Below are 57,671 nucleotides of genomic sequence, written 5' to 3'. Positions count from 1 at the left end.
ATGTGATCGATTTCACACCATGTGGATACATTTCTACTAAACGTTTAATTGCTGTCATCATAGATCTACCCGTCTTGTTGGGTATCTTAATTGCTACATAAGGCCTTGTTTTACGCTCTATGAACGTTGCTAGACACACGCTGCGATACCTTGACACAACAGAGTATCTGCTTCCCAGTGGCCGAACTCCGTTCGTAACTGAACCTCTTCTGGTCGGTTGTCCAACGTGCGTCTATCAAAGAAAGCTCGATCGGTTCTCTTTAATCGCTTCCCAGTATTCTAGATTTTGTAGCGTTTTCCGTGACCGCGTAATTTCTTAATATCGAAAGGAACGATCTTTTTATAAATCCAGGTATAAATTGTTGATGTACAAACCTTTACATTACGAACTGCATTTGCTATGTGTTCCGGCGAATATTTCATATCAAGATACTTTATGATAGTTTTAGTGTTATGCACGGTGGCCTTAGTAGTTGTTCCGCAATTTTTCTTGCGAATACGCGCTAAATTACCAGCACTTGTTGCTTGATAAGAAAACTAGCAAGACTCTTCTTCTTTCTTTGCTCAGCCCCACGCTTGATTTCTCTAGAGATCGTTGATCTATGCCGATCCAATCGGCGAGCTATCTCAGCCTGAGAAATCCCTTCCCTCAGATACGCTTCTATTTGCCCACGCTCTTCAGCTGATAAATGGTTATACGACATTCCATGAACTCCTATCTAAAAAAATAAATCCAAAAGACCATTATTCTAGTAAATTACAAAGATTGCTACCCACAAATCCCTTAATGACAAGGTGTTAGTAGGTAGACCAATCTCATTTCACAATTCAGGTACTTTAAATCCTTGCTGCGACAATCACTTGAAATAATCCTTATAACGAAAATATAATTTGTATCACTAATCTTCTTCGTTTAATTTTTTATCCAAACGTTTTTTCCCGTATTCATCGATAAAATATAAAACGCCTATAGTGACATATACAAAAACGGTTGCGAATATAAAAGTAATTACTAAAACAGCTAAAAAATGTCTATCAGTTAGTCCATTATACTTATTTCCATACAATGAATAATTTTTTATCCCATTAGTAATTGCAATTATTAATCCGCTAATAATAGACAATGGTAAAACGAACTTTTTAGTATTTCCGAATGAATCTAAACCTACAAATGAGCTTCTAATACTGATATAAACCGTTGATAGTATTAGAAGTATTAATTCAGTGATGTAATTTGAAGTAGAAATATTCAGTACATATGACTTAATAAATATTGATAATCCTAATAGGCCCAGGAGCAATATAAATGCTTCACTTTGAATTTTATTATTTAACTGTAACACACGTTCATCTCTAATTTTTTTCATATTACTATTCCTCCCAAAATAAATCATTTAACGTTTTATTTAGTGTTTTACAGATAGCCAAACACAATTTTAAAGTCGGATTATATTTGCCTGCTTCAATCAATCCAATCGTCTGTCTTGTGACATTGATTCTGTTAGCTAATTCTTCTTGACTCATATTACATTCAAGTCTAGCAATTTTTAATCTAGTATTCTTCAAAATGGCAATCATCCTTTCCTGTTGTTTAATTGAACAAATCAATTGTAATCTATAAATTGCTTTGTGTAAATCATATATTGCTTTTTGTAATATATAAATTGCTACGTATTGGCTTATCTATTAGACAATAGGCACTTTATTTCTTTGATGATTAATAAAATATAGTATTGATAAATAACAAAAACACCCAACAGAGAATTGCTGGATGTTGCACTTTATTCTGGTATTCGGGACTCCATACAAAGTATTGGATACAATCTTTTTAGCTCTGTTAGAGCATCTGGTGTAGTAAATTGCCAATTGGCTTTGACCGATTCAATATTTTGATTAGTTTTCCAAGTTTTTACTTGTTTTTGAAAATTTTCTATGTCGAATCAATCAGCTGGAGATTGATCGTTTTTGAATTAGGCTGTCGTCTGGAAAATTTGGCGGCTAACTGCACAAAGATTTTCATTGAGATTTCTTGTTTCAATGCCGTGTGATTACGGGATAATGAGCTATGATAAATCTAGTCAGTTCTGACTTCCTTACAAAGATGCCGATCTAGAAAGGCAAGACCAATCTCACGATAACTTGATAATTCTTCATAAACCACTTGAAACAATACCTTTATGGCCGTTCTAAAATAGAGTTTCTTACTGTAGTAATCAAAATTTTTGATGTGTCTTTTTTGCTTTTTCCGATGAATGATCAAAATTTATTGAGTGAATCGGTTACACTAGACTAGACAGAAAAAATAAGGTGTATAGAATAAATGAAAACACACTGAAAGAAATTTTTATGTCAAGATGTCGACGTAGAAACTATATAATTTTTGTCATAAAAAGTGTTGCCATTCCAGAATGTTAATGATCTAAATAATGAGAATGATGTTTCAATTAGTCATTTGATTGGAGAGTCATTAATCAATGATATGAAAGGAAAATACTTTGATAGTCTATAAAGGTTTCAGTAACTGGAGCGATTGCATAGAAAACAGAGAACTGTGGCAAAGTCAGTCTAAATTACGTTGTTCGCTTTCTTAGTAGCTAAATTCATATTGATTAGGAAGTTGATAAGGAAAATAAAGCTAGCGATCTTAGTGATATATCCAGAACTAAAAATTAGAAGTAACGCAGAAAGAAAATTTAGTAAAGCAATGTATAGAAAAATATTATTCAATTTATTCATGTAATGTAGCTCCCTTCATGGATCAATTATACGCTTATTACTAATTTCTTAGAATAATATTTTAGTCAGTTAACGGAGGAATTAACTTAAATATGAGATAAAGCAATTCTGAAAAGAAGGAGGTTGTGTAATAAGATTCGAAGGCTTTGTACTGTGCGACGAATGCAATACTACCCTAGATAATGGACGCGCTATAACAGAAAAAGAGGTAATAAAATCTGCCAGAATAGCGTGATGGTCATGTGGGAAGAAAGACTTATGTCCTGAATGCAGGATCAGTCAGCCGAGTTATCGTAAATATGAACTGTGGAATGGCAACACTTTTTTGACAAAAATTATAAGGTGTCTTGGAATCTTGGTATTGTTGTTCCAATTGCCCAAGACATACAGCAGTCTCGGATCTGACGTTCTTCGGCAGAAACTAACTCAAAATAATTAAGCTGCCTCTTCAGCGGTATCACATCTGAGCTCATTATCAAAGGTTCGCTTCGCCAAGCTCTGATGTCGAAACGCATTCGGTGTCTCATACCCTAGTGTCCCGTGTAGTTGCAAATTGTTCCACCAGTGCACATAATCAAATAGCTCTAGTCGTAAGTGGGACAGTGTCTCGAATTGGTATTGATGAACAAATTCCACTTTGACTGATTTATAGGTAGATTCCGCAACTGCGTTATCATACGGACACCCTTTTTTACTCAACGAGCGCGTGATGTCAAAGGCGTCTAAAATCTCGTCAATTGTTTGGTTGTCGAATTCTTTTCCGCGATCCATGTGAAAAAGCTGTACATTTGTCATGGGATAAGGAATCCGACGAAACGCTTCTTTGACCAAAGCTGCGTCTTTCTTCTTTCCACAAGAGTATCCAATAATTTCTCGATTGAACAAATCAAGAATAAGACAGATGTAATGCCATTTTTTTTCGACGCGAACATAGGTGAGTTCGGTAACGATGGCTTCTAATTAAACGTTCGATCCAATACGTTGGCCGTTTCGGCTTCATTGCATGTAGAAGAATGCACGTTGAAGCGAGCGAGTGTATACGTTGATTGTAATCCTCGCTGTTTCATGATGTGCTCGATTCTGCGACGACTAACTTGGAATCCTAGCTTGGCTAAGCAGTTCTTCAATTTTCGTGTGCCGTAGGCTTTTCGATTACGAACCAATTCTTCTTAAATGAGTTATTCTAGCACAGCTTCGCTTTCGAACGCCTTTGCTGGATAATAATAAGTTTGACGAGAAATGGATAAAATTTTACACATCGCTGATACAGAATACTTGTGCCGATTAGTGTTGATTACCTGTCTTTTCGTCCGAATATCAGCGCCGCTTGCTTTAAAATGTCGTTCTCCATTTCAAGATGTTTATTTTTCTTCCGAAGCGCAATCAATTCTGCTTATTCTGGAGTCAGGTTATCTTTTTCCTTAAATGAGCCAGTGGTTTGAGCTTGTTTGACCCATTTATCGGAAGCAGAGGCAGCTAGTTCATAGTCTCGAATGATCTTAGCGCGTGGCTTACCTGCAAGATAAAGATAGACGACTTGTTGTTTGAATTCTTTTGAATAGGTTCTACGTTGACGTCTTGACATAAATATTTCCTCCAGTGTGTTTTCATTTATTCTACACACCTTATTTTTCTGTCTAGTCTAGTGTAGCCGATTCAAATATTATCTAAGAGAGTCGTAAAATCAATACAGATGTAGCGCCGTATACGAGACCCGTATGTACGGTGCAATGGTAAGGGCGGAACTTATTTTCCCTCTACCCTATTGGGTTCAATCATCTTTTTCTCGGACTAATCCAAACAAATAATTTGTAAAATTTAGTACGTTTAACTGGCTATAAAAGAAACAAAAGAGGTGCATCTGTAGAAGCACCTCATGACATGAATGGAATAAGTTATAGTTCTGCTTTTAGGATTTGTTTGGCGATGACATCTGTAGTGATTAAATCAGTAATCAGATGATTGATACAAGAATAATAAACACCGGACCATTTATCCTCATGATACGCCAATGCCACAACCTGCGGAATCTTCTTAAGATCCTCAATACTAATACCAATGACATTTGTGTTGGTGTCATGGTCGACCTCCATACCGTTCTTATCGAAAAAGCGGGAATTCATGTCACCAACAACGTGCAAATCCTCCAACTCCTTAATATCCGTTTTGGTAATATAGCCAATTTCTTCCATAGTGTTGATGTGGTAAGGCGAGGAGATACTGACAATTGCCATATCAACTTGCTTGGCCTCATCTAAAATTTCACGAATATATTCATTGTTTTCAAATTCAGAACGAATGGTGGGATTGCTTACTAGGGCAGGGGTGTATAAATATTTTGATGAGCTTCTTGTCTTACGTGCGAATTCGTAACACAGCTGATTGGAATGAATATCAAAATTATTTATCCCCATTCCTCCGATGAGTGGAATAAAAACCTTATCGGAATAGGATTCAAAAGGAAACTGAGTGACTAATGATTTGATTGATTTCCCCCAAGAGAGCCCGATTGATTGAACATTTTCAATCTTCCCCTTAATTGCCAGAGCGGCGGTTTGGCCCAAAACTTTTTCTATTTCTGAATCAGATAAATTATTCGTATCAATAACAGTTGCAGATTTCAAACCAAACTTTTCTTCTAGTTTATTTTCTAATTCAACAGAATACACTTCTTCACTATTAAAGAAAAACTCGATAAATCCTTGGTTTCTTGCAGCGACTAGCCATTTGGAAATGAGTGATCTAGAAACGCCTAATTTCTTTGATATTTGTACTTGTGTTAAGCCTTCTTTGTAATAAAGAGTGGCTACTTTGATTAAATTTCGTTCTTCAGATTTGTTCATTGTAAAACCTCCTTTTCAATAACACCGTTTAGTTCTCTATTTGATTTTATACTAAAATCGATTAAAAAAAAAGATAAAAATCCCAATTGACATCTTTTGTGTCACCTGCTATTATGGACTCGATCGTATCGGATGACACGGTTTGTGTCAAATGATATGAAATCGCGCGCGCGTATCAAATTCTACAACAGGAGGAAGGTTATGGATTTTTTAGTTAAGTTATCAGACGGTTTTATTGGGATGTTTCAAGCAGGTGCTGAAACGTTTGTTGGTTTTCTGACAGGAATCATTCCACTGCTGATTACATTGATTCTTTTTGTAAACGCTTTGATCAAGATTATCGGCGAGGAAAGAGTTTTCGGATTTATGCAGATGTGCACGAAGTTTTTTGTTCTAAGATATACATTAATTCCATTTTTAGCTTGTTTTTTCCTGACAAATCCGATGTGTTACACGTTCGGTCGATTTTTGAAGGAGGAGCATAAGGCTGCTTATTATGATTCAACGGTCTCCATGGTTCACCCGATTGTTGGACTATTTCCTCATGCGAATGCCGCTGAACTTTTTGTCTATTTAGGAGTCGCTCAGGGTTTTGCGAAAGTTGGTAGTCAAAGTGAACTAGGGCTGAGATATCTTCTGGCGGGCTTTGTAGTCATTCTTATTCGCGGTGTGATCACCGAACGAATTGTTGCCATTTTATCAAGTCGAGACAAGAAAAAAGCAGTCAATGCTTAGACCGAACGCGGAGGGGAAAAAATGAGTAAAAAAGTGATTGTTCATAAAGGAAAAGGTGGATGGGGCGGCCCATTAACTCTTACTCCTGACCACAAGAAACAATATGTGATCAGCGTTACAGGTGGAGGAATTCATCCGGTGGCTGAGAGAATTGCTGAATTAACGGGAACAACAGCCGTTGATGCTTTTAAAAATCCAGTTGAAAAGGAAGAAACGCTTGCGGCAGTGATTGATTGTGGCGGAACAGCCCGTTGCGGTACCTATCCGCGAATGAGGATTCCGACAGTCAATGTTAAATTACAAGCGCCTTCTGGACCGCTAGCGAAATTTATGACAGAGGATATCTTTGTCTCAGGAACGACCATCAATGATCTTGAGTTAGTCAATGGTGACGGTACTGAAGAAGTTGTTGTTGATGAAATCAAAATAGAACCGATGACTTCGACTGTGGAAGAAGTGCCTAAGGAACAGGCAACAACCGAATCCAATGGTAATGGAACTGAGAAGAAGGGCTTCATTGGGTTTATTGATAAAATCGGTCGAGCGGCCGGGAGCTTCATTAATATTATGTACCAAGCAGGTCGAGAAACGATTGATACAGTGATGACGAACATTCTACCGTTTATGGCATTTGTTGCTACTTTAATCGGAATCATTAATTATACTGGCATCGGTGACTTGATTGCGAAGGTCTTGTCACCATTAGCGGGAAGCTTGATCGGTTTAGTAATTCTGGGGCTGATTACTAGTTTGCCATTTCTATCACCATTGTTGGCTCCAGGAGCCGTCATTGCTTCGGTAATCGGACTTTTGATCGGGACAGAAATTGCCAACGGAACGATCCCGCCCCACTATGCGTTACCTGCGTTATTTGCGATCAACTCGCAGGTTGGTTGTGATTTCGCGCCTGTTGGAATGACTTTGGGAGAAGCTGATCCTGATACGATTTCTACCGGTGTTCCAGCAATTTTATTTTCACGTGTGATTACAGGTCCATTGGCGGTCGTTGTGGCCTATTTCATGTCATTTGGACTTTAAAAAAAATTAGAGGTGAGTAAATTGATTCCAGACAAAATCAAATTTGGATGTTTAATAGAAAAAGGTGTTGCAGAAGTAAAAGAAATGCCAATGCCAGAGCTTTTGGCAGATGAAATTCTAGTGAAGCAGGATGCGTGCAATATCTGTACAACAGATTATCAACAATGGCTGGGCTTGCGTGAACATCAAGGCTATCCCATGGCAGGCGGTCACGAATGTTCGGGAACGATCGTGGCTAAAGGTTCTGCGGTAGGCGACACCTATGCTGTTGGTGATCGTGTGAGTGTTGTTTACGATTATTGCGGGTATTGTGATGAATGCAAACATGGAGAAGTGACTGGGTGTGAAAATATCAAACAATTTGGTCATAACTACTCAGATGAATACTATGGAATCTTTGGCTTTGCCAATTATTTCGTCAGAAAAGCAAAAAGCTTTGTCAAAATGAATCCAGATTTGTCGCCGTCTGAAGCGGCTTTTGTAGAGCCGTTATCGTCTATTATTCAAAATATGAAAAAACTGCGTGTGAAATCTGGAACGGATACAGTTGTTGTTATCGGCGGAGGCACAATGGGATTATTAAATGCTGAAACAGCGCGTGCTTTTGGCGCAAGAGTCATCGTTTCTGAACTGATGGAGAAGAAGGTCGAGATTGCAAAATCAATGGGCTTTGAAGTAATCAATCCCAAAGAAGTTGATCCAGTCCAAAAGGTAAAAGAACTGACGAATGGCAAAGGAGCCGACATTGTGATTGTCGCAGTAGGAGCTACGCCGGCGAATAATCAAGCCCTGCAAATGGTCAAACCAAAAGACGGAAAAATATCCATGTACGCCGCAGGTTATCCTGCTCCTGAAATGGATGTTGATCCAAACAAGGTTCACTACATGCGGCTGGAACTGATTGGTACGTATGGTTCTACTTTAGAGGATTTTTCTGATGCTGCTGAGATGCTGAATAGCGGTAGGGTAAATGTTTCGAAGCTAGTAGAAACACAAATTCCATTAGACGAAATTCAAAAGGCATTTGAAACAGCAAGCACACCAGGAAACTATCGCGTTTCAGTAATCTTAAATTAAAGAATAGGAGAAGATTAGATGGCTAAATGTTTGGCAATTGCAGATTTATTCATTGATCAGAAAATGATGAGTGACGGGTTACTTTTATTGAAGGAAAAAGGTATTGAGGTTGAAGTGAAGGAGTGGCAGCACGCTGATTTAGAGGCACTCCAAAAGGACAACATTACATTAGAAAAACAGGGCAGTGAAGCAGTTAATTTGCCAGATTATCTAATGGAAGGAATCGAAGAATACGAATATATCATTACTCAGTTCGCACCGATCGGTAAAAATGTGATCGACAAAGCAACCAAGCTAAAATTTGTTGGAGTCTTAAGAGCCGGTATTGAAAATGTGAATAGAAACTACGCTGAAGAAAAAGGGATTACGGTTTTTAATACACCTGGACGAAGCGAAACGAGTGTTTCTGAATATGCGGTAGGCTTAATGCTTTCTGAGATTCGCAATATTGCTCGCGCGGATCGGAAATTACGTAATGGCGAATGGGAGAAGCACTATCCAAATGGTGTGTTAGCTCCTGAATTGAAGGAATCAACTGTTGGCTTGGTTGGTTATGGTGCGATTGGGCAAAAGGTAGCGAGTTTGGTCCGACCATTTGGCGGCAAAATCATTTTCTTTGATGATTATTTCACTGGAGAAACCGAAGATACGCAGGTTTCTTTGGATGAGTTGGTTGCTCAAGCCGATATTATTTCAATGCATTATCGTTTAACGCCTGAAACAAAAAATATGCTGAATAAAGAGCATTTCAAAAAAATGAAGTCGTCGGCAGTCGTGATTAATAGTGCCCGTTCAGGATTGATCAATGAAACAGATTTGATCGAAGCGTTACAGACAAAAGAAATCACGGGAGCTGCAGTCGATGTCTTCGAGCAAGAACCCTTGCCAGCGGACCATCCATATTTGACCTTAGAAAACGTAACGATTACTCCGCATATCGCGGGATCTACCATTGGGAACTTTGCGAATTCACCAAAAATTTTGGCGAAGCGCATCCTGAATGAATATCTATAAGAGATAGGAGAATAACGTATGGCTGAACTTCGCTTAGCATTGCTGGTGGTTCTGTTGCTGGCGCTCAATGTGTTCACATCAATGAGACATTCAAACTACTATAAAAAGACAGTCGACAATATCGTAAAAGAGAACAATCAAGGTTTTTTAGGGATTGGGATGTCTCAAAGCAGGTTCAAAGCAAGAAGTATTGTTTTGATGGTGGCGAATCCAGACGGCGTGATTGAAGAATGTCAAGTAATGACTGGATTGACGATCTTTGCGAAGTTCAAGCGCTATTCAGCTGTAGAAAAGCATCGCATTGATATGATTCCGGAAGCTGTTTTAAAGGTGAAACATGAAGAAGCGTTAAAACAATCAATCGATTTCATTAAAAATGAAATAAAAACAAAGAAAACATTGGAGGAAAGAACATGACTTTATATGGAAAATTGTTAGAAAGAGAACAAAATGGCGCGCCAATCAAGGTTGGAGTAATTGGTGCAGGGCAAATGGGTTACGGCATAGTTTCACAAATCTCGACGATTCCAGGTATGATCGTTGCAGGAATCAGCGACATTAATTTAGATGCAGCAAAAAGAGCGTCAGATGCTTACAATGCTAGTGCTGCTGAAAAGGTAAATATTTTGACGAGTACAGACTTCAAGGAAATTGTTCATTCACCAAATGTTGAAGTGATTGTCGATGCGACGGGTGTTCCAGAAGCAGGAGCGAAAATCTCATTGGAAACGCTGATTGCGAAGAAACATTTAGTGCTCTTAAATGTAGAAATCGATATTACTGTGGGACCTTTAATGAAGAAACTATACGATGCCGCTGATCTTATTTACACTGGTTCAGATGGCGATGAACCTGCTGCAACCGTTCAAATGTATGAATTTGCCAAAAGTATGGGGATGGAAGTCCTTGTAGCCGGCAAAGGAAAAAACAATGCCTTAAAAGTAAGCGCGAATCCAGATACTGCCCAGGCAGAAGCAGACTCCAAAGGGATGAACAGCCACATGCTGGCCGCATTCCAGGATGGGACTAAAACAATGGCTGAAATGAACCTCTTGTCTAATGCGATTGGCTACGTTCCAGATGTTGTGGGGATGCATGGAATCTCAGCGGACTTAGACGGAACAGTCGAAAAATTAAACTTGAAAGAAAACGGCGGCGTTTTAAATAGCTTTGGCGTTGTCGAATATGTTGATGGGATTGCTCCAGGAATCTTCTGTATCGTGAAAGGACAAAATGAAGGCGTTCAGCACGAGCTAAACTATTTATTGAAAAAAGGCGAGCGTGATCATCATATCTTATTCCGTCCGTATCACCTGTGCAGCTTGGAAACACCATTAACTATCGCGCGAGCAGTCTTAGAACATGATACAGCCATCGTTCCTTTAGGTGCACCAATTTCCGAAACTGTTGCAGTGGCAAAACGTGATATTAAAGCAGGTGAAAAAATCGATGGCATCGGCGGGTATTGTGTTCGCGGTGTGTTAGAAACACATGCTGATATGAAGAAAAACGGTAACGTGCCAATTGGTTTAGTCGGCGGGACTTCAGTTGCCAAACGTGACATTAAAGATGGCGCCTTTTTGACGATCGATGATATTGAGTTAGACGAATCAACGACTGTTTACAAATTGCGTAAATTACAAGATGAAACTTTTGCATAGAAATCTATTTTAAGACGAGTTAGGAGTCTGATTATGTACAAAACAAAAATCATAGAAATCGGTCCGATCGTTGAGGATTTCGCAGAAGAATTTCTATTAGTCTTATTCGGTCCGCAAGCAATGGCAGAACTGAGAGACATCTGTGTCATTCATGAAAGTTCGGAAGAACCGAAAGACGTAATCCAGAAGAACGGACGGTTGACTATTGGAGAACAGGAATATCGTATTCTTGATGTGGGTGAAGAGGCGAATCCAAATTTTGAGTCACTAGGACATATTTCTATCTATTTTAGAGATGGGGAAAATAATGAAATTCTGCCTGGTGCAATTTTAGTCGAACCAAAGGTATTTCCAGTATTAACTGTCGGAGATGAAATCTCATTTGAATAGTTCAAAATCAGTTAATCCATAGTAAAGGAAGGGAATTATGAATACTTTTGAAGAAAAAAATATTATAAAAATTGCTTGCTTATACTACGAGGATGGACTGACACAAGCTCAAATCGCTAAGATAATTGGCGTTTCCCGTTCTCTTGTTTCTAAGCTTTTACTGGATGCAAGGGAACAGGGGATTGTAGAAATTACGATCAACAGTAAAAATGAGTATACCTCCAAACTGGAACGCTCTTTGGAAGCAGTCTATGGATTGAAAACCGCCATGGTCATTGATTCTAAGGATCTCACGAATGAAGAGGTTGAAAAAGTAGCTGCCAACTATGGTGCTCATTATTTGAACAGTCGTTTGAAGTCAATTGATCGTATCGGAATCTCGTGGGGGAAAGGAATCCGCCGTATCGTTGATTCTATTATTCATAGCTCCAACATGGCAGTCTCTGTCGTGCCATTGATTGGTGGAATGGGCGATTCACATGTTAATATTCATTCCAATCAGCTGTGTCATGATCTTGCCAGAAAAATTCGAGGGCAATCAAAATACCTGTATACGCCTGCGATGCTACCAGATGAGCAATTGGCGGTCGCTTTAAGAAACAATCAAACGATAAAATCAGTTCTTGATGATGGTTCCAACGTTGATTTTGCGATTGTAGGTTTAGGAAATCCTTATGCGGGAAGTACAATGGAAGAGATTGGCTATCTGACTGGAAAAGATATTCAACAGTTGAAAAAAGATAAGGTTGTGGGGGATATCAATTCCAATTTTTTTGATGCTAATGGCCAGAAAGTTGATAACGAGATCAACAAAAGTATCGTGGGAGTTACGTTAGAAAATATCAGAAAAATGCCTCAAGTAATGACGATTGTGGATGACATCAGAAGAACGAATATTGCAAAAATCGCCATTGAGACAAATCTGATTAATATTCTTGTAACGACAGATAAAATTGCTCAGGCGTTGTTGGATGCAGCTGTGGAATAGAAATTTAATGATTTGAGAAGAGCATGATAAAATAGATACAAATACCTTGTAAACGATCAATTTCGAAAGTTTGTGAGGTATTTGTTTTTCTATTTAAAAAGAACAACAAACCTTGATCTTTAATGGGTATATCAAATGATCATGAACTAACGTGTTTTCCTGAGTATTTTACGATTAAATTCTTTTTTGAAAATGTCTTATTAAACAATAGTTTTATTTAATTTAATTCCTATTAATCATGTTTTCTATATTCACGAGTTGAAAATTTACCAATTTTGACACAGAAAATGAGTAGAAATTTATTCTGTACTACTATAGAGTAATTAGTAACAAGTTTTTTAGAATATGGAGGCTGAAGGAATGGAAAATAGAGATTGGTACCAAAAAAGAGAGGGACAAGCGGAGCATTTGGTTTATTTAGATAACGAAGGCAAGGAATTGGAAAAATTGATCAATGGTGAAAAAACCATGATTATTCGCGGGGCTGCTGGCAAGAAGAGTCCGCTGGGGGGACGCGCGAAAGAGAACGATATCTTATACTTTGTTGAAAAGGGCGGGAAAATGGAAATTACTCATCGTGGTGTGTTAACCAAAGTGATTGAGAAATACAAAATGACACCGGAAGAATCGACCGAATTTATCGAAGAGTTTGGACAGGAGCTAAATTTGTCTAAAAAGCAAAAAGCGCGATGGCATGGGAAAAAATGCATCGGACTCTATGAGGTTAGCTATCTAGAGAAGATTGAACCCTTCTATTATAATCGCGAAAAAAACATGGATGATTGGATTATTACAGACAATATCGAGGATATTAAATTGTAAAAAGGATAATTTGCAAATAAACACTCAATGGGCCATTACTTGTTCATTGGGTGTTTATTTGTTGTTGACGGAGAAGTGCACATATGAAATAATAAACATATGAATTTAAATTCATATGTAAAAGGAGGAATTCACATGCTAATACGTGTTAGTGCATTGCTGGGTTTAACAGCCTTCTATTTGATTTACCTTGGGAAGGCATGGGTGCTAAGAAAACAGGGAATCAAGGTTAACTTACTAGGTGACAAACAGAGTTCGCGTGAAAAGTATTTTGAAATTGTTTTACGAATCATGACTGGATTTGGTGCGCTTATTCAGTTTCTTGCGCCATTCCTATTCGCTGTTAATCAAACAGGCTGGCGATATGCTGGATTAGTTCTAACTTTTTTAGGAGTAATTTTATTCTTTATTGCGGTCAAAGCGATGGGATTGAATTGGCGAGCGGGCTTTAATGAACAACAACGAACAGAATTAGTGACTACTGGAATTTATCGATTTAGTCGAAATCCGGCTTTTGTGGCCTTTGATTTGTTGTATCTGGGTTTTGCGCTGATATTTCCGAATCTCCTTATGATTGTAATGGCGGTGTTGGCGTTGTTCCTGTTTGATTTGCAGATTCGCGGAGAGGAAAACTATTTGACCACTGTTTTCGGTGAGCGCTATCGGGACTATCAAAAAGCGGTGAGAAGATATTTGTAATGCAAAAATTTACAATGCATTTCCATTGAATCCAATTATTTTCCAATCGATTTCATTTTCGGTAGACTAAAGAGGTCGAGACAATTTCACGATTAAAGTCAAAATGATTTGTTATTGTGAAATGTGAGGGGATGAAGGAAATGGCATTTATCGGTGTTTTATGTTTGATTTTAATCAGTACAACAGTTGCGAGTCACTTTTTTAGAAGGTTCGGCATACCTGCGGTGATCGGCCAGCTGTTGGTGGGAATTTTGTTAGGAACGGCTGGCTTCAATTTGGTTCATCCGGATATTTTAGTAGAGGATTTTTCTGAGATAGGCGTAATTCTATTGATGTTTTTGGCTGGGATCGAAAGTGATTTGTCCTTGCTTAAGAAATATTTTCGTCCGGGGATGTATGTGGCCGTTTTGGGGATTCTTTTTCCGGTTTTGCTAGGAACGCTTGGCGGGATTGTTTTTCAGATTCAACTAAATGAGTCCTTTTTCTTAGGGCTGATCTTAGCGGCAACGTCTGTCAGTATTTCGGTTGAGGTTTTGAAGGAACTAAATGTGATCAATACTAAAGAAGGGTCGACGATTCTTGGTGCTTCTGTGGTGGATGATATTTTAGTCGTCTTGATCGTCAGCTTGAGTATGTCCTTTTTAGGGGCACAGGGCGGAAATGATCGGTCATTGGGAGTCATGCTGGTAGAACAGGTGCTATTTTTTGCCGGTGTATTCTTTTTGATTCGCTGGGGCGCGCCGTATCTGATGCGGCTGAGTAAAAAGCTTTTAGCGGAGTCTTCAGTGATCATTGTTTCGCTGATTCTGTGTTTGAGTATGTCCTATTTAGCCGATTTTATCGGTTTAAGCTCGGTGATCGGCGCATTTTTTACTGGCGTTGCAATTGGTCAGACAAAGGATTGGAAGGATGTCCAAATTAACGTGGAGGCAATCGGTTATGCGGTATTTATCCCAGTTTTCTTTGTAAGTATAGGATTAGAGGTTTCCTTTGCGGGAATCAGTAGACAATTGTTGTTCATATTACTTCTGACGATAATCGCGATTGCTTCAAAGCTTGCTGGCGGCTTCATTGGCGGAAAATTGGCTGGATTTGGCAATAACAGCAGCTTGATGGTAGGTTCAGGAATGGTCTCGCGAGGAGAGATGGCCTTGATCATTGTACAGCTAGGCTATCAAAGCGGATTGGTCACAGATCATTATTATTCAGCGTTTATTTTGATTATTCTGTTTACGACTTTGGCTTCACCTTTCTTATTAAAAAGCTTTACACGTAAAATTTATTGATTAAAAACGACTACCTAATTGGCGTATGCTGGTTAGGTAGTTTTGTAGTTATTAGCAATAAAAAACTGCCAGTAATTTTTACTGACAGGCGAAGCAGATTATGCTTATGAGAATGGAAAGATTGTCCTTTTGAATCTTATGCCTCAAGATTTAGGTAACAGTTAGGGCCACGATCTCGATTTCTTCTAACCCAAACAAGTTTTATTCTCGCCGCGCATAGGATTCAGTTAGACATACCTATCGCTATATTTTCCAATATTATAAGTCAATAAGTCAGAAGGATGCTCATCAGGCTCACTGTCTTTTATTGAAGAAGATCGTATAGGACTTGAGCGTTGTTCTCCGTTTCATTTTTTGCGCTGTAGACTAGGGTGATTGTTTTATGTTGCTTGATAATTACCTGTAATTGCTTCAGAGCTTCTTTTTGTGGACCGCTTTGTAATTCTTGGTGATACTTCTCACGGAACTCTGGATATTTTTCGGAATCGTGATTGAACCATTTACGTAACTCAGGACTGGGCGCGATTTCCTTCAGCCACAAATCAATTTTTTCCGTTTCTTTGGATTTTCCTCGCGGCCATAGGCGATCTACTAACACGCGGTAGCCATCAGTATCTTCTGCTGGTAGATAAGCTCTTTTCAGTTTTAACATGTTGAACACTTCCTTTGCTCTTTTATTTTAACAAAGACAGTGATAAAGAGTGAGTAAAGTAACTTTTGTGGAAGAGAGATTTTATGCTGATGCGAATATCTGATAAAATAGGGTAGCTGAATATATAACAGATCTGAAAGGCGGCTCTCATGGTTGCATTTTTATTATTATTTAGAAGCTTGTGGCACATCTTAAAAATTTTGTTTCGACAGGAAGAACAAAAGGCGATCATGTTGGCGCTGTTGTTTATTTTGCTGATTGGGACGGTTTTTTATCATAATGTCGAGGGGATGACCTATCTCGACGCATTGTATTTTTCCGTCATGACTTTAGCGACAGTCGGGTATGGGGATTTAGCGCCCCAGACAGCTTTAGGAAAACTGTTTACGATTATTTATGTGCTGATTGGTGTCGGAATCATCACGGGCGTGATCGCGAATTTCAGTCGGGCTTTGGCTGAGTATCATAAACAGAAAAAGCATCATGAGAAAAGCGCACCGGTAAATAAGGAGTAACGGTTTTTAACAGCCAAATAAGATGAAAGCAGGCAACGGATAAGTCATGCGTTGCCTGCTTTTACTAGGTTTCGTTGTTTAGTCATCGAGAGGGGAAGAAACAAGTATTTACTTTCTGCTTTTTTTCCGCCAAAATAACCATGAGGTGAATGCGATGGCAATTTATTTAGAAATGCCTGAATTAGATAAAGAGTTTCCTTTTCGAATATTGGTGAATGACGGCGATATTTTGACCACGCCTCACTGGCATCGCGAGGTTGAGCTGATTTATGTGATAAAAGGGACGATCTCATTGGGGATTGACGATGTTCCATATAAACTGAGTGAAGGTGAGATCGCCTTTATTGGAGGCGGGCTGATTCATTATGTTTTGGCTTCGCCTGGAAGTGAACGACTGGTTTATCAATTTGATTCGAATTACTTTACGGCAGGAAATAAAGAAAATTTAGATTTGCAGAAGCTGTTTTCAGAGCTGTTGCCGGTTAGTCCGCAGTGGGGAGAATCAGATGAGACAGCGATCAGAACTTTGCTGGAAGCAATGAATTATGAAATGAAGACGCAGCAAATTGGTTATCAATTTGCGCTAAAGGCTGGATTGTTTGAACTGATTCAACGACTGCTACGAGACATTCCCAAGCAAGTAAAGCAACCAAAGAAAATCAATAAGCTGGCGACTCAGGATGTGCTGGAAAAGCTGGACGAGATTTTTAATTTTGTCGAGGAACACTATCAAGAAGCGTTGACTTTACAGGATATCGCTGAAGTTGCCGGCTATAGCTCGTTTTATTTTACGAAGTTTTTTAAGAAAAATACGGGTAAAACATTTTTAACCTTTTTAAACGATTATCGGATTGATAAAGCTAAGTGGCTGCTGATCAATAGTGATTTACCAGTATCGGTAATCATTGCACAAACAGGCTTTGAAAGTAACAAAACCTTTTATCGTCTTTTTAAAGGTTCGATGGCGATGGCTCCCTTAGAATATCGGAATACGATGAAAATTGAATAACTACTTGAAAGGCAATTACTTATACGGTAATTGCCTTTCGACAATATTTGAGAATAATACAACAAAAATGGGCGAATAAAAAAATTTTTTCCTCGCTATAATAAAAGTATCAACACAGATGAAAACGGATACTGACCGAGAGGAAGAAAAGATAGATGAAAAGAGAAACGCAATTTTTATGGGGCGGAGCGATCTCCGCTGCCCAAAGTGAGGGGAATTATTTAGCAGATGGTCGGCAACCTTCAAACTTTGATTATTTACCGCTAGATGATCGTCGACTGAAAGCAGTATATAAGAATCAAGCAGATTCGATCTTAGCATCTACCGGAGATGAAATTTATCCTGGGAGAAACGGCAATGATTTTTATCATCATTATCGAGAGGATATTGGTTTATTAAAAGAGCTTGGTGTGAACAGTTTTCGTTTTTCCATTTCTTGGTCGCGAATCTTTCCGACAGGGGAAGAGGAGCAGCCCAACGAAGCAGGGCTAAAATTTTATGAGGATCTTTTGACCGAGCTTGAGAAGCAGCAGATGGAACCGATTGTCACATTGTCTCACTTTGAGATACCTGTCCATTTAGTCAAAAAATACAACGGTTGGGAGGATCGCAAGGTTATTGATTTCTTTCTTCATTACGGCAAAACAGTAATGACACGTTTCAAAGGGCGAATCAAGTATTGGATTCCCTTTAATGAAATGAATATGGTTCTGCATATTCCATTTATCGGCGGAGGCATCCTGTTTGAAGAGGGCAAAGACAATTTGTCGATGCAATACCAAGCGGGCCATCATCAATTATTGGCGAATGCGTTGATCATTCAAGCTGGAAAAGAAATTGATCCCGCAAACCAATTCGGTGCGATGTTAGCCGCTGGGAAAACCTATGCGTATACTTGTGATCCCAAAGATGTGTTCGCGGCACTTCAGCAGGAGAGAGAGAATTTGCTTTTCTCCGATGTGCAAGTCTTTGGAGAATATCCGAAATTCTTTGGTCATTATATTGTTGAAAAGAATTTGAAGCTGAGGATCGATCAAGAGGACGACGAAATACTTAAAAAGAATACCGTTGATTTTGTTTCCTTCAGCTATTATTCCAGTGCCTGCACCGCGGCTGAGGAGAGCGGAATTGATCGTGTCGCTACAAATGGCTACACAACGCTGCGAAATCCTTATTTACCAAAAGGCAAGAGTGTGTGGCAGGATGATCCGTTAGGTTTACGAATCACCTTAAATCAGCTGCAGGATCGATATCACAAACCGCTATTCATTGTGGAGAACGGGATCGGAACTCAGGATGAGTTCGCGGATGGAAAGGTGCAGGATGATTATCGTATCCATTATTTGCGAGAGCATATTAAAAATATGCTGTTAGCAGTAGAAGAGGATGGCATTGAGCTGATGGGCTATCTGATGTGGGGCATCATTGATCTGCCTAGTGTCAGCGAAGGAAAGATCAGTAAGCGCTATGGGGTCATTTATGTGGACCAGGATGATCAAAATAAGGGAACACATCAGCGTTACAAGAAAGACAGCTTTGCTTTTTATCAAAAAATTATTTTATCAAATGGAGTCGTTGTATTTGAATAGAAAGGGGTATAAAAAATGAAAAAGTATCAACCATTAGTAAAGGAAATCATTCAAGGACTTGGGGGAGTTGACAACATCAATTCAGCAGTCCATTGCGCGACCCGCTTACGTTTTGATTTAAAAAATCAAGCTGCGGCAAATCTGGAAGAGCTAAAGCAGATTGATGGCGTCGTGGGTGTAAATCCCACACCAACGCAGTTACAGGTAATTATTGGCAGTCATGTAGGCGATGTTTTTGAAGAAGTGATTCGTCAGGGAATAGCCAATGGCGATTCTGAAGTAAAAGAGGCATCTTCCGCAGCTTCAACCAAAGAAACGAGTATTTTAAATAGAGTTGTCGATACGATTACTGGCTGTATGACTCCGATGATCCCTGCCTTGACCGCTGCCGGGATGATCAAAGTAATTCTCTCGTTGTCGACGACTTTCCATTGGATGTCAAATGAATCAAGCACTTATCGTGTATTAGATTTTATTGGAGATGGTGCTTTCTATTTTATGCCAATTCTGTTAGCCGTCTTTGCGGCGAATAAATTTAAAGTCAATACATCAATCGCTATTATTGTTGTGGGTGTTTTCCTGCATCCTAATTTTAGTCAGTGGGTAGCTTCAGGCGATCCAATCTCTTTTCTGGGAATGCCGATTCAAGGGGTGATCTATGCGGCTTCGGTGATTCCGGCGCTTTTGACGATCTGGGCGATGTCTTATATCGAACGTGGCGTGGATAAAATCACTCCGCAATCCTTGAAGATTCTGTTGAATCCAACGCTGACTTTATTAATCACTGCACCGTTAGCTTTGATCGTGATTGGCCCATTGGGTAATTATGCTGGACAAGGCTTGGCTTGGGTGATCAACTTAATGCAAGGTCAATTAGGCTTTATCATGGTAGCGCTATTAGCAGCAGCAATGCCGTTTATCGTTATGACCGGAATGCACCATGCCTTGACACCAATCTTTGTGGCCTCTTTTGCCGCAACGGGCACTGAATCGTTGATTCTAGTCGCGCAAATCTGTGCCAACTTGGCACAAGGCGGAGCCACTTTGGCAGTTGCCTTTAAATCCAAACAAAAGAATGTCAAATCAATCGCTGCAGCGGCGGGAATATCGGCTATTATGGGAATCACCGAACCGGCCCTGTATGGGATCACGATGAAATATAAAAAGCCATTAGTGGCGGCTTGTATTAGTGCGGGTATTTCAGGCTGTTTTGCCGGATTGATGCATGTGACATTGTACGTACCACAAAATAGTTTGATGGCAATTCTAGGTTTCTCAGGTGATAAGGGCACAGCCAATGTCATCGCAGGATTATCCATGATGTTGATGTCGGTGGTTTTATCCTTTGTATTGACCTTCGTTCTGCAAAAGGACGAAAAAATTGAAGCCACACCGACTGAAAAATCTGCGGAAGGCTTGGCAGTAAATTCATAAAAAAGCTGAGTAGGGTAGAAGAATCTTCTATCCTGCTTTTTGGAGGATCACTTATGAAAATTTATTTAAATGATTACGAAACCGAAACCTTGGAAAAGGCGGAGAGTTTGCTGTTTAACGGCAATGGTTATATTGGTTTGCGGGGAAATCTGGAGGAGGACTACTACGATCATTTTTCTACCAACCGTGAGACCTATATCAATGGCTTTTACGAAACCAAAGAGCTGCACTATCCAGAGAAAATGTATGGCTTCACCCCGACAGGAGAAACCATGATCAGCGTGATCGACGGGCAAACAACCTTGATTACCATCGGTGGTGAACAGTTTTCCATTATGGAAGGAACAATCAGTGACAGTGAACGTTATTTGGATATGGAAAAGGGTATTACAGTTAGGAACTTAGTTTGGACTTCGCCGCAAGGCCGCCAAACAAAAATCACGATCTCGCGTTTAATCTCTTTCCATTATAAAAATCTTTTTTCACTGAAGATTGATTTCGAGCGTTTGAATCATCAAGAGGAAATTGAACTTACCACCCATTTAAATTTCTATCCAGTGCGCACGATTGATAAAAACGATCCGCGCATGAGCCATGACCTACAAAAGATTGTGATTAAGGAGATTGATTTAGCCAAAAAGAGCTGTGTATTCGGCACCGAGTATTCCCAATTGGAAGCGGAGTTAGTTTGGTCGATTGATAATCAGACAGTCGAACAAACGATTGAAGAGGACCGAATCGTGATTCGCACAAAGCTAGAGGGCGACAGCTATCAAAAAAATCTAAGCTATGCGTTTCAGCAGCAGAAGCACGAGAAAATTGAGTGCAGCTTTGCCAAACTAGTTCAGAAACAAATAGAATTTCTGAATGATTTTTGGCAAAGTGCGAAAGTAAACATCAAAAGTACAGATAACCTTGAAGAGAGTGTCAATTACAGTACCTTTGCTCTGCTTCAGTCACTTGGGACGAATCATACCACTAGCATTGCGGCTAAAGGTTTGAGCGGCAGCGGTTATGAAGGGCATTACTTTTGGGACGCGGAGATGTTTGTTTTTCCGGTCTTCTTGCATTTAAATCCACTGCTGGCGAAGCAATTGCTGACTTATCGCTATACTACTTTGGACAAAGCACGGGAGAATCGTCAGCTTTTCGGCTATCAAACAGGGGCACTCTATCCATGGCGAACGATCTCAGGCACTGAGTCTTCCCCATTTTTCGAAGGCGGGTCCGCGCAGCACCATATCAACGCAGATATTGCTTACGCGTTTATTCAATATTATCGTTATACGGACGATCTAGCCTTTATTGCGGACTGTGGATTTGAAGTTCTATTGGAAACGGCTCGTGTATTCAGCGAAATCGGCTACATGAAAAACGGCAAATTTCACATCGATAAAATTACCGGTCCAGACGAATACACGGTACTGGTTAATGACAACTATTACACCAATCAATTAGTTGCTTATCAATTCCAATGGCTCAATCGCTTCGCGAAATTATTGAGAGAGCATCATCCTGAAAGCTGGTCCGATTTGAACAAGAAGCTCCAGCTTCAAGAGTCAGAGTTACAGGATTTTGCGCAATTTTCAGCGGCGATGGCACTGCCTTTTGATGAAGAAAAAGGAATAATTGCTCAGGATCGGGATTTCTTGAATAAAAGCTTTTGGCCTTACTCTAAAGAAGAAACAAACTATCCTTTATTGCTCAATTATCATCCATTGACGATTTATCGTTATCAAATTTCTAAACAAGCGGATGCCGTACTAGCGTTGATGCTGTTTCCAGATTCCTTTGACAAGAAGACAACCGCTAAGAGTGTCGCTTACTACGATGAGGTAACGACTCATGATTCTTCTCTATCTTACTCGACATTTTCAACGGTATATAGTCGTTTGGGACAAGTAGAAAAAGGCTATGAATATTTTATCAAAAATGCCCGAACCGATCTAGATAACAGTCATAAAAATACGAAGGACGGTATCCATACCGCATCGATGGGCGGAACCTTCATGTCGATTGTTTATGGTTTTTGTAATCTTCAGATAGTGGAAGATAGGCTGACAATTGATCCCCATTTGCCGGCAGAGATCGACGAAATTGATTTTTATACCTATTTTAAAAATCAAAAGTATCGTGTTTACGTCAGTCATCAAGAGCATTGGATCGAAAAAGTCGCAAAGGAGCATCAATAAATGAAAGGTTTTGTATTTGATTTAGATGGTGTGATCACAGATACGGCAAAATACCATTATATTGCTTGGAAACAGCTAGCCGCTGAGATCGGGATTACGATCGATGAGGCCTTCAACGAACAGCTGAAGGGCATCAGTCGTCAGGATTCGCTGGCGCGGATTTTAGCCCAGGACGATAAACTGGATGTTTACTCCGACTTAGAATTAAATAGAATGGCAGAAAAAAAGAATCAGCACTACGTGGCATTGTTGGAGACGTTAGCGCCTGAAGACGTATTGCCAGGAGTCAGAGAATTCTTAGAGAATGCCCACGAGGTCGGAATTCCTTGCGCGATTGCCTCAGCATCAAAAAATGCCCCATATATTTTGGACAAATTGCAGATCAGCGACTATTTTTCCGGTATCGTTGATCCAACAACGTTGACAAAAGGCAAACCCGATCCAGAAATTTTTATCAAAGCTGCTGAATTAATAAATTTAAAGCCTGAAGAAGTGGTCGGCTTTGAAGACGCACAGGCAGGAATCGATGGAATCAAAGGTTGCGGGATGTATGCCGTCGGTATCGGGGCGGCGGAGCAGTTAAAAGGTGCTGATCGAGTAGTGAATGATTTTTCGGAATTGACTATCGAGGAATTGCTTTGCTTGTAGATAGTTAGAGACTACCAGAAATTTTGGTAGTCTTTTTTTCTGGAAAAAGGAGTGATTTGTTTATTTTCTTATTTTGATCTTATCACATCTCTTCTGATTTATTTAAAAAAATCGCGGTGAAGCAATTTTGCTTGGGTTACGTTCTATTTATTACGCGAAAAATCCTATTTTGCGAATTCAAAATTTTAAATTTTGTGAAGATTTTAAAATTGGTAGTGAGTTATTTAATGCGGTATCATTAACGCATACGAGAAAACAACAATGGTAAAAAGGAGAGGTCTAGCATGGAAATAAAGAAGCTTCAGCAAAGGCAATTGTTTTGTACTAAACGTGAAACTGTTGAGAAAAAAGTGGTTCAATATTTCGAAAAGACACAGGATGCAGATTCTGTCGTTGAATACGCGATTGCCCTCATGGTGCGTCACGCACTTGTTCTGGGAGATTTTTCATTGTTGTTTCAGGATGTGATTCGTGAGATTTATAGCCATGCTAGACCCAGCAATACACTGAAAAATTTTTGCCCTACTTCCAATCTTATTTCAACGATTCAGAGTGGCAGCAGATCATAAAGCGGTTATTTATCAGTGAGAAAAAATACAAAAAGGCGACAAAAAATACACGGATTCAAGCTAGTTATTTGAAGAATACGGGGAGTGCGGCCATTACGAAAGAATTTGGTAGTTATACTCTTGTGACGATTTATAAGGATGCCAGCGGGAAGAAGCATACTTGGAGATTAAGAGATGCTGACCCGAGGAATACTGTTGAAGAGACGGAACGGATACTTGAGATTTTGACTAATCTAACAATCTTTCAAAAGGATGGCGTGCGTCGCTTTGCCGAATACATTGATTATGATTGTGCAGGTACCACTATTGTCTCCAGTTCACGGGGAACAACAGAACAGACACAGGCGGCAATCTCACTCCAACATGACGATTCACTTGCTGAAGATGCGGACTTTTTGGAGGGGTATGATCTAAATACTCTTAGTAAAGAGTCGCTGATTGTATTAATAAAGCAGATATTTAAAGAAGCAAAAGCAGTAATGCTGGAGGAAGAATCGTTCTTTTCAAATGGGAAACTGTCGACATTTAATCAGTCATTTGGCGCTGAATCAGATTTAGATGATAGGATCAGTTCATTTGACAAGGAAACGAATTAACATCAGTCAGATAACGTATCCAGCGAAACCGATGGAGCAGATGAGAAGATTTCAGCCTTGGCTTTAGCAGATACCGCCATTGTGGAAGAAATTTTACCGGAAAAATCCGTGGTTAATAAAAAAACAAAAAGACCAAGTAAAGAGAAAAGAAAACTCTTAAAGAAGTTTCAGGATAATCATAAGCGCACTTGAGAAAAATTTTTTGTAACTGGATAGTACCGTAAACGGAGCTTCAAAAAAATAATCTTGATGCGGCAATCATAAAGTCAGTCTGCTTTCTCAGCAGTTCTCATTTTTCCGATGGACTTCCTAGTTGTAAACGAATACAATTGCATTAATACTAGCTTTTCAGTAGGCAATTGTGGAGGCGAAGAGATGGAATTTATTGGGGTTTTGTGTCTGATTTTAGTGAGCGTTACCGTAGCAAGTCACTTCTCAAGAAGAATAGGTATACCAGCGGTGATTGGACAATTACTCGTAGGGATTGTACTGGGAAACGGGGGATTAAAAATCGTTCATCCAGATATTCTGGTGACGGATTTTTCTGAGATCGGGGTCATTTTACTAATGTTTCTAGCAGGTATTGAAAGTAATTTGCCTCTGCTGCGAAAATATTTCCGCCCTGGAGTTTTTGTGGCTTTACTGGGAATTCTGTTTCCGCTGTTATTAGGGACAGGGAGTGGGAGTCTTTTTGGTGTTCCAATGAATCAGTCCTTTTTCTTCGGACTGGTTTTAGCCGCAACTTCTGTCAGTATTTCGGTGGAGGTCTTGAAGGAGCTGAAGGTAGTCAACACAAAAGAAGGCTCAACGATTCTCGGTGCTGCTGTGGTTGACGATATTTTGGTAGTATTGATCGTCAGCTTGTGCATGCCGCTTTTAGGCGTGGAGAATGGCAATGAAAAGCCGCTTGGTTTTATGCTGCTGGCACAGGTTTTGTTTTTCATAGCGGTCTTTTTCTTGATTCGGTGGGGCGCTCCGTACTTAATGAACTTGAGTAAAAAAATCTTTGCCCAGTCTTCAGTAATCATCGTGTCTTTGACCTTATGTTTAAGTATGTCCTACTTGGCTGATTTCATTGGATTAAGTTCAGTGATTGGTGCTTTTTCAACAGGAATTGCCATCGGTCAGACCAATGTTTGGAAGGATGTCCGCTACAATATTGAAGCGATCGGCTATGCGGTGTTCATTCCAGTCTTTTTCATCAGTATCGGCTTAGAAGTTACCTTTGAAAATTTATCGAAGCAATTGCTTTTTGTCCTTGTTTTTACTACTATTGCTATTTTTTCAAAACTGCTCGGCGGATATTTAGGGGGAAGATTTTCTGGATTTGATAATCAGAGCAGCTTGATGGTGGGCTCGGGAATGGTCTCTCGAGGTGAGATGGCCTTAATTATTGTTCAATTAGGGTTTCAGGCCCATTTGGTTGTAGGAAAATATTACTCAGCGATTATTCTAGTAATCCTATTTACGACATTATCCTCGCCTTTTTTACTAAAATACTTTACAAAAAAACTCTATGCATGAAAATTGGCAGCCTATCGAGTTATAAAGCGATAGGATGTTTTTCTTCATTAATTTTTTGCATAAGCGATCACTGGTGACAATAAAAGAAAACTAATAAGTGTTCCTTCTCGTACCATCAAAGTCAGATGGAAAAAATAAGTTAAAACTAATGCAATCAGGATACAAAATAGATCAATACTATAGCGATAAGATTTAAAACTGCGCTGAGTTCGTTCGGAAAGAAAGAGACAAAACGTCTCGATTGGAAATTTGAGTAATTGGTATTTCAAAACCTTTCCTGTCCCGATCCCCGCGATAATTGTTCCTAGAATAAATAGCAGGCATTTTAATAGATAGGAATGTAACGTAAAAAGCGGAAAAAGAAAATAAGTAAACAGATTGATGGTTGAGCCGAAAAACAGCAAGGCAATACTCATTATCAGATAATTTTTTATTCTTAGCTGTGGGTCCAGCAGCAGACAAGCAATCAAAAATAGAAAATTCAATCCAGCAGTGATTGTGCCGATCTTTATTTGGCTAAATTCGGCAAGTGTGGCATTTAGCGAGTTGAAGCTGCTGATGCCGATGCTGGCTTTTAAGGTCAAGCTGATGCCAAAAGCGCTGATCAGATAATACAGAAACGAGAGAGTTAATTTTTTTTGATTCATGATAGTTGTTCCTCCAATAACTAATTGATAGGATGAGTATGACGGAAATAAAAAGTTGTAACTAGGAGATATAGCCTAATGAGAAAAAAAGAAAAGTATACTGAGGCAACTTGTCAGCTAGATTTTCCTTTTTTATCGCCATCGATTTTAAGCCAAAGTTTTTTGATGGACTTTGATCGAAATGAAAAAATTGTTGATCAAATGCTAGAGCTGCGATATTTATTTATCATTTTGGAAGGAAAAGCACGGATTATTCAGCAAGAACCAAATGGGAAAAGTATCATTTTGCAGTTTCTGGAAGTAGGGGATCTGATTGGTGAGCTGACCTTAGTAAAAGCTGAAGAAGCACCTAAGGATGTAATCGCCATCGGAGCAGTTCGCTGTTTGGCTATTCCATTAAATGTAGTCGAGACTACTTTAATGAAGCGAGTAGAATTCCCTACATTTATCGCTCAATACATAGGAAAGAAATTATTACTGCGAATGGAACATTTTTCTCATGCTCAAACCTTTGAGCTGAAATATCGCCTAGCTTCATTATTGTTGGAAGTTGCGGTAAATGATCAATACACTGAAAACAATACGCAGATTGCTGATTATCTAGGCGTCAGCTATCGTCATCTGACCTATACATTTAAATTTTTGCGTGAAAATGGGTACATTGAAAGGAATAAGATGGGTTATTTGATCCATCCAGCAAAGCTGCGCAGATTGATCAAAGCAGGGAATGAAGCTTAAAAAACCAAGCAAACAAAACCTTATATTTCAATAAAAGGAAAAAAACTCCTGAATTTTAAAAAAAATTAGGAGTTTTTTGTTTTGGAAAAATTTTTTTTGGTATAGGTGAATAATTTTAATAACCAGATTGAAATTATTCTAAAATAGATTGTTATTTAATCTGCCTTTTTCCTCTTGTTCTATCCCGCGAACCAAACAAGATTTATAGGTTCAACTCTTGAAAATTGATTGAGGCTTGGAAGGTGAAGAGATTCCATTTCAATCGTGATAAAAGCTGATTGATTTGTAACTCAGACAGATTGAAAAAAATCTGATGTGAACAAGAATACTTCAAAAGGATGTCCTCTTTATCGCTGATACTTTTAGTTTACAAAGAACCAAATAGCACTAAAAGAACGCTCAGCCCTGTCAGTGTGAATAGCTATCTGAATTACGAAAAGCGACAAAACAACGTTTAGAGGAATTTGTATTTAATGTAACAAATCCACTTCAAAGAGGATAGAGCTAAATTCGTAATCTATTTGTAATGTAACATAGATTATTTATTTAACAAAAAATATACGTAATTCGCTTTGGTTTTGCTAAAAATAAATTGAAATTGAATTGGTTATAAGTTAATTCTAAATTTATTTAAAAATAATTATAAAAACTGGCTATTAAATGTGATAGGATTTTGATTGTGAAGGAGGTGAGAAAGAAATGAACCAGCGGAGAATAATTTTTTTCTTGTTACTAATTATTTTACTCCCAAATCTGAATGTCTTTTCTGCAGGTGCTGAAGAAATAACGAATTCTACCAGTTCATCTGAGAAACCGAACCAAAGTATAGAGGATAGCATGAAGCTCAACGAAATTGCAAATCCTGCTGAAACCGATACAAGCAAGGTGGATGAAACGACAGAGTCAACAGCGTCTTCAGAAGAAGCGAGAGAAGCAACAAAAGATTCTGAAACAGAAGAAAAAACGACGGAAAGTTCAGAAACAAAAGAGGATAGTGAAGAGGTCGAAAAGGCTGATTTGCGCCTTTTGGCAGCCAATGAGGCGGAAGTAAGTACATGGGCTGATTTTGTAAATGCTATTCGAGACGAAACCATCACCAAAATTATCCTTGCCGCAAGCTTCGATAATCCTAGTGCATCAGATACAAGGCTTTCTGCCTATGCCAGAAAAAATGATTTAGAGATTGACGGGCAGGGGCACCGAGTGAATTTTAAAGATTCGTCGATCTATTTAGCTTCACCACAAAATGCTATTGGGTCCTTCCACATGCATGATATTGTGTTAAATCAAACCTATGCTGGAGCCTATTCAGAAGATATCGTCGGAACTCGATTGATTACTGCGAACGGTGTCAAGTGGAAATATCGATTTGGGAATATCACCGCTGAGTCGGGGGTGCAGCGATTAGCCAGAGCCTCTCATTCAGAGGTGAGAGTATATGGCGATATGGATATTAATACACGAGCGGAAAATTTCTATTTAGGCAGTCTTATTATGGAGGATGGAACCCAATATAAAGGGAACGTAAACTACTATAATTTCTCTGTCTTTTGGTACAACGATGCAGCGAATGCTGGATCAACCGGAGCTTCCAGAGAGTTTACAATCGGGAAGAATTGTCGTGTCGACGTTGGACAAACGCAAACTGCGGGGCGTACATATCCTGCTGTTTATCATCATTATCTTGCTCTAACGGTTGGCGAAAACAGTGTGTACAACGTGGACATGCCAGGAAATGCGGTACGTTTTGATGATGCTGGTGCCGGAATGACAATCAAAAAAGGTGCTGTCGTGAATTTGACGAGTAAACAAGCATCTGGTTCAGTAGTGGCCTTTAGTAACAATAATACCTATCTGAATGCAGAACCTGGGAGCTATCTTTATGTCATTGGGACAAGTAGTCAGCCTTTGATCAATTTAGCGGCGGATGCTACAGGAATCGCGAGTGTCAATCGAACAGGGAATTCCTTAACATTAAACAGCCCTGCTCAATATGATTTGCGAAATTTACATGATAGTCGAACGGCGGTAAATGTTGCTTATGGGAATACTGCAAATAATAAATTCTCTATTCTTGATTCAGATATCGATTTATGGAAGGTCGGTGTTCCAGTTCTTGGACCATCTAATGAAACCTATGCTAAAGTTCCAAGTCTTGAGGTAGTTGGGAGCGGAAGCGGAGAAGTTGTAACGACATCGGTTGCTTCACTGAATCAATTCAAACAGGCAAACTACCGTCGAATTTCAGGAATGAATCAGAATCCAAAGATTGAATGGACGCCGGTTACAGATGCGGATAAAACAATTAAGGGTCGTGTGATTATTGGGGAAGTACCTGATAATAATGGTTTAGTCGCTGGAGAAATCAAATACATTCCGGTCTATGCCTCAGAGAATCAGGCGAAGCTCACTTTGACTGATACTTATGGGAATGTTCGAGACAATCTATTCACAGATGTAAATGGCTATGCTTCTTACTCAGATACAAATGACCCAATTCAATTTCAAAAAGCTGGTGAAAAAATTTCAGGTATCGCTGAACGGGGACCTTGGCTCACACCAGATCCAATTGAAACGACCGTTATTGATGCAACACCACCAGAACCCGCTAAAGTAGATCATTCGGACGCCATCCAAAGTACGACTACTAAGCTAACGGGAACTGGGGAGCCTAATAGCATTATAACATTAACCGTTAATGATCAGCCATCGGGGATTCCAGGACAGCTGGTCGGCGCGGATGGAAAATGGGAAATTGATATCTCTAGTTTGAATCTTGTGAAGGACGATGTTCTTCAATTCTTTTTACAAGACCAAAGTGGACCTATTACTGAACTTAGTGAAGCAGAACGTCCAAGCACAAATAACGCGATCGGTAATATCAATCCAAAAACTGATTTGAATTATCGTGATGCGACATTCAAGGCAGCGACAAAAGCCACCGTGGTAGGGTATCTATCTTTGGCCTCAGTGCCGGAAGGACTAGAGTTTGGAAACAATCAAGTGTCGAACAAGACACAAGAGTATCGTCCAACAGTCAATGGTGATCTGGTTGTTTCAGATACTCGCGGCGGAGCGAAAAAGCCTTGGCGCTTAACGTTAAGTCAATCAGAAGAGCTGACAAACGGCACGGTATCGCTTGGAGATACGCTTTATTACACCTCTCAATTAGGGGAAAAGCAAATTACGACAGCGACACAAATCGTTGAGTCGGGAACCTTTGCCTCTGATGGCTCAAAGAATATATCGGCTGATTGGCAAGGCAGCAACGGGTTCAAGCTGACGGTCCCGGTCGAAAAACAACGTGTCGGAGACTATTCAGGAAAATTGTCATGGAAACTAGAAGATGTCCCAGGAAATTAGGTGAGTAGATGAGACGATTAGTTATAAATAGTTTATTGATCATGCTGGCGCTCTTTACTACTGTGCCTGTCTTTGCGGCAGATGCTAACTATGATAGTAACGGGGTTACAGCGTTTTACGGAAAATATGAATACCCAAAAGATGAACCAGAAAAAGAACAGCCGTTGGAAAATGAAGAAGACAACCAAGCCTCCGTGAATGGAGAAACACGCGGAACAGCAGGTGAGACGACAAATCAATTAATAAGCAGATTGCCGTCTTATAAAGGAGAAGGCACCATCATTCCGGCGACGGGAGATACCTCAAATCTATTCGCTACATTGAGTGGTTTTTTCTTATTGTCACTCGTCTTTTTTAAACTGAAGGAGGAGGAGAATGGTGAAAAAAATTCAATTATTTAGTTTTCTTCTCCTGCTCTTTACAACCTCTGTTGGACAAAAAGCTGTACTGGCTGATACTACAGATACACATATGAAGTACCAAAGCGGTGGAGAGACAACGGTTAAGCCGCTTGATCCTTTGCTGCCGGACCCGTTAAAACCAGTGGTACCTGTTGATCCTACTAATCCAGCTGGTCCGATGGAAGGTACTGGCGGCAGTCTTTCCTTTGATTTTGCCTCTAGCTTTCAATTTGGAAGTCAGGCAATTTCGACTAAAGATCAAACATATTATGCGCTACCGCAGGAATACACTGATTTTGACGGAACGAAGAAAAAGGGCCCCAACTATGTTCAAGTAACGGATGTTCGCGGAACTGGCTCAGGTTGGCAATTGAGCGTGAAACAAAATGGTCAATTCCAAACCGCTGAAGCGCAAAAGCTTGCAGGTGCTGAACTATGGCTTAAAAATGGTGAAATGATCTCGACTCTTCCAGATTCTTATGCACCAAGCGCCAAGGAAACGATCGAAATGCCATTGGATTCGGAAGTCAATGTTATAACTGCGAACAATGAACAAGGAATTGGCACTTGGCTGTATCGGTTTGGCTCAGATGAAACCAGCGGCGGACGTTCGGTTCAGTTAAACGTTCCCGGCAGCTCGGTAAAATATGCAAAAAAATATCAAACTTCCCTAACATGGAGTTTAAAAGATGTACCTTAAGGAAACCTAAAAACTTTATTACGAGGAGAACATGACGATGAAAAACGTAAAATTAATGACAGTCGCAACATTAGCAGCGTTATCTTTATCAACTGTTGGCGGACTGATTACACAGGCGGACACAGTTGATTACGATTCAAACGGTGTAGTGGAATTTATTCCAAATACTGACCCGACAAAACCAGTTGACCCAACTGATCCAGACCCAACGAACCCAGTTGATCCAGTTGATCCGACTGATCCAACAGGTCCCAAGCCAGGAACAGACGGTCCGTTGTCGATTGATTATGCTTCATCATTAGACTTTGGGGTAAATAAAATTACCAATAAAGATGAAGTCTACTATGCAAGAGCTCAACAATACAAAGATGGACATGCGGCAACACCGAACTATGTTCAGGTTTCTGATAATCGCGGAAACAATGCCGGATGGACCTTGAAAGTAAAACAAAATGGCCAATTCAAAGCAACCGGTACATTGAACGATACATTGACAGGCTCTCAAGTAAAACTTGTTAGTCCGACCGTAAACAGCAACTCAACAGCTGTGTTTCCAACAGCAGCGGCAACGATCGAGCTTGATCCAGCTGGGACAGAAAGTTTAGTGATGTCAGCGAAAGTGAATCAAGGTGCTGGAACTTATTCTAACCATTGGGGAACAGTCGAAACGGTCAAAGAAAAAGATAAAGACGGAAATGAAGTAGATGCTGAAGTAACCAAGGCTGTCACGTTAGCAGTACCCGGCAGTACACCCAAAGATGCAGTGAAATACAGCACCTCATTAACATGGAGCTTATCAGACGTACCAGGCAACTAACACTAACTTAGGAGGATGACTACAAATGAAAAAATTTGGTTCTTTATTTTTAGCTACTGCTATCTTAGCAGGAATCACCTTAGCACCAGCTGTGAGTTTTGCGGCTGATGGCGGGGAATACGATACAAACGGTGTGATTACTTTCACCCCAAATAACGGAACTACTGATCCGGTTGATCCGGTGGACCCGACTAATCCGGTTAAGCCGGTTGATCCAACTGATCCAAGCGGGCCAAAACCAGGTACGGCTGGCCCATTGTCGATTGATTATGCGTCAAGTCTAGATTTTGGTTCACAAAAAATTACTTCTAAAGATGAGATCTATAAAGCAAAAGCGCAAAAATATCTTGATAAGGACAACGTAGAAAAAACGGGGCCTAACTTTGTACAAGTAACTGATAATCGTGGAACTGAAAAAGGCTGGACATTGCAGATGAAGCAAAACAGTCAATTTACGACAGCAGATGCCGACGAGTTGACAGGCGCAGAAATCACTTTCAAAAATGGGAATGTAGTAACTGCCTCCGATTCAGAAAAACCAACAGGACAGGCAACGATCGTCGCTGATCCATCTGGAGATTTGAAAAATGTTATGTCGGCGAAAGATGGTCAAGGTGCTGGAACATATTTACTTGATTGGGGTACAGATGCCGCAACCGCAGCTGAAAGTATTGAATTGAGCGTACCTGGCTCAACAACGAAATATGCGAAGAAATATTCAACAACATTTACTTGGGTTCTTAGTGACACACCAGGAAACTAATTAAAAAAGAAGAATGAAGAAGGGGTGTTTTCCAGCATCCCTTTCTTTCACTGAAAGGATAACGGTACGATGAAATTTAGAAAATTTGTGATGCTGGCAGTTGCCATTTTAAGTAGTTTGATGCTGACGACACCGGGAATCGCATCGGAGTTCAATTTTGCGGTGACTCCTAAAGCGTCAGAAAATCAAATCGACAAGCAAAAGACGTATTTTGATTTATTATTGGCTCCTAACCAAGAGGATACCCTGACTGTAGACCTGCGGAATGATACAGATAAAGAAGTCGTGATCGAAGCACAGATAAATAGTGCAACAACAAATGGCAATGGTGTCGTTGAGTACAGTAAGAATGAGATCAAGCCTGATGAAACATTAAAATACAATATAAAAGACTATGTAGAAGCGCCCGAAGAGATCACACTAAAACCGCAATCAGCGGCTGAATATAAAGTAAAAATACATATGCCAAATGAAAAATTTGCTGGTGTTATTGCCGGCGGGATCACGTTTAAGGAAAAAACAACGGATCAAACAAACATTTCTTCAGATAAAAATGATAAAGGCTTGGCAATCAAGAATGAATATTCTTATGTTGTAGCTTTATTAATGCGCCAAACAACTGAGAATGGTTCACCAGACTTGAAGCTGCAGCGCGTGATTCCTAATCAACGAAATGCTCGTAATGTCATTCAAGGGAATCTGCAAAATCCTAATGGGACCTACTTGAATCAATTAGCGACTAAGACGATTATCACAAAAAAAGGCAGCTCCGAAGCACTTTATACGGATGAACAATCCGATATGCAAATGGCGCCGAATTCCAATTTTAATTTATCAGTACCGCTAAAAGGGGACCGCTTAAAGGCTGGAAAATATACCATGAAAATTGAGGCGTACGGTCAACAGGATCAAAATGGCAGCTATTCGTTTCAAAAAGAAGGCAGCCAGAAAGAAGAAAACTATCGCTACCATTGGACGTTGGAAAAGGATTTCGAGATTAAAGCAGATGTGGCTAAAAAATTAAATGATTCAGATGTCACGATCAAGAAAGATTATACATGGTTGTATATTCTAATTGGAGTGATTCTGCTATTACTGATCGTCATATTCTTAGTATGGCGCAAGAAGAAAAATGACAAAAAAGATCCGGTTTAGCCTCATTTTGATCTACTGTACGGCAGTAACATTATTATTTCTGCCATTTATTAAGCAAACGCTGATCATCTATCGAACGCAAAATGTCATGATCAGCCAGAAAAAAACAGTCACGCCTGCTGAAGAAATCCCATTAGAGGCTGTTCAGCCGCCAGATTTATCAGCTGTTTTAGCCTTTAAAGAAAACCAAACATTTCAATCAGCTGGACAGCTCGTTATCCCAAAAGTCGAGATCGGTCTGCCGCTTTTTTCAGGAGTGACGAATGACCAGCTTTTGGTCGGTGCAGGGACATTATTTCCAGAGAGAAAAGCGGAAAACCAAAATATCGTTGTGATTGGCCATCACTTAGGACGAAATGAGTTATTGTTTGGCAAATTGTTGGAAATGACTGTCGGCGATACGGTTTATTTGGAATATCAGAACCAGTTTTATCAATACAAAGTCAGTCAGACGAAAATGATTCATCAAACCGAACTTCAGGTTTTAGAAGATAATGGTAAAGCCGAGCTAACATTAATTACCTGTGATAAGCCGACTCATACTGAGCAGCGTTTTGTGGTAAAAGCTGAGCTGGTTCAGCAACCAACAAAAGTGATTAAACAAAAGCTGATTGAACATAAAAACCGCATACAGCATAAAAACAATCGACAAAATCAAAGCTACTGTATAATTGTATGGATTCTTTTTCTAGTTAGTTTGGTGATTGGAACAAGAATGATCATTAAAATCAGCAGGTAGTCTCATGGAAGGAGTGATAAGATGAAAAAAATGATGGCAAAATCATTGGTGGTAGTCTTTGGAGCATCGATTTTTCTATATTCAGAGCATGTATTAGCCAATACTGTTATTTATGATCCGCTGAATCCGCACAATACGATCACTCCAATACCCAATGCTGACCCTGAGCCGAGTGAATACCTGATAGATGGCGAAATAACGATGGAATCTGCTGAGTCGACGCCATCGCAGGATCAAAAAGATAATACAAATGTGGAAAACACGCAAAATAATGAAGTTCAAAGCAGCACCGTTCAAGTCGTGAGTCAGTCAGTAGCCTTATTGCCGACAGACGAGCTGAAGCAGGAGGAGAAAACAGAAGATTTCTCAATACCAGATCCTTATCTGCCAAAAATGAAAAATCATCATAAAAATCAAGTCCTGATGTTAGACGATGATTTCTTTTCTTCCACGAAAAGTACAGCTTTGCCTCCTGATAGCGGCGGAGGCAAGGCTGGATCACTTAATAACTTTGCGGATATCGCACAAAGTGCCTACTTACTATCAGGTGTCGTCTTATACGGCGAAGCGAACGGAAAATTGGCAGCAAGGATGAGTGATTATTTTGCTGGATAGTTTATTAGCAAAGGAAGAGTGGCGGAAGTATCAGCTTTTACGGCAATTAGAGCGAAGTTCTTATTTTGCGTTGTCTAAAAAAGAGATCATGGATCATTTAGAGATTTCCAACTATGTGCTTAAAAGTACGATAGAGCAGTTGATCCAGGATCTTGAAAAATATGGTTTGGCTCAGGAAATTCATGTTTTTTTAGAGGAACCCTTTGTTCAATTAGAAATTACCGGAACGGCCAGTTCTGAGACACTTTTAGAAAAATATGTGGAAGAATCAATTGGCTTTAATATTTTATTGAGGGCTGTTTTAGGAAACTTCAAGTCATTGAATGAGTTTTCCGAAAAATCAATGATCAGTTATCCGATTGCATACAATAATTATAAGCTATTGAACAAGTATCTTGCTAAGTACGAGATGACCATCGATAAAAAATTCCGAGTAAGCGGTGAAAATGAAAAGAATATCCGTTTATTCTTAACCGAACTTTTTTCACGTGTATACAAAGGTCGCTGCCAAATTTTCGATCAATCGAAGGACGGTCATATTCAAGAAAAACAAATGACACTGGAAGATGGTAAGATGACTATTCATCAAAGAATCAGCTTGCAGCACTACCTTCACATAACGAATTTACGAATCAAGCAGCGAAAGTTTGTTGAGAGACGAACCGCTGATGTTTTATCCAGAGAAGCTATCAAACAAGCTATGGAAGAGTCATTTTTTGAACGGGTTCCAATCGAATCTCGCGAAGCAGAAGTGATTGCCTTTTTGAATTATTATTATTCTCGCTCAGAGGAATTGAGTAAAAATCTACGATTGAATGCGAATAAGCAAATTATGACATGGAGCAAAAATTTGCTGACAAGCCTTATTCAATATTTCCCTAAGTTAATTGAGAGTCCAGAAAAGTATGAATGTTTTCTGATGAGGAGTCATATTTTGCATTTTCAATTGAAGGAGGTCAGCCAAGCCAGTGAGACGCTGCAGCCAGAAATCAACATTGCTTACTTTCAGCAAAATTATCCAACAATATTAGAATTTTGCAGGGTATATGTGAAGCAGCTGCAAGAAAAAGATTCTGAATTGTATAAAAAGAAGAAGCAGGTTCTTTTTCAATATCTTTTTCTAATTTTAGATTCATTTCCAAAAGATGTTTTGGTTGAACCCATCAACGTATACGTCGATTTTTCCTTCGGCAGTCTGTATAATCAGTTTATTACGGAGAATCTCAATTTCTTTCATCTAGTTGGCGCAAAGATTATTACAGATGTTGAAGCTGCAGATATTCTATTGACTGATTCCAGAGATTTAGGAAACGCGTATCATATAGATTGTGTCGTTTGGCTTTCTCCTCCGCGCCCGCTAGATTGGGCGAATTTAGGGCAGAAAATCATTCAAAAAAGAACAGAAAAATCGAATATGACGTAGAAAGAGTATTTCTTTCTGCGTTTTTTTTGATTGATTTTTTGTTGTATTTGCAACGAAAACGACTTATGATACGTTTATAGGATAGGAGGTTGAAAAGGATAGAATTTCTTAGAGATATAGGAAAGATCGCCAGAGCCTTAGATTCCATCGCGAACATCGAGTTTAAGGAGTACCAACTTTCCAAAGGCCAGTATTTATATTTGATACGAATTTTCGAAAATCCCGGCATCATTCCAGATAGATTAGCCGAAATGATCAAGGTGGATCGCACGACGGCTGCGCGAGCGATTAAGAAGCTTGAGGAAAAAGGTTTTATTAGAAAAGAAGCAGATGACGTAAATAAAAAAATTCGACGGTTATTTGTAACAGAAGATGGCGCAAAGCTAGTTCCGATCATTCAACTAGAAAATCAATATTCCAATCAAATCGCTTTGCAAAACCTGTCAAAAAAGGAAATTGAAGCATTTTCCAAAGCATTAAAAATTGTGGCAGCAACGATTGACAAAGAGTGGACCTCCGTCAAAAAAGGCAATAAAAGACCCTATCTGGAGCAAATAAACGAATGAGGAGCAAACAAATGACAAACTTTATTGCAGATCCATCTTTTTGGGAGGTTTTCCCTGAAGCGCAAATCAATGTATTACTCGTAAAAGGAATCGGAGACAATCACTCGAAGGAAAATGATCCCTACTTGACCAAATTATTAGCAGAAGGAAAAGAAGCCGCCAAGCAATTTCTAACAGAGGAAACCTTTAGTCAAAACCTCGTCGTTGCCCAATGGCGCGGCGCCTTCAGTCAATTCAAAACAAAAAAGGGCGCTCGTTCGTCAATTGAAGCGTTACTGAAAAGAGTCAGTCAGGATCGTGAGTTTCGACCCATCAATCCGCTAGTCGATATTTACAATAGTATCTCATTGGAGTTCGCTGTGCCCTGCGGCGGGGAAGACCTGCAAAAAATTGTAGGCGATATTCATTTGGGTCAAGCAGCTGGCGGAGAAGCGTTTTTACCTTTAGGCGCTGAAGCTGATGCCCCCGCTTTACCGGAAGAGATCATCTATTATGACGAAAAAGGTGCAATTTGCCGCTGCTTGAATTGGCGAGAAGCCCAACGGACAATGCTGACAGAAGAAACTCAAGATGTCATTTTCTTTATGGAATCGGTCACTAGCGAACAAGCAACACGTGCCAATCAAGCGATGCAGGAATTGAAAAGACGGATCGCGGATTATTTTGGTGTTGAAGGAATCGATTTTGTTGTAGATTCCGAGCATAGAAAAGTGAAGGCATAACGATTAAAAGCAAGGTTTTGGGAGATTGAATTCCCAAACCTTGCTTTTGTTTATAAATATTTCTCCAATCCCGCTGCAATCCCATCCTCATCGCAAGAAAGTGTCACATCATCAGCGATTTCTTTTAGTGCATCTACCGCATTGCCCATCGCAACACCGATCCCCGCGTATTCGATAATGGAGCGGTCGTTGTGCCCGTCACCAAATGCGATGATGTTCTCTGAATGGATGCCCATTTCAGGAAATACCGTATTCAATGCCTTCGCCTTATCAATTCCTTTGTCAGTGAACTCAAAATAAAACGGTGCAGAGAAGGCGGCTGTAACGATTTCGTCAAAAGGAGCATGGAGTGCTGGTGCAATCTTCTGCAAATATTCTGGCTGTGCTGCGATCAAAATCTTGTTGATCGGGAAGGTCGCAAAGGCTGCCAGATCATCAATCTCACTGAGTTTGAAATTACCGCCGCGTGCTTCATATTCAATAATATTGAATGCGCCATCAGGTAAATCCAGCATGCCGCTGTAAACGTCATTTACATAAAGATAATCTTCTTTGTCAATCATCGGTATGACATCGAAATTTTTCAAGTGTTCTAGAATTGCTTGGCCCGTTTCGATACTCATGGCCTGATTGAAGAGCACCTCTTTTGTCAGACAATCAGTGACGCGCGCTCCGTTGTATGAAACGAGGAAGCCCTCATATTTGGTCATTTCCAATTGCTCTGCTAGCTCCAGCATGCCTGTCGTTGGGCGACCGGAAGCTAAAATGACTTTGATGCCTTTTTCTTGTGCCGCGATCAAGGCTTGTTTGGTTTTTTCCGAGATTATTTTTCCTGTGTTCAATAACGTACCATCAATATCTAGTACGATTGCTTTGATAATCATTCCATCACGTCCTAATCAACTTGTTACCTTAAGTCTACTATCGGCCAGATAAGGTGTAAATGGTTTCATTTGTAAATGACGGTGGAAAATCAACGAAAAAATCCTGCTCTTGCTTAGTAGAAGAGCAGGATTTAGTATTAATACGTCATTTAGTTTTTTTAACGTGGATGACAGGAATCGAACCTGCACCTCGTATCAAATGAAACAAACCGTCGTTTTAAGTCCCACTTCTGAGTCTAAACACCAAGTTCATCCACAAGAAGAGTGTATGACGGTTAGCTTATAGAAAGCTTAAACGGATGATAGAAAACAAAAAGAGCGAGAATCATTCATTAATTTTAGAATGTTCCTCGCTCTTTTCTTAATCTAAAAATGTCACAACTGAACTATAATGCTCTTTTACTTCGCTGAGAATTCCATCATCTGTGATCAACGCAGTTAATTGAGGAAGGTTAGCAAATGTCGCAATTGATTTTTTCTCGAATTTCGTGCTATCAATCAAAGCAATCGTTTGTGAAGCTAACTCTACCATTCGTTTTTTTAGTTCTACTTCATATAGATTGAAATCCGAAAGACCCTCTGTAGCAGAAATGGCGTAGGCGGAGGTAAACAAGGTATCGATGTTGACTTTTTTTAGAATTTCAATTCCTAAAACGCCTTCCACCGCATTCGAACTCCCTTTAACGACGCCACCGATTAATACAACTGTCAAATTTAGATTTTCTTTTAAAAGAGAGGCAGTACGCAATCCATTCGTTAACACGGTGATACGTAAATCAGATTGACTGATGAGTTTTGCTAACTCATAGCAAGTAGAGCTGGCGTCTAAAACAATACATTCACCATTTTCAATCAGCGGAAACGCCTTTTTGGCGATCTCGGCTTTCTTTTCAATATTCTTTTGTTTTCGAATGTCATAATTTTTATCGATTTTCAAGGTTTCGTCTTCTTTCGAACGAGTGGCACCACCATGTGTTCGGATCAACATGTTGTTATCGCTAAGGTAATTAAGGTCTGAGCGGATGGTTGCCTTTGAAACAGATAATAGTTCGGTCAAATCATTCACGGAGACAGAACCCCGTTCCTGTAGCAAAGCAAGAATTTTTTCTCTTCGTTGGTTTGTATACATAAGCAGTTCCTCCAAAATATCTAATTGAGTATAGTATAAAGCAAAAAAATAGAAAAAACAACAATATTCAACGATTTATTTTTCGTTTTAATCGAAAAGTCGCGTTTTTCTTTCGTTAATAATGAATAAAACGAAAATAAACGAAAATAATGATTGGCAAAACGAAAGCCAGCGCTTACTATGAGGGTACAAAGAGAAAAAGGAGAGAGAAAAATGAAAATTGGAATTGGATCAGATCATAATGCGTTTGAGATGAAACGTGAATTATTCGCATATATAGAAGCAAAGGGATTCGAAATAAAGGACTATGGGTGCTTTTCTCCAAACGAGGTTGACTATCCGGATATTGCCTTTAACGTTGCAAACGGGGTAGTAAATCAGGAAATTGATCGCGGGATTCTCTGCTGTGGAACGGGGATTGGCATGGCGATGGCAGCCAATAAAATTCCTGGAGTAAGAGCTGCACAAGTTCACGATACTTATTCTGCAGAACGAGCGCAACTAAGCAACAATGCACAGATTATCACGATGGGTTCAAAGGTCATTGGTTTAGAGGTTGCTAAAAAAATTGTGGACGAATATTTGTCAGTCACATTCGAAGGCGGCAATTCTGGCAGAAAGATTGATCAAATCATGGAAAAAGAAGCCGAGTATTCAAAATAGGAGGAAAAATGATGAAATTCTTTTTAGACACAGCGAATGTAGAGGAAATAAAACGAATCAATCAATTAGGATTGGTGGATGGTGTAACAACGAATCCCACGATCATTTCAAAGGAAGGTCGAGATTTTAAAGAAGTGATCACAGAAATCTGCGGTTTGGTCGATGGACCTGTAAGTGCAGAGGTGATCGCTCTTGATACCGAGAACATGGTAAAAGAGGCTCAAGATATTTCAACGTGGGCGGACAATATCGTCGTAAAAATTCCTATGACAGAAGATGGCCTGCGAGCAGTGAATATCTTATCTAAAGAAGGAATCAAGACCAATGTCACCTTAGTTTTTACAGTCGCACAAGGTTTAATGGCCGCTAAAGCAGGTGCAACGTTCGTTAGTCCATTTGTAGGGCGCTTGGATGATATCGCTACCGACAGCTTGGCGTTAATCAGCAATTTGAAAAAAGTGTTAACCCAATATGGTTATCAAACAGAAATCATCGCCGCGAGTATTCGCAGCTTAAAGCATGTGGAAGATGTTGCTGAGTTAGGTTCAGATATCGCAACGATTCCAGGTACTTTGTTCCCTAAACTTTGGTCACATCCACTGACCGATGCAGGAATTCAAGCCTTCCTGAAGGATTGGGAAGCCTTTAAAAAATAATTGTAGAAAAAATTTCTGAAAGGAGGAAATATCATGCGTAAACCAATTGTTGGTATCAGTTTAAAGCTATATCAAAATCAAATCGACGATGCTCGAAATTTTGCCCACGCTATTGTTGAAGAAGTGGGTGACGAGAAAAAGGTTGAACAATTCATGTGTCCAGGAATGGGTGTGCTATATCCGGTAGCTATGATTTTGAAGGATTCAGAAATCGGTTTAGGTTCGCAAAACATCGCACCTGTGCCAAACGGCGCCTACACAGGAGAATTCTCGATTGAATCTCTAAAGGAAATGAAGGGTGGCTATGCCGAGATTGGACACATCGAACGACGCACGCTTTTCAACGAAACGGACGATATGATCAATCAAAAGGTTCGTTTGGCTCTGGACTTTGATATTACACCGGTTCTATGTATCGGTGAAGTTACGAAAACAGAGGATTATCAAGAGATTAAAGCGCTAATGAAGAAACAACTATTTCTGGATTTATTCCTAATCGAGGGCAAGAAGGCAGAGAAAATCATTTTAGCTTATGAACCGGCTTGGGCAGTGGGGAAAACCTGCGCAGCCAGCGCGGTTCATGTGCAGCAGGTTCATGGATTGATTCGTGAATGCATCAAAGAATTGTACGATATCCAAACGGCAGAAAACATCCGCATCATATACGGTGGATCAGTTTCGCAGGAAAATACAAAGCTAATCGTTTCCGATGAAAATGTCGATGGTGTATTCGTTGGTCGTTTTGGGCATAATCCGAAACAGTACGCGTCAATTGTTGAAACAGTAAAAAAAGTAAAGGAGGGGTAAACATGTTTGGCATTATTTTAGTATCCCATAGTCAGAAAATTACTGATGGAACCAAAGAAATGATCGAAGAAATGACTGGTACCAACGATGCAGTGCGAATTATTTCTGCAGGCGGTACAGGTGATGGGCGGCTAGGCACCAACTCGATCATGATCATGGAGGCAATAGAAGAGAATGCGGACTGCCATCATATATTAATTTTCTGCGATATTGGAAGCGCTATTCTAAGCTCGGAAACAGCGATTGACTTGATTGATGATGAAGAGCTGGCGATGAAAACGGAAATCATGGATTGCCCGTTAGTTGAGGGGGCATTTGCGGCAGCTGTTCAGGCAACCGTTTGTCAGGAGAAGGAAACCATAATCCAAGAGTTAGCACAGCTGTAAAGCTTTGTTGAATAAAAAAAGTGAGGAGCGAAAGAAATGAAGTTTCTGAGAAGTATGGTAGGTTACACGATCGCTGGCACTATTGTAATGTCTGTTTGGAATGAGTTAGGCAGTTTTGGCATCTTTGGCGGTTACTTGGCAGCTGGAATTATTATTGGACCCATGTGGTTTATGAATCATTACTTGAATTTGACAGGCAACGAAGATGATGCAGCATTTGTTGATATGGGGCTTGCAATTGGTATTTGCGGAATTGCTCGAGATACGTTCATGCAGGGTTCATCTGTATTAACTGATGCATTACCAACAATCGCATTAGTCATCGTGGGTGCGGTTATTGGTGGGATCGTAGCTGCAGCTTTTGAAAAAAGTGTGGCAAAAGAAGAACAACGCGATGAAAAGGCACCTGAACCAGGAATGACAGAAAAAGAGTTAGATCGTTTAGTTGGCGAAGAATAATCCATTAAGAAACGGAGGAAAAATAATGTCTTTGGGCTTAGGACTTGCAACAGTATGCGGCGGATTTTTATTCCCATTTGTAATTCGCATGGCATGGGGGAAAATGGTAGATCACTGGGGGCCAATCGGAGGCTGGATGGCCGCACTCTTTATTGTTGGAACTGTTTGGTGTATCAATCACGGTATTTCAACACCGATGATCGCACAAACAGGCGCGTGGGTTGATCAAGGGCTGGCAGCCGGTGTCGGTGTCTGGGTCGCTTCCGCATTAGTTGGCGGCAATGTAAAAAAATCATTACCAAAAATCGCCGCAGCCGTTACGGGCGGATTATTAGGTGGATTGTTATTGTCTTTATTCTTATAAAAAAGTATCAAAAAAATATATTTTACAAGGAGAATGGGAATATGAAACGGTTAATCAATGATGGCTATGAAGTTGTAGAGGAAATGCTGGAAGGCTATGCAGCAGCGAACAAGCAATACGTAAACTTGGATTTAGAAAATCGGGTGGTTGTCAGTAAATTAATGAGTGAAGAACCACGTGTGCGAGTAATCGTCGGCGGCGGATCAGGTCATGAACCAATGTTCTTAGGCTACGTTGGGAAAGATTTCGCTGATGCGGCGGTTGTTGGAAACGTTAATACGTCGCCTGCGCCAGATGCTTGTTACGAAGCGGTGAAAGCGTTTGATAGCGGCAAAGGCTGTCTGTATCTTTATGGAAATTATGCTGGCGATGTGATGAACTTCGATATGGGTGCGGAAATGGCGCTTGAAGAAGACGGGATTCGTGTCGAAACAGTGACGACAACGGACGATGTTTATTCTGCAAAAGACAAGAAAGATCGTCGCGGTGTCGCGGGTGATTTGCCAGTCTTTAAGGTTGCTGGAAGTGCGGCGGCGAAGGGCTATGATTTGGATCAGGTCAAAGCAGTAACGGAAAAGGCCAACGACAATACGTACTCATTAGGTGTAGCCTTATCTTCTTCAACCTTGCCAGTTACTGGCGAAGTGATCTTCCAAATGGATGAAGGCGACATGGAGATCGGTATGGGATTGCACGGTGAACCAGGGATCGAACGTCGTAAGATCGAAAAAGCCGATGTGATTATTGATGAGATCATGGCGATCATTTTGGATGATGCAAAATTAGTAGCCGGTGATGAAGTTTACGTCTTAGTGAACGGTCTGGGCGCACTGCCATTATTGGACCAATATGTCTGCTACCGTCGTGTGGATCAAATCTTGAATGAAAAAGGCATCAAGATCCATCGGACAGATGTCGGCAACTTTGCGACTTCGATGGATATGGCGGGAATGTCTGTTACGTTAGTCAAATTGGATGACGAGGTCAAAGAATTGCTTGATGCCCCTTGTAATACACCGTATTATAAATTGTAAGAAAAGGGTTTCATTGCTTGTTTCCGATTCGTTCAATTGGTCGTTACTAAAGTAGGAATGAAGCTTTTTCCAAGTAAAAATAATATAAATGAGGTGCAATCATGGGTGAAATGGTATTAGATAAACAATTCTTTGCTAATAGTTTGGCAAAAATGGCAGAGCTTGCGGAAGAACATCGTGACTACTGGACCAAACTGGACTCAGATATTGGCGATGGCGATCACGGAATCAATTTAAGCATTGGCTTTCGCGCGGTGAATGCTAATCTGCAAGATAATTTAGAAAAAGCAGCAGATGTCACAGCATTATTGAAAAAATCAGGCATGCTGCTGTTGAGTAAAGTCGGCGGGGCTTCAGGTCCATTGTATGGCAGCTTCTTTATCAAAATGGGCAAGGACGATGCTGGCAAAGAAGCGGTTTCCTTCCCAGAATTTGCGGGTATGCTGAAAAACGGTGTGGCAGCTGTTCAGCAACGCGGCAAAGCAGAAATCGGTGACAAAACCATGATCGATGCACTGCAGCCGGGGATCGAGTATTTAGAGGCGCATAAAAATGACGACGATCCTGTGGCGGTAATGGAGGAAACGGTGTCAATTATGAAACAAGGAGCAGAGTCAACGATTCCATTGATCGCGAAAAAAGGGCGGGCGATGCGTTTAGGTGAACGTGCAGTCGGACACAAAGACCCTGGTTCGGAATCTTCTTGGATGCTGATGAATGTCTTCCTTGAGGAAATGAAAAAATAGATTGAATGGAAGATGAACATGACAAATTTAGCAGAAAAAGCCGTAGAATTGCGTGAATGGATCATTCGGGCGCTGGCTTCCGCAGGATCAGGGCATCCTGGAGGTTCTCTTTCAGCAATCGATATTCTAACGGTACTATACTATCAGGAAATGGAAATTACACTGGAAAACTATGATCAAAAGGACCGCGATCACTTTATTCTTTCGAAAGGCCATGCGGCACCAGCATTGTATACAGTTTTAGCTGACGAAGGCTTTTTTCATAAAGAAGAACTACTGGATTTACGAAAATTTGGCTGTCATTTGCAAGGACACCCAGATCGGATCAAAACGCGGGGTGTTGATACATCAAGCGGTTCGTTAGGACAAGGTTTGTCGATTGCAAATGGCTTAGCCTTGGCAAAACGACTGGATGGCATCGAAAAGAACGTCTATATTTTGCTTGGCGATGGCGAATTACAGGAAGGCCAAGTCTGGGAAGCCGCGATGACTGCCGCACATTACAAATTGAATAACGTGATCGCATTCGTTGATAACAATGGTTTGCAGATCGACGGCACAAATGATGAAGTCATGGGCGTGCAAGATATAGGAAAGAAGTTCGCTGCTTTCAATTGGAAGGTACTAACTGCGAATGGGCATGATTTTGACTCCTTGACGGCGGCAATCGGAAAAGCGAAAGCTTACGATGGAGGACCAACTGTCATTGTGTGCGAAACCCATAAAGGCAAAGGGGTCAGCTTTATGGAGGATCAAGTCGGTTGGCATGGGAAAGCACCTTCTCAGGAAGAAGCGGATCAGGCATTGGCAGAGTTGAAGGAGGCGTTTTAAAGTGAAAAAGGCAACAAGACAAGCTTACGGTGAAACGCTGATAAAATTCAAGGAACATCCCGATTTAGTTGTGCTAGATGCGGATCTGTCTGCGGCGACCAAAACCGATGTGTTTGCCAAAGTGGCACCGGATAAGTTTTTCAATATGGGCATCGCAGAAGCGGATATGATCGGCACGGCGGCGGGTTTAGCTTTGGGTGAAAAGCGGCCATTTGCCAGCAGCTTTGCTATCTTCGCAGCCGGCAGAGCTTATGAGCAGATTCGTAATGCGGTAGCTTATCAGAAATTGAATGTCACGATCGCGGCGACTCACGCGGGAATTACCGTTGGTGAAGACGGCGGATCACACCAAGCAATCGAAGACATCGCATTGATGCGAGCGATTCCGGGAATGACCATCATCAATCCTGTGGATGATCTGGAGACAGAAGCGGCAATCGAGGCGATCTTGGAACATGAAGGACCGGTTTATCTGCGCTTAGGACGCTTAGCAGTTGAAAGAGTTCACGAATCGAAGCAACTATTTACCATCGGAAAAGCGGAAACGCTAGTATCAGGAGCGGATGGAACGATTATCGCAACTGGCTTGATGGTTCAGGAAGCACTAGATGCAGCGAAACAGTTGGCGGAGCAAAACATTAATGTTCGAGTGTTGAACTTCTCTACGATCAAACCTTTAGATGAAGAGTTGGTTTTACAGGCGGCTAACGAGACACCTTGGATCATCACTGCGGAAGAACACAGTGTTGTGGGAGGACTGGGCAGTGCCGTTTCCGAATTCTTATCTGAAAATCAACCAACGAAAGTGGTAAAAATCGGAGTCCAAGACCAATTCGGTCAATCAGGAAATCCAGAATTGCTGAAAGAACATTATGGTCTGACAGCGAAGAATATCGTTGAAAAGGCTGTAGCATTAACTAAATAAGATCCACCAAACAGCGCTTGCGAGAATTTTCGCAGGTGCTGTTTTACTTTGCAAAGTAAAAGTTTGTTTATGATTTTGCCTTTGGTTGCTGTTTTTTGTTATTCTCCTAAAAATAAAGAATTATATGGTATGATGATACAAAAAGACAGAATAGTGGATAAGGAGAGCAAAATGAATTCAGAAGAACGTCGTGAGTTTATCATCAAAGAATTGGAAGAAAATCATGCGGTGAAAATATTGGATCTTAGCAAGCGTCTGAAGGTAACCAGAGAGACGATCAGGAAAGATTTATATCTCCTTGAGAAAAAAGGTTTGATCAAAAAAATCCATGGCGGTGCTGTTTTAGAAACAGTCAACAAAGAAACTGATTACGAAAAGCGCAAAAATGAATTTCATGCTGAAAAGACTGCGATCGCCAAAAAAGCAGCTTCATATATTGAAGAGGGCGATACCGTCTATCTCGATTACGGAACGACGACCTTAGAGTTGGCCAAAGAAATTTTGAAGATGAAAAACGTGACCGTGGTTACCAATACGATTCCTATCGTGAACCTTTTGTTGGCAAATGAGTCGATTGATTTGATCATTCCTGGTGGAATCGTTCGCAATAATGAATCTTCATTATATGGCCCCTTCGCGTCAAATAATATCAAGGATATCTTTGTAACGATCGGTTTTTACGGCTGCAGCGGAATTGACGCCGCCAGAGGAATTACTTCACATCATACCGGGGAGAACTTAGTCTCAAAAGAGATGATCGAGCACAGCCAGACAACGATCGTTTTGGCAGATCATAGCAAATTCGGCACAGTCGCCTTGAATAAAACGGCTACTTTTGATCAGATTGATATCGTCATCACCGATAGCCCAAGAAATAAAGAAGAATCTCAACAATATACACAGCAGGGGCTTGAACTGGTTTATAGCCTAAACGAACCCGAAGAATAAAAAGCAATAATAGTAAGCAGTGGGCAAAAATGTTCATTGCTTATTATTTTGCTTTAAAATTCGCTTATTATATAAATGCAAAATAAAATATTGCAAAAAGCAAAAAATGTGTTATCGTTATGTTGGCGATTACAACAGAAGGAAAGAAGGAAGAAAGATGAAAAAAGTGATTGTAGCTTGTGGCGGAGCCGTCGCAACATCGACAGTAGCAGCGAACAAGATTCGTGAATTGGCAAAAAGAGAAGGAATTCCTGTAGAAGTTAGTCAATGTCGGGTAAATGAATTGGATTCGAAAAAAGACGGGATTGATTTGATCGTGACAACGGCCAGAGTGCGAAAGGATTATGGTGTACCAGTGATCCATGGTGTGGCCTTTGTTTCTGGCGTGAATATTGCGGCGACAGAACAAAAGATCTTGGACTTTTTAAAGCAGTAAAAAGGACAGCTTGACTGTCCTTTTTTCGTATAAGTATAGGAGGAAGGAATGAATTCAATAGAACGAAAGGACTATATTTTAACTATTTTGGATACAAAACATTCCGTCAGGATCAACGAGCTCAGCAAGGAGTTGAAGGTGACCAGAGAAACGATTCGCAGAGATCTTTATACCCTAGAAGACGAAGGACGCATTAAGAAAATCCATGGCGGAGCGGTTTTGGAAAGTCCCTCTGGCGAGACTGATTATGAAAAAAGGAAAATCGAAAAGCGGCTTGAAAAAGAGCGGATCGCTAAGACTGCTGTGAGCTACATCGAGGAAGGCGACAGTATTTATTTGGATTATGGTACAACAACATTGGCCTTAGCACAGGAAATCGCTAAGCTAAAGAACATTACTGTCGTCACAAACACCATTCCAATCATCAATACATTGATAAAAAATAAAACGATCGACATTTTGATTCCCGGCGGTGTGGTGCGAAACAATGAATCATCACTATTTGGTCAATTTGCCCTGAATAATATTTGTGACATCTTCATCACGATCGGCTTTTTTGGCTGTAGCGGGATCGATCACAAAGCCGCCGTCACAAGTCATCATATGGGGGAAGTCCTGATTTCAAAGCAAATGATCCAGCAAAGCCAAACGACGATCCTGCTAGCGGATCAAAGTAAATTTGGCAATATTGCCTTCAATCGAACGGCCAATTTTGAGGAGATTGATATTGTAGTAACGGATCAGCTGCCTAATGACAGTTATGAACTTGATTATCTGAAGGAGCATGGAGTCGAGCTGATCGCTTCAAGCTGAAAAAGAACTAGTGCCTATCACGACACTAGTTCTTTTTTAGTATTTAGTTACTTCCAAGGATTCAAAAATCTCTGCTATTTGCTGGTTATCTAATTCCGGATACCAGCTCAACACATTCGCAGTCGAGTAGCTGATGGCTTTTTTCAATGTAAATTCAGGACTTTGACCGGTTGCCAGATTTTTAACGAGCCCTCCTAAGAAGAAATCCCCACAAGCAATTGGATTCTTTGCTTCTACTTTTTTGGCTTTGACATACAAAATTTGATTATTGATCTTGGCGATGATCCCTTTTTCGCCGAGTGTGATAATGAATACGGGAATATCTTCAACGGCTTCTGAGGCTAGGAGTGCTGCATAAGAGTCGATCGTCGTTAGAGCTGCTTCAGGGAAAATATCCAAAATTTCCTCATCATTGATCTTGATTGCGTAAGGTTTCGCTTGATAGGCCTCGCGCAATGCGTCTCCGCTTGTGTCTACAAAGATTTTCACCTTCTGCTCACGAAATTCCTCAATAAATGTCGCGATGTAGTTTGCCGGCATCCCTTTCATCAATGAACCGCTGAATACAATGTAGTCTCCCTCATGAATCGATTGCTTTAAGGTGTTGGTGTATTGCTTCAATAGGTCATCGTTCAACTGAAAGCTGTTTTCGTAAATCGGATAAGTATCGTGATTCTTAGTATCCATGATGATATTGCAAACTCGCGTATTGCTGTCAATTTTGGTAAATTTCACTGGGACCTTTTTCTGAATTGCCAACTCACCGAGATACTCACCATTTCTTCCACCAGCAATCGTATGAACACAAAATTCAACAGCAGGGTCCTCAAATCCAATAGCATAGGCGACATTAAATCCTTTACCTCCAGGAAATTCTTTTACTTCATAGGGGCGATTTGGCAGGCTTTTGACAAATCCATCAACTAACAGCGTCCTGTCAATCGCAGGATTTGGACAAACTAAGTGAATCATAGTAACATCTCCTCTTCTTTTTTCTCATAATAGCATCTTTGCCAAGCTATAACAATGTAAATATTTGCTTTTTAGTTGCAAAACACAAATAAAGCAAAATTTAGTGTTGCAAAAGCAAAATAATGTGCTATCATGATGTTAACGGTTACAGAGAAAAGCAAACGATTACATGGCGTTCGGATTTGCATTTCTCAAATCAAATTGCACTTGCAAAGAAATTGACTAAGAAATAGGAGGAAGAAAATGATTTCGCAGGATTTTATGTACTGTCAGTACACAGTCGACAACAAGGAGCAACTATTTGACCAATTGTCCGACACATTACAAGAAAAAGGAATCGTCAATGAAGGATTTGCCCAAGCGCTGAAGGATCGTGAAAAAGATTTCCCAACCGGTCTCCCAGTAAAACACGGCGTTGCTATCCCACATACAGATGGAAGTTTGGTTAACTCAGATCAGCTGATTTTTGCCACGTTAACAAATCCGGTTGTTTTTAATGAAATGGGTGGCGAAGACGATGATACGATCGATGTTTCGGTCATTGTCATGCTGGCAGTCAAGGATGGACCAAAGCATTTAGAGGTCTTACAGAAATTGATCGAATCGATCCAAAAAGAGGGCTTCGTGGACAGCTTGGTAAATGCAAAAGAATCCGCTGAAATGCTGGAAATCGTCAATCAATATTTATACCTATAAAGGAGGAAATTTAAAATGAAAAAAGTAATCGTAGCGTGTGGCGGAGCAGTGGCAACATCAACCGTTGCAGCCAACAAAATCAGAGAGTTAGCAAAAAGAGAAGGGATTCCAGTGGAAGTCACACAGTGTCGCGTGAATGAGCTAGATTCCAAAAAAGATGGCATTGATTTGATTGTTACCACAGCCAGAGTCAAAAAGGATTATGGCGTTCCAGTCATTCATGGAGTTGCATTTGTCTCTGGAGTGAACATTCAAGCGACCGAAGAAAAGATTTTAGACGTTTTAAAAAAATAAAGGATAGGGGCGAATAAAATGGGAGTTATTCAATATATTGTTGATCTAGGCGCAAGCGTAATGCTGCCAATCGTCATTTTCATTTTGGGCTTATTACTGAGACAGGGCATTGGAAAATCCTTACGCTCAGGGATCACCATCGGGATTGGTTTTGTTGGAATTAGTTTAGTAATTAGTTTATTGACGGAGAATTTGGGTGCGGCGGCAGAAGCGATGGCGGAAAACTTCAATCTTGGGTTGAATGTCGTTGACCTTGGTTGGCCGGGAACTTCACCAATGGCTTGGGCATCTGATTTAGGACTAGTAGCGATCCCCGTTGCTATTGCGGTAAATATCGTAATGCTTCTATTAAAAATGACGCGAGTTGTTAACGTCGATATTTGGAATATTTGGCATATGGCCTTTACAGGTGCGATCGTGCAAACAGCAACAGGCAATTTTTACTTAGGTATTTTAGGCGTTGTGGTTCACGCAGTTATTGCTTATAAGCTTGGGGATATGTTTGGCGATGTTACTGACGAGTATTTCGGATTGGAAGGAATCTCGATTCCTCACGGGTCCTCTGCTTACATGGGGATTTTCGCGAAACCGATCGATGATTTGATTGAGATGATTCCAGGAGTCAATAAAATCAACATTACGTCAGAAAAAATCGAACAACGTTTAGGTGTATTAGGACAGCCGACGATCGTTGGAGCGATTCTTGGGTTTGCGATCGGGATGCTGGCGCGCTATACAGTTGGCGACTCACTTCAACTAGCGATTCAAATGGCGGCTGTAATGGTCTTGATGCCAATGGTGGTTAAGCTGATTATGGAAGGTTTGATTCCAATCTCAGAAGCGGCCCGCGAATTACTAGACAAGCATTTCAAAGGCAGCGAATTGAAGATTGGTTTGGACCCGGCATTACTATTGGGGGATTCACAAGTAATCGCAGCGAGCTTGGTTTTCGTACCATTAACCATTTTGATCGCAGTCATTGTACCGGGAAATCAAGTTTTACCATTTGGTGACTTAGCAACGATTGGTTTCTTTATAGCGATGGCCGTTGCGATACACAAAGGGAACTTATTCAGAACATTGATCTCTGGTTCAGTCATCATGTTCATTACGATTTGGATCTCGAATCAAATGATCAGTTTACAAACGTTACTAGGTCAAAATGTTGGTTTGGTAGGTGCTGGCGAACGAGTTTCTTCTTTAGACCAAGCAGGTAGCCCAATTACTTACTTGTTGGCCAAAGGAATCACCTTTGAAATGGGGGCAGGCTTCTTTATCATCCTAGTCTTGTATATCGGCGCATTTGTTTACACATTCATTAAATACAAGAGAAGAACGTTATATGTAGAAACAGAAGAATTTGAAGGGACTGAAACTGGTGAAAGCATTAGTAGTAACTGATAAACACAAAATGGAATTACAAGATATTCCTAAGCCAGAAATCAAACCGGGAAAAGTTCTGATAAAAGTCGCTTATTGCGGGATTTGCGGGTCAGATCTTCCTCGCTATTTTGAAGGTGGGGTCCATGCCTTCCCACAGGTTTTAGGACATGAGTTTTCTGGAACGGTAGAAGCAATAGGTGAAGGGGTAAGTACTATCTCTGTTGGAGAAAAAGTTGCGGTAGCTCCTTTAGTTCCATGCGGGACTTGTGAGAATTGTCAAAAAGGCGAACCGGCAATGTGTACCCAATATAGTTTTATCGGTTCACGAGAACAAGGAGCGATGGCTGAGTATGTTGTCGTTCCTGAAAAGAACTGTGTCAAGGTTCCAGACACTCTTTCTTTAAAGGAAGCCGCTTTGTTAGAGCCATTGACAGTCGCGATCCACGGCATCGAGCGTGTGCGCGTTCCTGCTGGAGCTGAAGTATTGGTTCTTGGAGCCGGAACGATCGGTCTTCTGACTGTCTTAGCTTTACGAGCAATCGGCGTTGGTAAAATTATTGTTGTGGACTTAAATGATAAAAAATTGACTCTTGCCAAAAAAATTGGAGCAGATGAAGCAGTTAATCCAATTGCTGTGAAACTAGAGGATTACTATCAAAAAAATCCACTGCCTGAAGTCACGATCGAAACAGCCGGCAGTTCGATTACCCAGAAGCAAGCAGTCGAATTTGTCGCTAAGCGCGGGAAGGTCGTCTATGTCGGAACGAGTACCAGAGATGTGGTCTTTGACCCAGAAACATTTGAAAAAATCTTACGTGGTGAGCTAGAAGTAACTGGTTCGTGGATGTCTTATTCGGCACCTTTCCCAGGCTACGAATGGGAAACGGGACTGCGTTACATGTCCACGGGTGAAATCGATGTGAAGCCATTGATCACTGAGACCTTCAAATTGGAAGATGTTGCCATTCCTTTTGACAAAATGATCGAAAAGAATTCAGCCGCTGTCAAATTATTATATGCCATCAATGAGGAGAAATAGCAGAATGAAAATAGTATCTGAATCACAATATAAAGCATTGAAGAACACGAGTAATCATGAGGGGATCATCGGCGCGCTAGCGATCGATCAACGTGGTGCTCTGAAAAAAATGATCGCCAAATATAAGGATGAAGCGACTGACAAGGATATTGAAGACTTCAAGAAAATCGTTTCAGAAGAATTGACGCCCTATGCCAGCTCGATCTTATTAGATCCGGAATATGGACTGCCTGCGGCGAATGCGCGCGCGGAAAGTGCCGGTTTGCTGCTGGCTTATGAAAAAACTGGCTATGACGCGACAACTCCAGGACGTTTACCAGATTCATTGAACGTTTGGTCAGTGAAACGCCTGAAAGAAGCGGGGGCAGATGCCTGCAAATTCCTGCTCTATTACGATATCGACGAATCCGATGAGATCAATGATCAGAAGAAAGCTTACATGGAACGGATCGGTTCGGAATGTGTGGCGGAAGAAATTCCATTCTTTCTAGAATTAGTGTCTTACGACGCTAATATCGCTGATGCGTCATCAAAAGAATACGCGCAAGTAAAACCGCATAAAGTCAATGATATGATGAAGGTATTTTCTGATCCTCGCTATAATGTCGATGTGCTGAAAGTGGAAGTCCCAGTGAATATGAAATTCGTTGAAGGCTTCGGTGATGAGAGTGTTTATACAAAAGAAGAAGCGGCGAAATTATTTAAGGAACAAAGCGAAGCAACCGATCTGCCATTCATCTTCTTAAGTGCTGGAGTGAGTGCTTCCTTGTTCCAAGAAACGTTACGCTTTGCCAAAGAAGCCGGCTCAACCTTTAATGGTGTGTTGTGCGGTCGTGCTACTTGGGCCAATGGCGTGGAGCCTTATATCACAAAAGGTGAAGCTGCCGCAAGAGAATGGCTACAGACAGAAGGCCGCAAAAATATCGATGAGCTAAATGCTGTCTTACGCGAAACGGCAACATCTTGGCATGAGAAAATCCAGTGCCAGCAAGCAACTGCACGCTTTTCATAAAAATGTGAAGGTAGACTAGTTCTGCCTTCTTTGTGTTTAAGAAAGAGGGAGAAAAATGGATTATCAAGTATTGAAAAATGAAGATTTAATCGTCAAGGTATTAAACAAAGGTGCGGAGATCAGCAGCATTCGATCCAAAAAGGACGGTACCGAGTACATTTGGCAAGCCGATGGTAAATTTTGGAGCAGACATGCGCCGATTTTATTCCCAATCGTGGGCAAGTTGAAAGATGATCAGTATCAATTAGAAGGAAAAACCTATCCGATGTCTCAACATGGATTTGCTAGAGATCGAGAATTTCTGGTTGCGAATCATTCCTCCGACTCACTAGCAATGACATTGTCAGAGGATGAAGAAAGCTTGAAAGTCTATCCATTCAAGTTTGAATTAACAATCGAATACAAATTAATCGGTAACTGTCTGATCGTTCGCTATTTGGTAAAAAATGGAGACGAAGAGAAGCCGATGTATTTTGCCATCGGTGCCCATCCAGGGTTCAACCTGCCTTTAGATCAGCAAACAACCTTCACTGATTATTACTTGGAATTTTCACCAAAACAACCACGTAAGTTTATTCCAGTTACCGAAGAGGTCTTGCTGCAAACGGATAAAGCGGTCGAGCTGGCGGATTCCAGCTATCCGATCAATCGCGAACTGTTCAGTCAAGGCGTGCTGATCTGGGAGACCGCCGGAAATACGCGGATCGAACTAAAATCAGATAAAACTGAAAAAGCAGTTGTTTTCGATTATAGTAACATGCCTTATTTAGGAATCTGGTCGCCTTATCCGCAGGAAGCTCCATTTGTTTGCATTGAACCATGGTGCGGAATCGCTGATACCTTTGATACGAATGGAAATTATGCAGAAAAATTGGGGATCAACAAACTAGCACCGCAAGAGCAATTTCAGAGCTCTTATCAAATGACGTTTAAATAGATGGGAGAAATATGGAAGCAGTAATTTTTGATATGGATGGGGTGCTGATCAATTCAGAACCTGTTTCAAAACAAGCATTCGCCAAAGCTTTTGCTGTAGTGGATATTGAGTTTACAGAAGACATGTATCAAAAAATATTAGGTCGAAGTCTGAGGGATATCGAACAATTCCTTGCTGAATATTATCAGTCCGATCAGTTAGCCGCTAAAATCATTGAGATACGTGAAGAAGAGTTTGCTCAACACTATCGAGACCACCCTGTGGCTGTGAAAACAGGCGTCTTTGAGTTATTGGATTGTTTAGATAGCCGCAAGATGAAGAAAGCAGTGGCGACTTCTGCCAAACAAAGCATCGCTGAAGGACTGTTGAAGCAATCGGGATTATTGAACCGAATGGATGCTCATTGTTATGGCTCGGAAGTGAAAGAAGCCAAGCCGAATCCAGCGTTGTTTCTCAAGGCAGCTTCTCGCTTAGGCATCTCACCTGAACAGGCCTACGTTATCGAAGATTCACAGTCAGGGATCATCGCGGCCAATCGAGGAGGGTTTGTACCAATCTATGTCCCAGAAGAGCAGGATGAGTTTCCAGAAAACAACGTCTACAATTATTCTCTGTTCAAGAATTTAACCTAGTTTCACCAAGTATTGCGCTCAAAATCTTAGTTAATATATTTTTGTATTATCCCTTCCAACTATCTTTTATGATTGAAGATAGTTGGATTTTTTTGCTAGTTCAACGGAATGCGTTTTCTTGAAATCATTTTTTGTCCACATATTGTAGACAGAGCATGACGGAGAAAACGCATTCATTAGATATAGAATAAAGCCAAGAGGTGGAAGAAATGATTTTTAGTTCGAATGAAAATATGTTGATCAATATTTTGACTTACGAAGAGTATGTCTCAGCAAAGCATCTGGCCGAGACACTCTATGTATCTACTAAGACCGTCTATCGAATGATCAAAAAAGTAAACGAGCTGTTTATGGAAGAGAAAAATGAACCTCTGATTATCTCGGAAGCAGGAAAAGGGTACAAGTTAAGTTCTCATTTTCGGAATCGAGATATCCATTCAATGGTGGAGTTTGCTGAAGAAAATGATTTGAATGAAGTGTCTTTAGCCCTTTTGTTCAAATATCCCCATAAAATAAAACGGACTTTGATGGATACTCAATTTTTAAGCGACAGCTCGATTGAGCGAAGATTGCGAAAGCTCTCTGAAATCTTAAAAAAATACGACATCCAATTGCATTATAATCGTGAGTATTTATGGATAAAGGGCGAGGAAGTCAGCATTCGTAAGGCCATCAACCACATCTTTTTAGAAATGAATAAGCTAAATAGTCTCAGTGAGATCGGAATCAAAATAAATGTGATCGACAAACATTTTATTGACCAGCAGATTGCTTTGCTGGAGGAACGGTTAAATGAGTACATTAACTATCCATACGATATTACCATCTACACCCATATTTTTATGATCATCAAACGTTATCGTGAAGGAGAGGTACATTATCTAGGAAATCAAGAGCCCCTCGAAAAAGAAGAGCAGCAGCTGATGGAAGCAAACCCCAAAATGATGGAAGTAGCAGCT

The 57,671-nt window shown here is 40.4% G+C and carries 62 protein-coding genes and 4 pseudogenes (2 of these 66 cut by a window edge); 55 read left to right on the top strand and 11 right to left on the bottom strand.

Features of this window, described 5'->3' with window-relative positions; translation table 11 throughout:
- The 5 genes and pseudogenes from AUF14_RS23320 to AUF14_RS21990 all read right to left on the bottom strand — a co-directional run.
- Window positions 1–704 (bottom strand): annotated as a pseudogene (locus AUF14_RS23320) (IS30 family transposase) (it extends 272 nt beyond the left edge of the window).
- A 195-nt stretch (window positions 705–899) separates the two neighbouring features.
- Entirely contained in the window at window positions 900–1,367 is a 468-nt protein-coding gene (locus tag AUF14_RS22010) for a DUF6773 family protein (RefSeq protein ID WP_070504612.1), read from the bottom strand.
- Window positions 1,368–1,371: 4 nt separating this feature from the next.
- Window positions 1,372–1,569 carry a helix-turn-helix transcriptional regulator gene (locus tag AUF14_RS22005; RefSeq protein WP_305366983.1) on the bottom strand — a complete coding sequence of 66 codons (198 nt, stop codon included), beginning with the start codon at window positions 1,567–1,569 and terminating at the stop codon, window positions 1,372–1,374.
- 1,602 nt (window positions 1,570–3,171) lie between these two features.
- Window positions 3,172–4,321: pseudogene (locus tag AUF14_RS21995) on the bottom strand (IS3 family transposase).
- Window positions 4,322–4,631: 310 nt separating this feature from the next.
- Window positions 4,632–5,579 carry a sugar-binding transcriptional regulator gene (locus tag AUF14_RS21990; protein WP_070504618.1) on the bottom strand — a complete coding sequence of 316 codons (948 nt, stop codon included), beginning with the start codon at window positions 5,577–5,579 and terminating at the stop codon, window positions 4,632–4,634.
- Between the two features lie 201 nt (window positions 5,580–5,780).
- Here AUF14_RS21990 and srlA point away from each other — a divergent pair, with 201 nt between their 5' ends.
- From srlA to AUF14_RS21935, 12 genes and pseudogenes are all read left to right on the top strand, one after another.
- Entirely contained in the window at window positions 5,781–6,314 is a 534-nt protein-coding gene (srlA, locus tag AUF14_RS21985; protein WP_070504621.1) for a PTS glucitol/sorbitol transporter subunit IIC, read from the top strand.
- 21 nt (window positions 6,315–6,335) lie between these two features.
- Window positions 6,336–7,352 (top strand): PTS glucitol/sorbitol transporter subunit IIB, encoded by a 1,017-nt coding sequence (srlE, locus tag AUF14_RS21980; protein ID WP_070504624.1) that lies wholly within the window; start codon window positions 6,336–6,338, stop codon window positions 7,350–7,352.
- Between the two features lie 21 nt (window positions 7,353–7,373).
- Window positions 7,374–8,429 carry a zinc-dependent alcohol dehydrogenase gene (locus tag AUF14_RS21975; RefSeq protein ID WP_070504627.1) on the top strand — a complete coding sequence of 352 codons (1,056 nt, stop codon included), beginning with the start codon at window positions 7,374–7,376 and terminating at the stop codon, window positions 8,427–8,429.
- 18 nt (window positions 8,430–8,447) lie between these two features.
- On the top strand, window positions 8,448–9,443 hold the full coding sequence (locus AUF14_RS21970) for a 2-hydroxyacid dehydrogenase (protein WP_070504629.1): 996 nt from the start codon (window positions 8,448–8,450) through the stop codon (window positions 9,441–9,443).
- Window positions 9,444–9,461: 18 nt separating this feature from the next.
- Window positions 9,462–9,860 (top strand): transcriptional regulator GutM, encoded by a 399-nt coding sequence (locus AUF14_RS21965; RefSeq protein WP_070504631.1) that lies wholly within the window; start codon window positions 9,462–9,464, stop codon window positions 9,858–9,860.
- A complete protein-coding gene (locus AUF14_RS21960; protein WP_070504633.1) occupies window positions 9,857–11,104 on the top strand; it encodes an NAD(P)H-dependent oxidoreductase in 1,248 nt (415 codons plus the stop codon). Before AUF14_RS21965 ends, AUF14_RS21960 begins: the two co-directional genes overlap by 4 nt.
- Window positions 11,105–11,137: 33 nt before the next feature.
- Complete coding sequence (locus tag AUF14_RS21955; RefSeq protein WP_016178019.1) at window positions 11,138–11,494, top strand: PTS glucitol/sorbitol transporter subunit IIA; 357 nt, start codon at window positions 11,138–11,140, stop codon at window positions 11,492–11,494.
- Between the two features lie 37 nt (window positions 11,495–11,531).
- Window positions 11,532–11,624 (top strand): annotated as a pseudogene (locus AUF14_RS23285) (hypothetical protein); the annotation flags it as partial.
- Between the two features lie 30 nt (window positions 11,625–11,654).
- A complete protein-coding gene (locus AUF14_RS21950) occupies window positions 11,655–12,482 on the top strand; it encodes a sugar-binding transcriptional regulator (RefSeq protein ID WP_373367945.1) in 828 nt (275 codons plus the stop codon).
- 360 nt (window positions 12,483–12,842) lie between these two features.
- On the top strand, window positions 12,843–13,304 hold the full coding sequence (locus AUF14_RS21945) for a hypothetical protein (RefSeq protein ID WP_070504638.1): 462 nt from the start codon (window positions 12,843–12,845) through the stop codon (window positions 13,302–13,304).
- 135 nt (window positions 13,305–13,439) lie between these two features.
- Window positions 13,440–14,003: a methyltransferase family protein gene (locus AUF14_RS21940; protein WP_016178022.1), complete on the top strand. Its 564-nt coding sequence runs from the start codon at window positions 13,440–13,442 to the stop codon at window positions 14,001–14,003.
- A 140-nt stretch (window positions 14,004–14,143) separates the two neighbouring features.
- Entirely contained in the window at window positions 14,144–15,289 is a 1,146-nt protein-coding gene (locus tag AUF14_RS21935; protein WP_070504641.1) for a cation:proton antiporter, read from the top strand.
- A 304-nt stretch (window positions 15,290–15,593) separates the two neighbouring features.
- Here AUF14_RS21935 and AUF14_RS21930 read toward each other — a convergent pair whose 3' ends face one another.
- Window positions 15,594–15,941 (bottom strand): DUF488 domain-containing protein, encoded by a 348-nt coding sequence (locus AUF14_RS21930; RefSeq protein WP_070504644.1) that lies wholly within the window; start codon window positions 15,939–15,941, stop codon window positions 15,594–15,596.
- Window positions 15,942–16,090: 149 nt separating this feature from the next.
- Between AUF14_RS21930 and AUF14_RS21925 the strand changes: the two genes are divergently transcribed.
- From AUF14_RS21925 to AUF14_RS21890, 10 genes are all read left to right on the top strand, one after another.
- Window positions 16,091–16,456, top strand: coding sequence for a potassium channel family protein (locus AUF14_RS21925; RefSeq protein ID WP_070504646.1), 366 nt, complete (start codon window positions 16,091–16,093; stop codon window positions 16,454–16,456).
- Between the two features lie 154 nt (window positions 16,457–16,610).
- Entirely contained in the window at window positions 16,611–17,465 is an 855-nt protein-coding gene (locus tag AUF14_RS21920) for an AraC family transcriptional regulator (protein ID WP_070504649.1), read from the top strand.
- Between the two features lie 155 nt (window positions 17,466–17,620).
- Window positions 17,621–19,054, top strand: coding sequence for a family 1 glycosylhydrolase (locus tag AUF14_RS21915; protein ID WP_070504656.1), 1,434 nt, complete (start codon window positions 17,621–17,623; stop codon window positions 19,052–19,054).
- Window positions 19,055–19,069: 15 nt separating this feature from the next.
- Window positions 19,070–20,488 (top strand): PTS transporter subunit EIIC, encoded by a 1,419-nt coding sequence (locus tag AUF14_RS21910; RefSeq protein WP_070504659.1) that lies wholly within the window; start codon window positions 19,070–19,072, stop codon window positions 20,486–20,488.
- Between the two features lie 53 nt (window positions 20,489–20,541).
- Entirely contained in the window at window positions 20,542–22,680 is a 2,139-nt protein-coding gene (locus AUF14_RS21905; RefSeq protein WP_070504663.1) for a glycoside hydrolase family 65 protein, read from the top strand.
- The gene (gene pgmB / locus AUF14_RS21900; protein WP_070504665.1) at window positions 22,681–23,328 is read left to right on the top strand and encodes a beta-phosphoglucomutase; all 648 of its coding nucleotides are present in this window, start codon (window positions 22,681–22,683) and stop codon (window positions 23,326–23,328) included.
- Between the two features lie 284 nt (window positions 23,329–23,612).
- Window positions 23,613–23,897 (top strand): hypothetical protein, encoded by a 285-nt coding sequence (locus tag AUF14_RS23010; RefSeq protein ID WP_227656424.1) that lies wholly within the window; start codon window positions 23,613–23,615, stop codon window positions 23,895–23,897.
- On the top strand, window positions 23,846–24,493 hold the full coding sequence (locus tag AUF14_RS23005) for a hypothetical protein (protein ID WP_227656423.1): 648 nt from the start codon (window positions 23,846–23,848) through the stop codon (window positions 24,491–24,493). The genes AUF14_RS23010 and AUF14_RS23005 overlap by 52 nt, the downstream gene beginning before the upstream one ends.
- A gap of 57 nt (window positions 24,494–24,550) precedes the next feature.
- Window positions 24,551–24,685: a hypothetical protein gene (locus tag AUF14_RS23205; RefSeq protein ID WP_256278189.1), complete on the top strand. Its 135-nt coding sequence runs from the start codon at window positions 24,551–24,553 to the stop codon at window positions 24,683–24,685.
- A 183-nt stretch (window positions 24,686–24,868) separates the two neighbouring features.
- Entirely contained in the window at window positions 24,869–26,017 is a 1,149-nt protein-coding gene (locus AUF14_RS21890; RefSeq protein ID WP_049220317.1) for a cation:proton antiporter, read from the top strand.
- Window positions 26,018–26,064: 47 nt separating this feature from the next.
- Here AUF14_RS21890 and AUF14_RS21885 read toward each other — a convergent pair whose 3' ends face one another.
- The gene (locus AUF14_RS21885; protein ID WP_016178032.1) at window positions 26,065–26,664 is read right to left on the bottom strand and encodes a YczE/YyaS/YitT family protein; all 600 of its coding nucleotides are present in this window, start codon (window positions 26,662–26,664) and stop codon (window positions 26,065–26,067) included.
- 78 nt (window positions 26,665–26,742) lie between these two features.
- On the opposite strand from AUF14_RS21885, the gene AUF14_RS21880 reads away from it, so the two are divergent.
- From AUF14_RS21880 to AUF14_RS21825, 12 genes are all read left to right on the top strand, one after another.
- A complete protein-coding gene (locus tag AUF14_RS21880) occupies window positions 26,743–27,402 on the top strand; it encodes a cyclic nucleotide-binding domain-containing protein (RefSeq protein ID WP_016178033.1) in 660 nt (219 codons plus the stop codon).
- Between the two features lie 699 nt (window positions 27,403–28,101).
- A complete protein-coding gene (locus tag AUF14_RS21875; RefSeq protein ID WP_070504668.1) occupies window positions 28,102–30,765 on the top strand; it encodes a pectate lyase-like adhesive domain-containing protein in 2,664 nt (887 codons plus the stop codon).
- Window positions 30,766–30,773: 8 nt separating this feature from the next.
- Window positions 30,774–31,166, top strand: coding sequence for an LPXTG cell wall anchor domain-containing protein (locus AUF14_RS21870; RefSeq protein ID WP_070504671.1), 393 nt, complete (start codon window positions 30,774–30,776; stop codon window positions 31,164–31,166).
- A complete protein-coding gene (locus tag AUF14_RS21865; RefSeq protein ID WP_083291839.1) occupies window positions 31,141–31,866 on the top strand; it encodes a WxL domain-containing protein in 726 nt (241 codons plus the stop codon). The genes AUF14_RS21870 and AUF14_RS21865 overlap by 26 nt, the downstream gene beginning before the upstream one ends.
- A gap of 37 nt (window positions 31,867–31,903) precedes the next feature.
- Window positions 31,904–32,683: a WxL domain-containing protein gene (locus tag AUF14_RS21860; protein WP_070504674.1), complete on the top strand. Its 780-nt coding sequence runs from the start codon at window positions 31,904–31,906 to the stop codon at window positions 32,681–32,683.
- A 25-nt stretch (window positions 32,684–32,708) separates the two neighbouring features.
- Window positions 32,709–33,446 (top strand): WxL domain-containing protein, encoded by a 738-nt coding sequence (locus AUF14_RS21855; RefSeq protein WP_102866645.1) that lies wholly within the window; start codon window positions 32,709–32,711, stop codon window positions 33,444–33,446.
- A gap of 69 nt (window positions 33,447–33,515) precedes the next feature.
- The gene (locus AUF14_RS21850) at window positions 33,516–34,601 is read left to right on the top strand and encodes a DUF916 and DUF3324 domain-containing protein (RefSeq protein WP_070504680.1); all 1,086 of its coding nucleotides are present in this window, start codon (window positions 33,516–33,518) and stop codon (window positions 34,599–34,601) included.
- Window positions 34,579–35,340 (top strand): class A sortase, encoded by a 762-nt coding sequence (locus AUF14_RS21845; protein ID WP_102866644.1) that lies wholly within the window; start codon window positions 34,579–34,581, stop codon window positions 35,338–35,340. The genes AUF14_RS21850 and AUF14_RS21845 overlap by 23 nt, the downstream gene beginning before the upstream one ends.
- A gap of 21 nt (window positions 35,341–35,361) precedes the next feature.
- The gene (locus AUF14_RS21840; protein ID WP_070504685.1) at window positions 35,362–35,955 is read left to right on the top strand and encodes a hypothetical protein; all 594 of its coding nucleotides are present in this window, start codon (window positions 35,362–35,364) and stop codon (window positions 35,953–35,955) included.
- Window positions 35,936–37,378, top strand: coding sequence for a helix-turn-helix domain-containing protein (locus AUF14_RS21835; protein ID WP_227131710.1), 1,443 nt, complete (start codon window positions 35,936–35,938; stop codon window positions 37,376–37,378). Before AUF14_RS21840 ends, AUF14_RS21835 begins: the two co-directional genes overlap by 20 nt.
- Before the next feature lie 89 nt (window positions 37,379–37,467).
- Entirely contained in the window at window positions 37,468–37,944 is a 477-nt protein-coding gene (locus AUF14_RS21830) for a MarR family winged helix-turn-helix transcriptional regulator (protein ID WP_070504689.1), read from the top strand.
- A gap of 11 nt (window positions 37,945–37,955) precedes the next feature.
- Window positions 37,956–38,666 (top strand): B3/B4 domain-containing protein, encoded by a 711-nt coding sequence (locus AUF14_RS21825; RefSeq protein ID WP_070504691.1) that lies wholly within the window; start codon window positions 37,956–37,958, stop codon window positions 38,664–38,666.
- A gap of 50 nt (window positions 38,667–38,716) precedes the next feature.
- Here the strand turns inward: AUF14_RS21825 and AUF14_RS21820 are convergent, their stop codons facing one another.
- The 3 genes and pseudogenes from AUF14_RS21820 to AUF14_RS21815 form a co-directional block, all read right to left on the bottom strand.
- Window positions 38,717–39,550 (bottom strand): Cof-type HAD-IIB family hydrolase, encoded by an 834-nt coding sequence (locus tag AUF14_RS21820; protein WP_070504694.1) that lies wholly within the window; start codon window positions 39,548–39,550, stop codon window positions 38,717–38,719.
- A 162-nt stretch (window positions 39,551–39,712) separates the two neighbouring features.
- A pseudogene (locus AUF14_RS22385) lies at window positions 39,713–39,807 on the bottom strand.
- A gap of 104 nt (window positions 39,808–39,911) precedes the next feature.
- Complete coding sequence (locus AUF14_RS21815) at window positions 39,912–40,679, bottom strand: DeoR/GlpR family DNA-binding transcription regulator (protein WP_070504697.1); 768 nt, start codon at window positions 40,677–40,679, stop codon at window positions 39,912–39,914.
- 213 nt (window positions 40,680–40,892) lie between these two features.
- On the opposite strand from AUF14_RS21815, the gene rpiB reads away from it, so the two are divergent.
- The 13 genes from rpiB (at window position 40,893) to AUF14_RS21750 (ending at window position 49,747) form a co-directional block, all read left to right on the top strand.
- Complete coding sequence (gene rpiB, locus AUF14_RS21810) at window positions 40,893–41,342, top strand: ribose 5-phosphate isomerase B (protein ID WP_070504700.1); 450 nt, start codon at window positions 40,893–40,895, stop codon at window positions 41,340–41,342.
- An 11-nt stretch (window positions 41,343–41,353) separates the two neighbouring features.
- Entirely contained in the window at window positions 41,354–41,998 is a 645-nt protein-coding gene (gene fsa / locus AUF14_RS21805; RefSeq protein WP_070504703.1) for a fructose-6-phosphate aldolase, read from the top strand.
- Between the two features lie 33 nt (window positions 41,999–42,031).
- Window positions 42,032–42,805 carry a triose-phosphate isomerase family protein gene (locus AUF14_RS21800; protein WP_070504706.1) on the top strand — a complete coding sequence of 258 codons (774 nt, stop codon included), beginning with the start codon at window positions 42,032–42,034 and terminating at the stop codon, window positions 42,803–42,805.
- 2 nt (window positions 42,806–42,807) lie between these two features.
- On the top strand, window positions 42,808–43,191 hold the full coding sequence (dhaM, locus tag AUF14_RS21795; protein ID WP_016178059.1) for a dihydroxyacetone kinase phosphoryl donor subunit DhaM: 384 nt from the start codon (window positions 42,808–42,810) through the stop codon (window positions 43,189–43,191).
- Between the two features lie 36 nt (window positions 43,192–43,227).
- Window positions 43,228–43,650 (top strand): Lin0368 family putative glycerol transporter subunit, encoded by a 423-nt coding sequence (locus tag AUF14_RS21790; protein ID WP_016178060.1) that lies wholly within the window; start codon window positions 43,228–43,230, stop codon window positions 43,648–43,650.
- Between the two features lie 25 nt (window positions 43,651–43,675).
- Window positions 43,676–44,014 carry a Lin0368 family putative glycerol transporter subunit gene (locus AUF14_RS21785; RefSeq protein WP_070504709.1) on the top strand — a complete coding sequence of 113 codons (339 nt, stop codon included), beginning with the start codon at window positions 43,676–43,678 and terminating at the stop codon, window positions 44,012–44,014.
- A gap of 41 nt (window positions 44,015–44,055) precedes the next feature.
- Window positions 44,056–45,048, top strand: a complete 993-nt coding sequence (locus AUF14_RS21780; protein ID WP_102866642.1) for a dihydroxyacetone kinase subunit DhaK — start codon at window positions 44,056–44,058, stop codon at window positions 45,046–45,048.
- Between the two features lie 101 nt (window positions 45,049–45,149).
- Window positions 45,150–45,794: a dihydroxyacetone kinase subunit DhaL gene (dhaL, locus tag AUF14_RS21775; protein WP_070504715.1), complete on the top strand. Its 645-nt coding sequence runs from the start codon at window positions 45,150–45,152 to the stop codon at window positions 45,792–45,794.
- An 18-nt stretch (window positions 45,795–45,812) separates the two neighbouring features.
- Window positions 45,813–46,625 (top strand): transketolase, encoded by an 813-nt coding sequence (locus tag AUF14_RS21770; RefSeq protein ID WP_083291840.1) that lies wholly within the window; start codon window positions 45,813–45,815, stop codon window positions 46,623–46,625.
- A gap of 1 nt (window position 46,626) precedes the next feature.
- Window positions 46,627–47,550 carry a transketolase family protein gene (locus AUF14_RS21765; protein WP_070504721.1) on the top strand — a complete coding sequence of 308 codons (924 nt, stop codon included), beginning with the start codon at window positions 46,627–46,629 and terminating at the stop codon, window positions 47,548–47,550.
- Between the two features lie 171 nt (window positions 47,551–47,721).
- Complete coding sequence (locus AUF14_RS21760) at window positions 47,722–48,498, top strand: DeoR/GlpR family DNA-binding transcription regulator (RefSeq protein WP_070504844.1); 777 nt, start codon at window positions 47,722–47,724, stop codon at window positions 48,496–48,498.
- 157 nt (window positions 48,499–48,655) lie between these two features.
- Window positions 48,656–48,934 (top strand): PTS galactitol transporter subunit IIB, encoded by a 279-nt coding sequence (gene gatB / locus AUF14_RS21755; protein ID WP_070504724.1) that lies wholly within the window; start codon window positions 48,656–48,658, stop codon window positions 48,932–48,934.
- 48 nt (window positions 48,935–48,982) lie between these two features.
- A complete protein-coding gene (locus AUF14_RS21750; protein ID WP_070504727.1) occupies window positions 48,983–49,747 on the top strand; it encodes a DeoR/GlpR family DNA-binding transcription regulator in 765 nt (254 codons plus the stop codon).
- Between the two features lie 36 nt (window positions 49,748–49,783).
- Here AUF14_RS21750 and AUF14_RS21745 read toward each other — a convergent pair whose 3' ends face one another.
- The gene (locus tag AUF14_RS21745; RefSeq protein ID WP_070504730.1) at window positions 49,784–50,719 is read right to left on the bottom strand and encodes a 1-phosphofructokinase family hexose kinase; all 936 of its coding nucleotides are present in this window, start codon (window positions 50,717–50,719) and stop codon (window positions 49,784–49,786) included.
- Window positions 50,720–50,962: 243 nt separating this feature from the next.
- Between AUF14_RS21745 and AUF14_RS21740 the strand changes: the two genes are divergently transcribed.
- The 8 genes from AUF14_RS21740 to AUF14_RS21705 all read left to right on the top strand — a co-directional run.
- The gene (locus AUF14_RS21740) at window positions 50,963–51,415 is read left to right on the top strand and encodes a PTS sugar transporter subunit IIA (protein ID WP_070504733.1); all 453 of its coding nucleotides are present in this window, start codon (window positions 50,963–50,965) and stop codon (window positions 51,413–51,415) included.
- 15 nt (window positions 51,416–51,430) lie between these two features.
- Window positions 51,431–51,709 (top strand): PTS galactitol transporter subunit IIB, encoded by a 279-nt coding sequence (gene gatB, locus AUF14_RS21735; protein ID WP_070504736.1) that lies wholly within the window; start codon window positions 51,431–51,433, stop codon window positions 51,707–51,709.
- A gap of 18 nt (window positions 51,710–51,727) precedes the next feature.
- Complete coding sequence (locus tag AUF14_RS21730; protein ID WP_070504739.1) at window positions 51,728–53,110, top strand: PTS galactitol transporter subunit IIC; 1,383 nt, start codon at window positions 51,728–51,730, stop codon at window positions 53,108–53,110.
- Window positions 53,088–54,131 carry a galactitol-1-phosphate 5-dehydrogenase gene (locus AUF14_RS21725; RefSeq protein WP_070504742.1) on the top strand — a complete coding sequence of 348 codons (1,044 nt, stop codon included), beginning with the start codon at window positions 53,088–53,090 and terminating at the stop codon, window positions 54,129–54,131. The genes AUF14_RS21730 and AUF14_RS21725 overlap by 23 nt, the downstream gene beginning before the upstream one ends.
- 4 nt (window positions 54,132–54,135) lie before the next feature.
- Window positions 54,136–55,143: a tagatose-bisphosphate aldolase gene (gene lacD / locus AUF14_RS21720; RefSeq protein WP_070504745.1), complete on the top strand. Its 1,008-nt coding sequence runs from the start codon at window positions 54,136–54,138 to the stop codon at window positions 55,141–55,143.
- A gap of 55 nt (window positions 55,144–55,198) precedes the next feature.
- On the top strand, window positions 55,199–56,080 hold the full coding sequence (locus tag AUF14_RS21715; RefSeq protein WP_070504748.1) for an aldose 1-epimerase family protein: 882 nt from the start codon (window positions 55,199–55,201) through the stop codon (window positions 56,078–56,080).
- Between the two features lie 11 nt (window positions 56,081–56,091).
- Window positions 56,092–56,712, top strand: coding sequence for an HAD family hydrolase (locus tag AUF14_RS21710; protein ID WP_070504751.1), 621 nt, complete (start codon window positions 56,092–56,094; stop codon window positions 56,710–56,712).
- Between the two features lie 209 nt (window positions 56,713–56,921).
- Window positions 56,922–57,671, top strand: the 5' portion of a protein-coding gene (locus tag AUF14_RS21705) for a BglG family transcription antiterminator (RefSeq protein WP_070504754.1). Its footprint extends 741 nt past the window's final position; only the first 750 of its 1,491 coding nucleotides appear in the window; the start codon lies at window positions 56,922–56,924; its stop codon lies beyond the right edge, outside the window.

This window comes from Enterococcus avium (genome assembly GCF_002891025.1).
Classification (GTDB): Bacteria; Bacillota; Bacilli; order Lactobacillales; family Enterococcaceae; genus Enterococcus_A; species Enterococcus_A avium.
Note: the sequence above shows the minus strand (reverse complement) of the source record. Positions and strands in the feature narration are given on the sequence as shown.

Coding starts and splice junctions, on each gene's coding strand:
- AUF14_RS21940 (WP_016178022.1), top strand. CDS start 13,440: ATGCTAATACGTGTTAGTGCATTGCTGGGTTTAACAGCCTTCTATTTG.
- AUF14_RS21770 (WP_083291840.1), top strand. CDS start 45,813: ATGACAAATTTAGCAGAAAAAGCCGTAGAATTGCGTGAATGGATCATT.
- AUF14_RS21815 (WP_070504697.1), bottom strand. CDS start 40,679: ATGTATACAAACCAACGAAGAGAAAAAATTCTTGCTTTGCTACAGGAA.
- AUF14_RS21870 (WP_070504671.1), top strand. CDS start 30,774: ATGAGACGATTAGTTATAAATAGTTTATTGATCATGCTGGCGCTCTTT.
- AUF14_RS21760 (WP_070504844.1), top strand. CDS start 47,722: ATGAATTCAGAAGAACGTCGTGAGTTTATCATCAAAGAATTGGAAGAA.
- dhaL (WP_070504715.1), top strand. CDS start 45,150: ATGGGTGAAATGGTATTAGATAAACAATTCTTTGCTAATAGTTTGGCA.
- AUF14_RS21860 (WP_070504674.1), top strand. CDS start 31,904: ATGAAAAACGTAAAATTAATGACAGTCGCAACATTAGCAGCGTTATCT.
- AUF14_RS23010 (WP_227656424.1), top strand. CDS start 23,613: ATGGAAATAAAGAAGCTTCAGCAAAGGCAATTGTTTTGTACTAAACGT.
- gatB (WP_070504724.1), top strand. CDS start 48,656: ATGAAAAAAGTGATTGTAGCTTGTGGCGGAGCCGTCGCAACATCGACA.
- dhaM (WP_016178059.1), top strand. CDS start 42,808: ATGTTTGGCATTATTTTAGTATCCCATAGTCAGAAAATTACTGATGGA.
- AUF14_RS21955 (WP_016178019.1), top strand. CDS start 11,138: ATGTACAAAACAAAAATCATAGAAATCGGTCCGATCGTTGAGGATTTC.
- gatB (WP_070504736.1), top strand. CDS start 51,431: ATGAAAAAAGTAATCGTAGCGTGTGGCGGAGCAGTGGCAACATCAACC.
- lacD (WP_070504745.1), top strand. CDS start 54,136: ATGAAAATAGTATCTGAATCACAATATAAAGCATTGAAGAACACGAGT.
- AUF14_RS21910 (WP_070504659.1), top strand. CDS start 19,070: ATGAAAAAGTATCAACCATTAGTAAAGGAAATCATTCAAGGACTTGGG.
- AUF14_RS21840 (WP_070504685.1), top strand. CDS start 35,362: ATGAAAAAAATGATGGCAAAATCATTGGTGGTAGTCTTTGGAGCATCG.
- AUF14_RS21745 (WP_070504730.1), bottom strand. CDS start 50,719: ATGATTCACTTAGTTTGTCCAAATCCTGCGATTGACAGGACGCTGTTA.
- pgmB (WP_070504665.1), top strand. CDS start 22,681: ATGAAAGGTTTTGTATTTGATTTAGATGGTGTGATCACAGATACGGCA.
- AUF14_RS21800 (WP_070504706.1), top strand. CDS start 42,032: ATGCGTAAACCAATTGTTGGTATCAGTTTAAAGCTATATCAAAATCAA.
- AUF14_RS21965 (WP_070504631.1), top strand. CDS start 9,462: ATGGCTGAACTTCGCTTAGCATTGCTGGTGGTTCTGTTGCTGGCGCTC.
- AUF14_RS21750 (WP_070504727.1), top strand. CDS start 48,983: ATGAATTCAATAGAACGAAAGGACTATATTTTAACTATTTTGGATACA.
- AUF14_RS21850 (WP_070504680.1), top strand. CDS start 33,516: ATGAAATTTAGAAAATTTGTGATGCTGGCAGTTGCCATTTTAAGTAGT.
- AUF14_RS21925 (WP_070504646.1), top strand. CDS start 16,091: ATGGTTGCATTTTTATTATTATTTAGAAGCTTGTGGCACATCTTAAAA.
- AUF14_RS22010 (WP_070504612.1), bottom strand. CDS start 1,367: ATGAAAAAAATTAGAGATGAACGTGTGTTACAGTTAAATAATAAAATT.
- AUF14_RS21730 (WP_070504739.1), top strand. CDS start 51,728: ATGGGAGTTATTCAATATATTGTTGATCTAGGCGCAAGCGTAATGCTG.
- AUF14_RS21990 (WP_070504618.1), bottom strand. CDS start 5,579: ATGAACAAATCTGAAGAACGAAATTTAATCAAAGTAGCCACTCTTTAT.
- fsa (WP_070504703.1), top strand. CDS start 41,354: ATGAAATTCTTTTTAGACACAGCGAATGTAGAGGAAATAAAACGAATC.
- AUF14_RS21785 (WP_070504709.1), top strand. CDS start 43,676: ATGTCTTTGGGCTTAGGACTTGCAACAGTATGCGGCGGATTTTTATTC.
- AUF14_RS21865 (WP_083291839.1), top strand. CDS start 31,141: ATGGTGAAAAAAATTCAATTATTTAGTTTTCTTCTCCTGCTCTTTACA.
- rpiB (WP_070504700.1), top strand. CDS start 40,893: ATGAAAATTGGAATTGGATCAGATCATAATGCGTTTGAGATGAAACGT.
- AUF14_RS21715 (WP_070504748.1), top strand. CDS start 55,199: ATGGATTATCAAGTATTGAAAAATGAAGATTTAATCGTCAAGGTATTA.
- AUF14_RS21825 (WP_070504691.1), top strand. CDS start 37,956: ATGACAAACTTTATTGCAGATCCATCTTTTTGGGAGGTTTTCCCTGAA.
- AUF14_RS21710 (WP_070504751.1), top strand. CDS start 56,092: ATGGAAGCAGTAATTTTTGATATGGATGGGGTGCTGATCAATTCAGAA.
- AUF14_RS21905 (WP_070504663.1), top strand. CDS start 20,542: ATGAAAATTTATTTAAATGATTACGAAACCGAAACCTTGGAAAAGGCG.
- AUF14_RS21930 (WP_070504644.1), bottom strand. CDS start 15,941: ATGTTAAAACTGAAAAGAGCTTATCTACCAGCAGAAGATACTGATGGC.
- AUF14_RS21740 (WP_070504733.1), top strand. CDS start 50,963: ATGATTTCGCAGGATTTTATGTACTGTCAGTACACAGTCGACAACAAG.
- srlE (WP_070504624.1), top strand. CDS start 6,336: ATGAGTAAAAAAGTGATTGTTCATAAAGGAAAAGGTGGATGGGGCGGC.
- AUF14_RS21890 (WP_049220317.1), top strand. CDS start 24,869: ATGGAATTTATTGGGGTTTTGTGTCTGATTTTAGTGAGCGTTACCGTA.
- srlA (WP_070504621.1), top strand. CDS start 5,781: ATGGATTTTTTAGTTAAGTTATCAGACGGTTTTATTGGGATGTTTCAA.
- AUF14_RS21970 (WP_070504629.1), top strand. CDS start 8,448: ATGGCTAAATGTTTGGCAATTGCAGATTTATTCATTGATCAGAAAATG.
- AUF14_RS21845 (WP_102866644.1), top strand. CDS start 34,579: ATGACAAAAAAGATCCGGTTTAGCCTCATTTTGATCTACTGTACGGCA.
- AUF14_RS21915 (WP_070504656.1), top strand. CDS start 17,621: ATGAAAAGAGAAACGCAATTTTTATGGGGCGGAGCGATCTCCGCTGCC.
- AUF14_RS21875 (WP_070504668.1), top strand. CDS start 28,102: ATGAACCAGCGGAGAATAATTTTTTTCTTGTTACTAATTATTTTACTC.
- AUF14_RS21935 (WP_070504641.1), top strand. CDS start 14,144: ATGGCATTTATCGGTGTTTTATGTTTGATTTTAATCAGTACAACAGTT.
- AUF14_RS21880 (WP_016178033.1), top strand. CDS start 26,743: ATGAGAAAAAAAGAAAAGTATACTGAGGCAACTTGTCAGCTAGATTTT.
- AUF14_RS21790 (WP_016178060.1), top strand. CDS start 43,228: ATGAAGTTTCTGAGAAGTATGGTAGGTTACACGATCGCTGGCACTATT.
- AUF14_RS21885 (WP_016178032.1), bottom strand. CDS start 26,664: ATGAATCAAAAAAAATTAACTCTCTCGTTTCTGTATTATCTGATCAGC.
- AUF14_RS21920 (WP_070504649.1), top strand. CDS start 16,611: ATGGCAATTTATTTAGAAATGCCTGAATTAGATAAAGAGTTTCCTTTT.
- AUF14_RS21945 (WP_070504638.1), top strand. CDS start 12,843: ATGGAAAATAGAGATTGGTACCAAAAAAGAGAGGGACAAGCGGAGCAT.
- AUF14_RS21780 (WP_102866642.1), top strand. CDS start 44,056: ATGAAACGGTTAATCAATGATGGCTATGAAGTTGTAGAGGAAATGCTG.
- AUF14_RS21960 (WP_070504633.1), top strand. CDS start 9,857: ATGACTTTATATGGAAAATTGTTAGAAAGAGAACAAAATGGCGCGCCA.
- AUF14_RS21820 (WP_070504694.1), bottom strand. CDS start 39,550: ATGATTATCAAAGCAATCGTACTAGATATTGATGGTACGTTATTGAAC.
- AUF14_RS21855 (WP_102866645.1), top strand. CDS start 32,709: ATGAAAAAATTTGGTTCTTTATTTTTAGCTACTGCTATCTTAGCAGGA.